Here is a 56,611-nt window from a genome sequence, read left to right as displayed (position 1 = left end):
ACACTACCTATTCTGCTTGCCACCCTGGCCGCTTTGGCAATCCGCCTGAGCTTCTGAACCGGAGATAATTAATGAAAGTCTTGTTCATGTGCACCCACAACAGCTGCCGCAGCATATTGTCTGAAGCACTGTTCAATCTCTTGGCGCCCGAGGTAATGGAAGCTGTGAGCTCGGGAAGTTTTCCAAGTGGCAAGGTCAATGCTCAGGCGTTGAAGACTCTGGAAGCCGCCGGCATTTCTACCGAAGGCCTATCAAGCAAGGCTTCGGATGCATTTGAAAGTTCGCCACCGGACATCGTCATTACAGTTTGCGATCGTGCGGCAGGCGAGGCTTGCCCGATTTTCTTCGGCCCTTCTCTCAAAGCCCATTGGGGCTTGGCTGATCCATCCGTCGCGACCGGTAGCGAAGCGGAGATCGAAGCCGCGTTCCAAGTGACGCTAGCCAAGATCGAGGAACGGGTCCGCGCATTCATAGCTCTGCCTGTAAGGCAAATGGGTGTGGATGACCTCAAAGCAGCGCTCGACCGCATCGGTACTCTCTAACCATTGGATTTAAGGAGATTGGAATGAACGACGTCTTGCCAAACATCCAGCCAGAGCTGGTTGATCTACCCTCGCTGGAGCAACTTCAGCCGAAGGAACCGTCTGCTCACAAGCCGCGGATTCTGCTGCTCTACGGGTCTACCCGTGAACGTTCCTTCAGCCGGTTGATGGTGCAGGAGGCTTCTCGCCTGCTGGAGCAATTCGGCGCCGAAACCCGAATCTTCGATCCATCGGGTTTGCCGTTACCGGACGATGCGCCGGACTCCCATGAGAAGGTTCGCGAGCTTCGTGAGCTTATGCAGTGGTCCGAGGGCCAGGTCTGGTGCTCCCCAGAACGACATGGCTCTATGAGCGCGGTGTTCAAAGCACAAATTGACTGGGTACCGCTGGCGATGGGAGCTGTCCGTCCCACCCAAGGCAAGACATTGGCAGTACTGCAGGTCTGTGGTGGTTCGCAATCTTTCAACGTGGTGAACCAACTCCGGGTGCTGGGCCGCTGGATGCGTATGTTCACCATCCCCAACCAATCCTCGGTACCAAAGGCATTTCTGGAGTTTGACGACGCAGGTCGGATGAAACCGTCCTCCTATTACGACCGATTGGTTGATGTGATGGAGGAGCTGATGAAGTTCACGTTGCTTCTGCGAGATCGTCAAGACTACTTGGTTGATCGGTACTCCGAACGCAAGGAGTCGGCCGAGGCACTTTCAAAGCGGGTCAACCAGCGTGCCATTTGAAGTTATCAGTATGTCGCACCCGTATTCGATGAAATTGTTACCGCACAAAGGCGGTGAGCTTCGAGCAGGTTCGTTCTGCAAGAGAATGTGCAAGGTAATGTAGATGAAGGCGGTCAAGTGAGATTCGTGGGCTGCCTACCTATAGCTATTCGAGCGACAGATCAGTAGTTCTCGACTGTTCCCTAATCGCTTCCACACCAATAGGGCAGTGAGTCGATAATAATACCGGGTAGCGTCGGACTGGTCTTTCAGGTGTTGAGTGAGAAACCAGCGCACATGCTTGAGTTGCCAGGTCCAGGGATTATCTCGCTGCCACCGCTGTTGAATGGCCGCTTGCATGATTCGGGCTTGCCGAAGATGGCGTTGACGGGTGGCCAGCGAGCCGGTCAGAACGCCGCTCAGGAACAGCGCAATGTCGAAGGGTTTGGTCATGCTTTGCCTCCAATGTAGGCCGCAACCACATCGATGCGGTGATGACCGAGCTCAAGGCTGATCTGTTGGCGCGCCCGTTGATCAAGGTCGCGGTCATGGCGATAGCCGTGGCCACCATTGATTGGTGCGGCGTGGCCCGTGATCTTCTCGTAACGTTCGCAAGCGTAGGCCGCTCGCAATTCATGAAAGCCCTTCAACCCTTGTTTATGCAGTATTTCGCGGGCAGAGCGCACGGTCTGTTGCAGGAGCGTGGCGTAGCTTTCATCTCGGGCCAGCAAGTTGCGGCTGCCGGCCGGTGATGCGCTTTGAGCCAGCAGTAACGCGCTTTTCACTTGTTCATTAGCCGCGACCCATCGCGGCGCTGAAGCACCTGAGCGGCCGCCTTTAGTGCCGTCCTGGATGTTGATTCGACCAAACCTCTCGGCTTCACGTTGTAATCGAGGCAGATCAGCCAGGATCGCTTCGCGCAAACGCATGCCGGTTTCGCGAGCTAAGTGCACGATGGCGCAGACGCGATGGTGTCCTTGATTGCGAAGTGACTGAGTAATGCGCTCAATCTGCTGCCGATCCTGGCCTTGTGGCGCGACGGTGCGGATCGTCGAGCGCTGCTGCCCTAACGTCTGGCTCGGGCTCGGGACTTTCACATACTGATCACCGCGCAGCGCCGCGAGTGTGCGGTTGACGCTGGACAATCGGTTTTGCGCGGTGGCGATGCTGAGGTCACCGTGGTCGATTTGCTGACGCAGGTACTGGGCATAGTTGAACAGCGTTTGTCGATCAATTTGCCGCGCATCGTTGTAGCCCGGACCCTCTTCTGATCGACACCAGCGCACGAACGCCTGCCAGCGATCGCTGTGGGTTTTGACCGTAGCAAAATGGCCACCGCCGAATAAGTCCTTGAGTGCCTGCGGACCGGCGTAACTCAATTGGCGGCCATAACCAAAGTTACGACCGTCACGCCTGCCGACCAGGGCCATCCTGGAACTCCTCCTCATGCTGGCGCAGGTATGCCAATAGCTCGCGCCACTGGCCGCTCACAGGGGGGAGTTGGCCCCAGTCACTGGGACGAAAACACAGCCGGTTGTCCTGGCAGAACAACTCGGCACCTTCCCGGTGTAGGCGCTCAACCAGATCGCTGATGTGTGAACTGTTGCCTTGCGTAGCCTTCCCGCTTGCGTGGGCTTGGCCGAGAAAGTCCCAAGAGAGCGGCTTGCAGCGGCGACAGTCGCCACTTCTGTCGCCATGCTGCAGACCAGGTATTACGCGAGTTGTCGCCGGTGTCGCCGCTGTCGCCAAATCAACCATCACTCTATCTGGGAGTCATTTTCGGTTACCGGCGGTGTCCGGTGAGCGCTCACCGTATAGGCACGACATTGCAGTTCCTGGTGTCATTGATGGCAGTTGCCGACAGACTGCCCGTTGCTGCTTTTTTGATGTGCTCACTCCACCAAGCCATCATTGGTCTCCGGCGTTCGATGTAGTCCGCCCGGTTGTAGGCGCTCCGAACTTCGTCCTTATCGACATGCGCCAACGCGACTTCGATCAGCTCGGGGTCCCAGCCATGTTCGTTCAGGATAGTGCTGGCCATGGAGCGCATGCCGTGACTGACCAAGCGGTCCTGAAAGCCCATGCGTTTTAACGCCATGTTGGCGGTCTGGCTATTGGCGTGGGTGCGCGGGTTTCTATCTGCCGGGAATACGTATTCTCTGTGGCCGCTGTGGGGCTTGAGTGTCTCCAGTAGTGCGAGTGCCTGTTCCGTCAGCGGGATGGTGTGCGGGCGACGCTTTTTCATGCGCTCCGGTGGGATGGTCCAAATGCGTTTGTCGAAGTCGATGTCTACCCACCGAGTGGTGGCCGCTTCGGCAGGGCGGGTCATGGTGTGCAGCTGCCATTCGATCAGGCAGCGCGTAACCCGCTTGATGTTGGCATTTGCGATTTCCATCATGAGTTCCGGAAGCTCGTCAGGCCGTAGCGCGGCCATGTTCTCTTTCTTGGGTTTCTTGAACACCGCCCGAATGCCACTGAGGGGGTTCGCAAAGATCAGTCCTGAATTGACCCCGTAGGTCATGATCTCGTTAAGGCGCTGGCTCAGCCGCTTCACTGTTTCGAGGCTGCCTTTGGCCTCGATTGGGCGAAGTAGCTCGATGACAATCGGTGCGGTAATTTTCGAGAGCGGCGTTGTTTTCAGGTCTGGAAATACATGCAGCGTGAGCGATCGCCAAATGTCTTCGGCGTACGCCGGCGTGACGGAGTCCTTCTTCAGCTCGAACCAGGTGGTGGCCACGTTTTCAAACGTGTGTTCCGTCTCCGCTCGTTTGGCTTCGTCCTGTGCATTGCGTTGCACTTTGGGATCAATGCCTTGTGCAAGCAGCTCGCGTGCTTCCACCACTTTCTTCCTGGCGTTCGCTAGCGAGAGCTCTGGGTACGTGCCCAGCCCCATATTGATACGATTTTTTGTTACCGGCTCGCGGTAATTGAAGTTCCACAGCATCGAGCCATTGCTCCTGACCCGGAGCTGAAGGCCGTCACCATCGCTGAGGACGTAATCCTTGTCTTTTGCCTTGACTGCCTTGAGCTGGCGGTCAGAGAGGCGGAGGGCTGGAGCAGGCATGAGAGCTACCTCTGACACCGTTTTGGTATTCCAAAAAATAGCACCGGAGAGCTTGGAATACCATTTGGAATACCCAAACGGCTGGAACTCAAAAAACCTTTGAGGAGCTCAATAGCCCTGAAACCCTTGATTTCACTGGATTTCAGGCACAAAAAAAGACGTCCGTGGACGTCTTTAGATGATGAAGTGGTGGGCCGGGGGCGTTTGAACCGACCTTAAATGTCCCTGCAAACGTTGGGTTTGGCGTGGGTGTGTGAATCAAGGCATACACAGTGGCATACACGCTGCTGGTTGCTGTGCCGTGTCGGGCAAGAAAAATTACCAGTAATCACATTCCTGCATCTGATCGTTACGCGTAACGCTGGCGGTTGGAATCCTCGTTGAGCATCTGAACCCGCGTCCAACATTCCAAAAGTACCTTGCGTAACGAGCATACCAACTTAGGCCAACCTGACAGTTGTGGTGTCAGGGGGGCAGATTCAGCCTTCGTTGCATCGGATCTGGGGTGGAACCCTTATTGGCTGGGGCTTTTGTTGCTTTCACTAAACAACAACCAACCTCTGTAAATAGGTCATACATAGACATACGGCGGGGCCCGAATTACCCCCTATGGGGGTGGCGTCCGGGAGTACCTTTTGGAAATTGGAGGGGCGAGCCCTGTCAGCCATTCACGACGTCTGCGCGGTCATCCATTCGTGCAACTTTTCCCCAGTCGTGCCCTTTTTATGCAGTCGTGCCCATGTTCAAGGGTGGGCACAACTGAGGGCACAAGGGCACGACTGGGCAAAAGCGCTTGGCTCAAACGTCCGTCCACTGGGTGAACTGCCCCCAGAGCGCTGGGGGCTGAGGCGCCCGGGCGCTATCATTCTGCATCCTCCCTTGGGATGGATACTGAGAATCGCTGGAGGCCACGTTGATACTGGTCTGCGTGGGTGATGCCTCTACCGCGTGTCCCGCATATGTCCCACCGTGCAAGGCAGTGAAGCCGTGGTGGTCGAGGTGGTTGTGCCACGTCTCCAGAGCCTTGCGCTTCATGCCCTCGGCAGTGGTGTGGATGTAGGTCGCATCCAGGTCTTTCATGGCGTGGTTCAGCAGCATTTCGCCCACCATGTAATCCACGCCTAGATCAGCCCAGGCGGTACGAGCCACTTTGCGCAGGTCATGGCTCGACCATGAACCCTTGGCCAAACCGGCAAACAGGGTGCTGGCGTTGGTGGCACTAATCGCCGTACCAGTGCGTCCAGGGAACAGGAGCGGCCCTTGATACCCTGCTGCGTTCTGCAGGGTCCGGTAACGCTCGATCAGGGCGCAGGCTTGCTCGGTCAGTGGCAGCGTGTGCTCGGCTTTGGTCTTGGTGTCCGGTGCGGGGATAAACCACTGGCGGGTGGTGAGGTTTAGGTTCTTCCAACGAGCCAGCCGCGTTTCGCCCAGTCGGGTGCCATGACAGAGCATCATCAACGCGAGCATCGATTCCAGCGGTGCACGCTCGATCCGTTCGGTCAGGTCTTGCAGTAGCGTTGGTAGGTCATCACCGCGTAACCGGGCGGGCTTGGGCTTGATGCGGGTCTGTACGAAGTCGGTGTACTTGAGGTCGGCCATGGGATTGACGGTGATCAGGCCAAGGCGCATGGCCTGCCGGAAGGCGACCGCCAGCACGCCATACACCGAACGCACGAATGACAACGCGTAACGCTCTTGCATGGGCCACATCAGCAGGCGGTCGAGACTGGCACGGTCAAGGTTTGCCAGCGTGACATCCTGAAGGCGTGGTACCAGATGACAGCGCAAGGCTGACTGAACACTGGCTTTTCGTTTGACCGACAACCCCCGGTCCCGCCCCATACGATCGGCGTACCAGGTCAGCACCTCTCCAACGGTGCGCCAGGCGGTGGTGGTGGAGGCTGCGTTGGGATCGACTGCGCGTCGTGCCAGGATCGTGGGCAGTGTGCTAATCATCAGTTTGGCACTGATGCTGGGATAATTACCGGCTTTGCCCCACTTGCCACGCACGACGACATGCCAGGCGCCCTTGTTGCGGTCGGTGGTGGAGTAGCGGAATCGGAGTTCGGGGTGACGGATGTCGCGCAGTTGACGAATTTCGCCGCCAGTGTGGCGGCGAATCTCGGCATCACTGATCACGACCGTCAGGGTCTTGAGGTCGGGACAAGGCATAGGTGATGGCTTCGTATAGGTGCGAAACTTAGACGGCTTTCGCGCGAGCCAGGCCGCGATAATCCAGCGGAGCCACACCGGCATCGATACGCACCTTGAGGCTAACACCGTCCACAGACCACCCTACTTGCTCCTCCAAATAAGGTGTGTCGACGCCCTCCAGGTAGGCCACTTCGATGGTGTCCGACCCTTGCTCCGCCGCGACGAACCAGTACGGTGTAGACAGTCGATCCAGTCGGCTTTCGACGATTAGCTGGCCCATCTTGCTGACAGGGTTGGCGATTCCGCTGTTGGTCTCTGGCCCTGGCACCGACGTACTGTTCAGCACCTGCATGGCGGCTGACTCAAGGCCGGCCGGGACAATGACAAAAGCGGGTGAGATATTCAGCGCTGTATCGAAGTCATCTTTCTGCAAGCGCATCTTGCGGCGCAGTTCGCCCAGGATCGCAGGGGACATAGCGGCGCCGGTTTCGTCGATGTTGCCGTGATCGGCACTGAACAATGGCTTGCCGTCGACGAAGGCCGCGTTGGTGGTCAGCACTGAATAAACCAAGTCGCCAATGGTGCGGCTTGCCGAACGGCCCAGGTGGGCAGGAAGCGCGCTGAATGCGCTCAAGTCATCATTGATGATCGCCTGGCGGGTAATGCTGAACAGTCCGCCATAGGTCGCGAGAGCGATCGGTGCGCCCCGGTCGTTGCAGGTCACGTATTTGTACTCAGCCCCTTCTAGGACTTTCGGCAACGTTGGGAAGCCGGACATGCCAACTCGGCGCGCAGGGTTGAAGTTGCTCAGCGAGCCTTTTTTGGTCCAGCGTTGGAACGTCTCGCCGCTGGACTCCCAGCCCCGCAGCATGGCTTTTTCGGAAACGCTCATCAGCACATTACCGAAGTCGCTGGTGGTGTGTGTAAAGGCTGCCCCCACCAACTGCATTTTCGAGCCGTAACTGGCCACGCCTACACCACGTTCGGTGAGAGACGCGCGAGCCATCTCAGCCAAGGTCATGGTTCGATAAGGGTTGTTGGCATCCTGAGCTTGAGCGATACCGAGGCGCGTGCTCAGGGCATCGATCATGCCGTCACGGACGATGTTGCCATTACTAACATGGCCATACGTGTAAGGGACTTGGCTACTGATTGGAGTGGTGCCTTCGCCGATGGCTGCCATCAGCTTTTCACGGGCTTGGTCAATGCTATAGGTCATGAACTCTTTACTCGCTTGTAGGCGCTGAACGCTTTCGTGTCTTGCAAAGGATCCGATAAGTGCGTTGAGCTTTTGGCGGTGGACTTCTCGGCTGTCAGTTAGCCGCTGGAGAGATTGCGTTGCGGCTTCTGGCGCCTGAACAACCGTGGCCAAAAATGACATTGCTGTCGCTGCCAGACGTGGCTTGCTGCGCTCGGCGTTGTCTACACGATGGGCAAAACCAGCTTCGACGGCTTCATAGGCGTTGAACCAGGTTTCGGCTCCCATGATTGCCACTACCTTTTCTCCGCTAAGGCCTGTTCGCGCGGTATAAAGCGCGGCCATTTCGCGGCTGGCCACGTCAAGGGTATCGGCAGTTTTACGCATCTTGGTGGCATCGCCAGATGTAACGGTCCACGGGTTGTGAACCATCATCAAGCTGTGCTCGGCCATCACGATTTCATCGGCGGCCAGCGCCACGATGGTGGCCGCACTGGCACACAAACCATCGACGACAGCAGTGACATGGCCCTGGTGCTTATTCAGGATGCTGTAGATCGCCAGGGCGTCGGTTACGCTGCCGCCAGGGCTATTGATATGGACGGTTAGCGGCAGTTGGCCGACCACCATGGCCTTGACCTTTTGAGCGGTGACTTCGTCGATCACGTCATAGATTTGAATGTCCATGCTCAGCCCTCGCTGCTGGCGTCGTCATCGCTAGCGGGCTGTTGTTCCCAGGGGCGCGGCATGGGAGCGGCGACATGGTCGCACCACTTGCGGATAGCGTGGCGGGCCAGGGCGGGCAGAGAGAACATTGGGGCGTGCTCACCGGCTTCGGCATCAAGGCGGCGTTTTAGTTGTTCGAGGTTGCGAATGCAGTCTTCGTCCAAGTGAATGGTCATGCGTTTTTCGGCCATGGGGTTTCTCCGTAAGCTTTCTGAACTGCTGATAAATGTCAGCAATGTGAGAACGCACACATTGGAGAAACAGCCATGGCCACTCAACGCGGTAAATCTTCGTTTTTATGCGGTTTCCGTAACGAATTTGCTGATATCTGCGATTTTATAAAACCTTCGATTACCTCGGCGGACGTACGGAAGTGGCGATTGACCAGCTGACGCCATTTGGCGGAAGTATGAAGGTGTGTATCCCAGCAGCTTGGCGGTGGCGTTCTCCGGCACCAGGCCGCCGAGCAGGGGAGCAACATCCATCTGCTGCAAACGGGTGTAGATTTCGTCCTCAACACTCACGGTGTCACCTCCGCATCAGGCCAGCGCCAACGAACCTCAGCCAGCGCTTCGTTACGCGTAACGGGTACACCCACCATCGTGCATATAGGTCTTTCGCCCCGAACTACTCTCCAGTGGCAGCGGCGCTCAATCCCATCATTCGCAGCCAGCTCGGCCAGTAACTCAAGACGATGTGCGCGGATATATTTTTGCAGGTCATCCGTGACCCGCGACCTGGGCGATACCACCACTCGATTTCCCTTCTGGCGCGCCGACAAACCGTGCTGCGCTAAATAGTCGATGGCGGTGCTCATATCGCCACCTCATCCGCACTCAGCTCGGCTTCCAAGGGTGCATCCATAGCTGGCCTTTTTTCCCTGTGAGGAAAGGCCGCGTAATCACCCGTCGCTTGAGGGAGTGACCAGGTGACCACGGTGTCTGCGCCAAACCCTGCCCTGGCAGTAGTGATCGACAGATGTTCTCGCGCATTCCTGATCTGCTTTTGCGTATACCCGTTGCCCACCATCAGGTTTTTCGCTTCTTTTCCCGTCAGTGGTCCAGCGCTCAGGATTCGCCGCAAGGCTTCCGCTGGATTGTCGCTGTCATCCAGACGCTCTTCGTCGCAGGCTTCGGCGTCGCCGAGGATGTCGCGAGCACTCCCTTCGATAACATCACCCCACACCACACGGGTGGCCTCGATCCCGCCGCCGATGTCGCAAGGCTCGATAGTGTAAGAGACGCCGCCTTCATCGGTGCCGATGTTGGACTTCGCCCGGGCCAGCACTCGCATGTCGGTGCCTTCCTGTTTAGCTGCCACGAGCACCGTCCTTGCCAGCGCCGAGAATGCCTGTGAACCGATCACTCGATCTGCCGGTGATGATCCTGCACCTCCCTTGGCAAAGTGGGAGATTCCCACCACCGCACAGAGATTCTGTTCAGCAAAGTCCACCACGCCTTGCAGGGCTCGACGCACGTCATTGGCTTTGTGCATATCACCCTTCACCGCGCTGACGATGGGGTCGAGCATCAGTAGCGACACCCCGCCGATTTCGTTTGCGGTCGCCCTCAGCAAGGCAATGTCGTTGGCCGGGTCGAACGGGTCAGCCTCTCCCTGGGCATTGGTGCGGCCTTGGATGATGTGGACCCGGTTTAGATCTGCGCCAGCAGCGGCCAGTCGAGGCACCAACGTGTCGGCGGGGTCATCCTCACTCGACCAGATCAGGGCGTTACCGGGCTCGCTGCAACGGCTGCCGTCCGGCCAACGCCCACCCGTAGTGATGGTTGCGATCAGGCTGATCAGCAGCGTGGTTTTCCCGGTACCGCCAGCGCCTGCCAAAATGTGCAACTTTCCTTTGGCCAGCCAACCAGGCCACAACCAGCGAATGGCCACCGGCTTGATGCTCGCGGCGCTCACGGTGTTCACCTTCCATACGGCGGGGCCGTCGGCCTTCGCCCACTGTTCTGCAAAACGATCTTGAGCACTCATTTGACCCCCAGGCGTTGCTTGGCGAGGTTGAAGCGCTGTAGATCGTCGCCAGACAACTTTCCGTCATCGAGCAGCGACTGTCCGATTAGGTATACGGCGCGCTCATGATTAATCGCGGCAGCACTGGGGCCGCGGCGTTCGCGCTTTACGCCTGGGAATAGATCACGCAACTCCAAACCGATAGCGGAAACAATGTCCTGAGCTGTACATCCGGCCCAGCACTTGAGCAAAACAGTACCATCTGATGTTTCAGTTATTGCCAGGCTTGGAGACTTGTCGTCATGCGCGGGGCAGCGCGCTTTCCATTTGTTAGTGCCAGTAGATTTAACTTTGTCGAGGCAGCTAAGTACTTTTTCCAGGCAAGCCGATCCCGCCAGCGCAACTGGGCGCTGATTTAAAGTTTTCATAATTACGCCCCTAGATTGAGGTCGTTAATTTTTTCAAACTTTCCCAGCACGGAATTAAGCGCAGCTCGGGCGCTTTCAACTGTGTGGGTCACCATAAAGGCGTTATTGCCCTCAAGTGGAATTCCCCCAGAAGCTGCATCAGCGAGGATATCCATCACACTGGCAAGAAGATCCGAAGCGATATGCAAAGCGTTTTGAACATTTATGTCCGGGTTAACCCTAAACAGTTCTTGTTTTTTGTGTGCGTGGGCAGGAGAGATAAAACGAACTTCGGTAGTAGTGAGATGTTTCATTGTGCGCCCCCAGCCAACACGGCTTCAAAGAAGCGAGCGCGGGCCATTTCGGCGTTATAACGCTGATGGCGAACTTTGAGGCTGGAACCGCTCTTGAGCTGAGCAACAGCGCGAGCACGGTGACGCTCGACCTTGTTCAAGACTTCGGACGGAGTGAGGCTGAAAAGACGGGTAAGCATGGGTGACGCTCCTTTTGCTGAGGAGCTGCCACTGATTGCCGCGAAGCAATGAGGGGTGGCAGCTGTACGCGGGTTCGCGGACCGGGGCAAAAGGGTCCCGGCAGGACCGAAGTCCTCCCACGCACAGCCGCCATAACACGTAACTGCGGGCACAAAAAAAGCGCCTGCAATCGTAATGGGGGCGCTGTTGCGCCTTTTGCTGATCGGGCCGCGACGCCCGGTCGCTGAATTTGCAGCGACCGTAAAACGATAACCGCGAAAGCTATCACTGGCAACCGATTTCGGCAGTCGTGCCCTTGTGCCCACAGTAGTGCCCAGCCTTGGGCATGGGCACGACTGCACAAAAAGGGCACGACTGGAGCGCGTAACGTTCGGGTCGCTCACTGTTTCGCAACCCCAGAGTGCTCGCCTTGGGCTTTGTCTCGGGCGGCAATCTTGGATTGCAGCCAGGCTTCCACTTCGGCCATGACGTAATAAGTGGCAGCTTGGCGGGAGTCACCATCCCTGATCGGCAGGGGGAAGTTCGGGTCTTTCGCCTTCAGTTTTTCAAGGCCGGATCGTGTTACGTCCAGCCAATGACAGAGGGCAAGCTGGCGGATCAGCCCCTTACTAGGCTTGGGATTATTCGGATGCATCTGTACGCCTCCATACGGTTGAGGCTTGCCACGTTATGCACCCGATCTAGCGGAGTCATTGCAATTGCAAAACTATTTTGTGTGTTTTTGCGGGCGCTGGGGCTGGATTCCAGCCTCAATCTCTGCATTCTCTTTTGCCAGGGAGGCCGCCGAAAACGCTACGTCGATGCTCTTTTTACTCATTCCCCTATAAGTGGCTTGGGGCATGAGTTCTCGTAGCTCGTTGTTTATTTTCGTTTTGTTGTAGCTGTCCCCGCGAGCCTCCCGAATAAGCTCTAGCATTCCGGCAATAATCAGCCGCATGCATGGTTGGTCTTCGTCCTTGGAGTTGTCACCCCCAGCTTTGCGATGGCGTTTATCAACATGCACACCATTGCTGTTAGCGAATGGACTTATGATGTATGCAGTAAGCGCGTCGTGGTCATGATCGCGCTCGATTTCCCACGTTTCACCGCAGGTGTGATTAATAACCGGAATGCTTGCTGCCGACGAGGCGCGCAGGATGTTTTTTGCCGCTAATGTTACCTCCTGAGGTGCATATACCCGCTCGTAGTGAGAGTCGGAAACTGCAATCAATCGTCTATCTGAATCTGCTACGAAGACTGCGAATGTAATTCCTATAGAACTGTTTATTGTCCCGCAATCGGGTATTGGAAAGGGCAGGATCTGCATCGAGCCCTGTGCATCAATATCGGTAAGGTTGCTAAGCCCTACTTCGCTAACAATAGACGGCTGCACAAATTGAAAGTTACTTCCGGGATATTGAGTTTTGTCCTTAGGCCTAAATTTAATGTACGCAGGGGCTATTCCAGAGTTGGAGTATGTATCCATGTCGTCAATGTTGATGTTTAGACCTGTAAGTCTCGACAGCAACAGAGCTGCCTGTTTCTCGCTTATGTAATAGCTGCCCACGGTTGTTCGCCTCTTTGTAACGCTTAAGTGGTAAGTCAATCATCGGGTGATTTAGATGTTAAGTTTGTGCCCGTTTGAACTCCACTACATTGCCTACAGCGAGTATGTCCAAGTGGTCGGCGTACCACTGCATCATCGTCGTTCGCTGGGCCAGGTATTGGGCTTTGTTGTACACCCCGGCAATTCCGTCTTTGACGTGCGATAGCTGGGCTTCGATATGGTTTTCGTCGAAGCCGTGTTCGTTGAGGATCGTGCTGGCAATATGGCGGAACCCGTGGCCAGTCTGCCGACCTTCATAGCCAAGGCGACGTAAGGCCATTAGGAAAACGGTATTGGAGCGCGGCTTGGTGGTGTCGCTACGGCCTGGGAACAGCAGCAAATACGCCCCGGTAATGTTGTGCAGAGCGTGCAGCAGTTCGATGGCTTGGCGTGGCAAGGGCACTACGTGTTCACGACGACGCTTCATTCGTTCGGCGGGAACGATCCACAGGCCTCCGTCTAAATCGAACTCAGACCACCGGGCCTCTCGCAGTTCAGACGGACGACAGGCAAGCATAGACAGCAGGTGCAGACCGATACGAACGTCTGCCGCACTTGGGTACGCTCTGAGGGCCCGCAATAGAGGCGGCAGCTCGTCGATTGAAACATGGGCATAATTTTCGGCTGGCTTAGTCAGCAGAAACTTGTGCAGCCCTTCAAGCGGGTTGTGAGTAGCGCGACCTGTCACACGGGCCAGGTCGTAAATTTCCCGGCACATGCCGCGTACTCGGCTGGTCTGCTCGACAATGCCGGTCTGCTCCATGCCGCGCAGAAACTCCATCCACTCCATCGGCAGAATTCCTTGATAGGGTCGCTTGCCAAAAACCGGGAACACATGAAGCTCCAGGGCGCCGATAGTTCGGGTGGCAGTGCCAGCACTCCAGCCTTTGCGCTTGTTGGCGTACCACTCGCGGGCCAGATGCTCGAAAGTGTTATTGGCGGCTTCGCGATCCGCTGCCTTTTGGGCGCGCTGGGTGGCGAGCATGCTGCCATCTTTCATTGTGCTGTCGCGTAGCTCTGCCGCCTTTTGACGTGCCTGTTCGCCGGTCAACTGGTGGCTGCCCTTGCCGTAGCCTCCCAAGCCTAGCCAGGACCATTTGCCATCGGCTTTTTTGTAACGCAGCTCCCAGGATTTCTGGCCGGTGGGCTTCACTCGCAGATAGAGCCCGGCGCCATCCAGTTCACGGTAGGTGCTGGCTTCAGGCTCAAGGCTGGCCAGGGTGGTGTCTGCCATCGGACGGCGCTTAATTTCCGAACGCTTCATGCGTGTATGCCCCAGTTTCAATTATAAGGCGAGCATACAAGGAGGCATACACGGGGTGCAATGCTGTGTGGGTTCATTCGGGGATGTCCAGACACAAGAAAGCCCGCGCGGGGCGGGCTTCTTGGGGTGTTTCCGAGTCATGTGGGAACATGTGGAAACTAGTATTTGGTGGAGCCGGGGGGATTTGAACCCCCGTCCGCCAGTACTCCGCTGTCGGTACTACATGCGTAGCCGTGTCTATTAAGTTAACCCTCAGCGACCCGACGGGCAGGGTGCTTTGGGCGAGTTGTGTAAGTTTTAGCCGCTTCGTCCACAACGTACTGCACGGCGATTCTGTTCTATATGACAATCACTTTGGGTTTACAGACATCCCCTGATGATTGCTGGACCCGAAGGTACCAGGAGGGAAGGGCTAAGGCTGCTTACGCAGCGAGAGCGTATTCCCCGTAGGTTTCGTCATTGGCAACTATAGAAAGTTGCAACAGTGGATTTACGAGTTCTGTTACCAACTCGGCATGCACCTAAAGTTTCGCAACCGGCGTCGAATCCTAAACGGCCCCGAGCCTGTTGCTCGGTGAATCAAGTGAGCAACAGACGTGCGCAGTGTACGCCAACGCGGCTCAGAAGGCCAACCCGAAGGTTGGCCGCGAGTGATCATGGGTCGTTGCTCAGTGTGTCAGCGCCAATGCCTGGATGGCCTCGGTGGCGCATTTCTTGTCGTCCCCGGAGGCTTTTGAAGCTTCGGCGCTGGCCAGCAGTCTTTTGATCTCCATTGTGGTGTTATCGGAGCTCGCCGGCAGTGATGTCACTTTGGCTTTGAGCTCTTGAAGCTTGCTCGTACAAAGGTCGTTGTCCGCTGCAAATACGGGAGAGGCCAACATTGCAGCAGACATGAACAAACCAGCAAGTGCGGTACGTTTCATGGATATCTCCTTGAACTGATGGTCTCGGTGCTGCCGTATGAGCGGGCGGCTCGGCCGAGGTCGAAAAACAAGCCACGATTAATGAGGCCTACTTAAAAGACTACGACGCAGCGCAGGAATTCGGTTTTTTCAGAAAGGCTATGAAAAAATTGTTTGATAGAAGCAATGGCTTTAAACGCTGGCGCAATCGCTTCTTTTCGCTGGTGGCCTCTTCCACGTGAGCAACCCAGATGCAACAAAACCCGCAATTGGCGGGTTTTGGTTTGCTTCATATTGGGTGGCTCCGGGGGCCACCAGCCCAACCCGAAGGTTGGCCTTGTACTGGATTACTTCCCACCTTTATTCGCGTTCTTGATTTGCTGGATAGTTTGTTCGGTCTCGGCGATGCAGTCATCCGTCCCTTCCTTGGTGCCTTTTGCCTGATCGGCTTTGGCTTTCGTGACGCTTTCCATTACCTGATCAGTCATCTCAGGAGGAGTCTGTGTCTTGGCATTTTCGATGGTTTTCAAGTTGACCGCACAGAGGTCTTCGGCGGCAAACGAGGTGGACGCCATCAGCGAGACAGTAACGAACAGACCTAACAGTACAGAACGTTTCATGAGTATCTCCTTGAACTGAGGGTCCAGGCATCGCTGGCCGTCAGGACGGGCTGCCGAGTTTGGGTAAAGCCCGGTAATTTCCGGGCTTATTCTGTGGACTACGGCAGCGCATAAGGGTTCTATTTTTCGTACATAACCCTCGCCTGCGTTACCCGATCCACCAGATAGACTAGCCCGTGGTAGTTAATTCCGCCGTGTTGCGTCAGACCTATCTCACACGTGCGGCTGGTAGAAATCCCCTCGCTGCATTGCCGAACCGCGTTCTTGAGCGTTCTTAGCGAATGAGCGTTCAATTCCGGCGTAGTGAAACCCTTGTCCCCGGCAAATCCGCAACAGTGAATGCCTTCGGGGATGACCACCGTTTTGCTGCACTTGCGCGCCAGATCGATCAACGCCTGACTTTCCCCAAGGTGCTGGGTGCTACAGGTGACGTGCACTGCGATTGGCGCATCCTGGGGCGTGAAATCCAGACGATCCATCAGATGCGTACGAATGAAACGCACCGGGTCGTACAGGTCCAGACGCACATCACCCAGGTCCTGGGCCAGTCGCAAGGTGCAGGGGCTGGTGTCGCAATAGATCGGGTCGAGCCCGCCGCGACTGGCGTGCAGCAAGGCGCCGATCAGTTCCTGGCGTTTTTGCTCGGCCTGTTCGGCGTAGCCCTTGGAGGCGAACGGTTGCCCGCAGCAGAGGTTGTCCAGGTTGTCCGGGAAGACCACTTGGTAACCGGCTTTTTCCAGCAGCCCACGGGTTTTGTCGTACAGCGACATTTGCTCTTCATCACCCGCCGCCGGGCCCATTGCCCGCGAGACGCAGGCCGCCAGGTACACCACTCGAGGGCGTTCGTCCGACACGGCCGGGCTGAAGCGAATGGCTTTTTCCGGTTGGGGCATGGCGTTGGTCCACTGCGGGACCTGACCTTTGGATAGGCTCGTCAACGTTGCCGAAAGCTTTGCCAATCGTGGCGCCCCCAGCAGCATCCGTGCACCGTTGGCCACGTGCAGGGTGAAACGTGCACCTTGCAGCGCAGTGGCGAAATTACCTTCCAGCCAATTGGCGGTTTTTGTATGAGTTGCCTTCCGGCTGCGGAGCTTTTTCACCAGCTCGCCGGTGCTGATTCCTACAGGGCAACGCTGCGCGCAGAGGCCGGTGGCGGCGCAGGTGTCGATGCCTTGGTATTCGTAAGCGGCTTCGAGTTCGGTGGTGTCCACGCCAGCGCGTTTCTTCGCCTGAATGTCACGCCAGATCACGATGCGCTGGCGCGGGCTCAGGGTCAGGCCTTTCGACGGGCAGACCGGTTCGCAGAAGCCGCACTCGATGCACTTATCCACAATCTCATCGGCGGCCGGCAACGGCTTCAGGTGCTTGAGGTGGATCTGCGGATCCTCGCTGAGCACCACGTCCGGGTTGAGAATGCCATTAGGGTCGAGCAGACGTTTAAGCTGCCACATCAACTGGTAGGCATCGCTGCCCCATTCCAGTTCGACAAAGGGCGCCATGTTGCGCCCGGTGCCGTGTTCAGCTTTCAGCGAGCCGCCGAACTCCACCGCTACCAGTTGCGCCACGTCGTCCATGAACGCCTGATAGCGTGCGACTTCTTCCGGGTTGTTGAAGCCTTGGGTGAAGACGAAGTGCAGATTGCCTTCCAGCGCGTGTCCGAAAAGGATCGCTTCGTCGTAGTGATGTTTGTCGAACAGCTCGATCAAGCGGTTTACGCCGATGGCCAGTTGTTCAACCGGGAAGGTCACGTCTTCGATGATCACCGTGGTGCCGGTTTTGCGCACCGCGCCGACAGCGGGGAAGGTGTCTTTGCGGATTGCCCAGAGCCGGGCGTTTTCCACCGGGTCTTCGGTGAAGTCGACTTGTTTTTCCACCGGGAAAGAAGTCAACGACGCCGTGATGTGCGCCAGTTGTTCCTGCAGCAATGTGGACGATGCGGCGCGGGACTCGATAAGCAGCGCGCAGGCATTGTTCGACAGCTGTTGTACGAAAGCGGGCATGCCGGGTTTGTCCTGCACCGAACGCAGACTGCGTCGGTCCAGCAGTTCCACGGCCGACACCGGTTGGCTTTTCAGCACGGTGACGGCGTTGCAGCAGGTCTCCACGTCCGGAAACACGATCAGCGCCGAGGCCTTGTTCGGATGATCGATCACCGTGTCGTAAGTCACCGCGCTGATGAAGCCGAGGGTGCCTTCGGAGCCCACCAGCAAGTGGCTCAAGATATCCACAGGCTCGTCGAAATCCACCAGCGCATTAAGTGATAGCCCGGTGGTATTTTTCAGACGGTATTTGTGGCGAATTCTCGCCGCCAGTTCGGCATTGGCACGGGTTTCGCGGCCTAACGTTGCCAGGCGTTCAAGCAGCGAAGCGTGGCTCTCACGAAACGCCGCAACACTCGCCGCATTTTCGGTATCGAGACGGCTGCCGTCGGCCAGCACCAGACGAATGCCAGCCAACGTGTGATAGGTATTTTGCGCCGTGCCGCAGCACATGCCGCTGGCATTGTTGGCGACGATGCCACCGATTTTACAGGCATTGATCGAGGCCGGGTCCGGGCCTATCTTGCGCCCGAACGGCGCCAGCCACGCGTTGGCCTGCGCGCCAATCACGCCCGGTTGCAGACGGATTTGCGTGCCTTGGCCACGGATCTCGCGACCGTTCCAGTTATCCCCCAGGACGATCAACACCGAATCGCTGATGGCCTGGCCTGACAGGCTGGTGCCGGCGGCGCGGAAGGTCACCGGGACCTGATCCCGTTGCGCCAGTTTCAGCAGCGCCACCACTTCATCTTCGGATTCAACACGAATCACCAGTTTCGGAATCAGCCGGTAGAAACTGGCGTCGGTGCCGAAGGCCAAGGTCGACAGCGGGTCGTCGAAACGTCGCTCCTGGGGGATCAGTTGCTGCGCATCTCGCAGGAAAGCCTCGGGTAGATTCATTGGTCCTCCAGGATCATGACCACGAGGTCTTTCGGGCCGTGAGCGCCGTAAGCCAGGACCTGCTCGATGTCAGCAGTTTTTGAAGGGCCGGACACCAGCAACGCGTTGGTCGGCATGCCTTGGGCCCACTCGAATTCCTGCTGCACTTGATAGAAGTTGTCGCGGATTTCACTGGCCTTGAGCAGGGCGAAATGCACTGGCGGCACCAGGCTCATCAGGCGCGGTTCTTCCCGCGTCGGCCAGAGAATCAGACTACCTGTGGCAGCGATTGCACCGAGGGTGCCGGTCAGGCTGGCCGGCGTGTCATTGAACAATTCGGTCTTCCATTCTTCAGCCGGACGTTCGTAGGATTTGAGCGTTGGCAGATCAGGATTTTTCGCCCAGTGCTGAGTGACGCGTTGCCCGTGAGGCGTAGTCGGTGCAATCAACAAACTCGGCAACTGACGGTCCCGCAACAACTGAGCAAGCAACGAAGGCCAACCTTCGCCGGACGTCAGATGGATTTCGGTGTGCACCGCTTCCATCAGTTTGCGCAGCTGCGGGATGCGTTGCTGGGCGGTGTACGTGTAGGGCGCTGTCACCAGTTCGACGTCAAATTCGTCAGGCACCGGCGTGGTACCCGTCAGACTTTTCCGTAACTTGGCGAGGATATTTTGCTTGGCGCTCATCAACGATCTCCCTGTTTGGCCAGATGCTCGCGGGCCATGTCATGCAGTGAGCGGGCAGCGGGCTTCGGTGCGCTGTGGTTTTGCGTCCAGGGGCCGACGTTGCTCGGCGCCAGCGTGCGCAAGCGAGTGGCAAAGAAGCCGAACAGTCGATAAAGCGTGGGTGAACTGTTGAGCTTCGCCCAGGCATTCCAGATAAACCGTTCTTTACGCGAGTACTTGCTGCCCTGGCCACGCATCACTTGATGAGGGCTGTCCGGGGCTTTGACGTTCTCTTCCCGTAGGCGACGCAGCAGCGCCGGAATCGGAATTTTTACCGGACAGACTTCACCGCAGGCGCCACACAGCGACGAGGCACTCGGGTGGTCCGGGACTTTCGCCAGACCGACCATGTGCGGGGTGATGATTTTTCCGATAGGTCCAGGGTAAACCTCCCCATAGGCGTGGCCGCCGATTCGGGTGTAGACCGGGCAATGATTCATACAGGCGCCGCAGCGGATGCAGTTCAGGGTCTGGCGCAATTCGCTGTCGGCGAAGGCCTGGCTGCGACCGTTGTCGAGCAATACCAGGTGCACTTCCTGAGGGCCGTCGAGTTCATGTTCCTTGCGCGGGCTGGAGATCATGTTGACGTAGGTGGTGATCGGCTGGCCGAGGGCTGAACGGGTCAGCAGTGATAGCAGCGGCACCACATCGCGCAGGTTTTCCACGACTTTTTCGATGCCGGTGACGGCGATGTGCACCGGTGGCACCGTGGTGGTCATGCGCCCGTTGCCTTCGTTTTCCACCAGCAGCAAGGTGCCGGTTTCGGCCACGGCGAAGTTGACGCCGGAGACGCCGATGTCCGCTTCGAAGAATTTCTGTCGCAAGACTTTGCGACCGATCTGAATGAGTTGGTCAACGTCCTTGGTGTATTCCACGCCAAGTTTGTCGTGAAACAAGGACGCGACCTGACCGGCATTCTTGTGGATCGCCGGCATAATAATGTGTGAAGGCTTCTCGTGGTCGAGCTGGACGATGTACTCGCCCATGTCCGATTCCAGACATTCAATGCCCTGTTCAGCGAGGAAGTGATTCATTTCCATCTCTTCGCTGACCATCGATTTGCCCTTGATCACTTGCCGCCCCTCGTGAGCGCGGATGATCGAGAGGACGATGCCATTGGCCTCATCCACCGTTTCCGCCCAGTGCACTGTCACACCGTTGCGGGTCAGGTTCTGTTCAAGCTGCTCGAGCAGGTCGGGCAACTTGGATAAAGCACGGGCACGGACAGCATTGCCCAGCGCTCGCAAATGTTCTCTTTCGTGGGCATCGCTGAAGGACGCTGCCCGTTTTGACATCAATGAATCCATCGCAGTGCGAAAGTTGTTTCGCAGCTGCTTGTCACCCAACGCCTTATGAGCCCGGGTGCGGAAATCTTCTTCTACGGCGACCGTAGGAATAATCGCGGAAGCGTTCATAGAACACCTCCCGTTCGCTGCCAAAGGAAGCTGGCCAGGTGTTGGCCGCGCAACGCTTCCTTCTGTTTCTCCAGCGAGCCGTTGATGTTCATCAGACAACCGCAGTCGGCACTCAGTACCTTGTGCGCGCCGGATTCCTTCAACGAGCGCGTCTTGTCAGCCACCATCGCGCCGGAAATGTCTGGCATACGGACGCTGAAAGTCCCACCGAAGCCACAGCATTCACTTTCATGGTTGTGGTCGACTCGCTCCACGTTACGGAGTTGCGCCAACAACTCGCGGCCATGCAAGTGGGTGTTCATCTCACGGCGTGCCGAGCACGACGTGTGCAACGCTACTTTGACTGGCTCGCCACTGTCCTTGAGCTGCACCTTGCAGACAAACAACAAAAACTCGGCCAGTTCATAAGTCCGGGCAGCCAGCGCCTGAACCTGTTTCAGCGTGTCCGGCTCGTCCTTGAACAAGTCGGCGTAGTGTTCGCGCAACATCCCGGCACACGATCCCGATGGCACCACCACCGGATAGTCCCCGGCAAACAGCGCCAGTTGCGAGCGTGCCACGCTCCTCGCCTGCTCGGTGTAACCCGAGGTGTAGGCCGGTTGCCCGCAGCAGCTTTGCCCCTGCGGATACTCGACACGAATGCCTTCGCGTTCCAGCAAGTGAATCGCGTCCATCCCGGCTTCAGGGTAGAACAAATCCACCACGCAGGTTCCGAACAGGTAGACCCGTGACGGTTTCTCGCTGGGGTATTGCCGAGGCTCGGGCAGTGGCGGGGCGACGCGGGTCGCATTCGGCACAGCGTTGTAAAAAAGCTCGCTCATCAGGCGTGTCTCTCGGCCGGTTATCCGTCCGCTGAGGCTGCTGAATATAGAGAGGCAAGCTTTCAGCAGCCTTACAGACCGGGTTGTGAATAGCTGACGCCGGAATCGTGGTCCGGCGTCGGTTTTTGCTTTTTATCGTGTAGTACTTAGTGCACCAGCATTCCGGTGAACCAGTAGGCCTGAGCCAGGGTGATCAAGCCGACGATTGTTGCAAAGAATAGGCTGTGCTTGAGGGTGAAACGGAACAGATCCGATTCCTTGCCCACCAGTCCGGTCGCGGCGCAGGCCACGGCGATCGATTGTGGCGAGATCATCTTGCCGGTCACTCCGCCGCTGGTGTTCGCCGCTACCAGCAACACGTCACTGACGCCGATCTGGTGTGCGGTGGTCGCTTGCAGCGAACTGAACAGTGCGTTGGACGAGGTATCGGAACCGGTCAGGAACACACCCAGCCAGCCGAGGAACGGCGAGAAGAACGGGAATGCTGCACCGGTGCCTGCCAGAACCAGCGCCATGGTCGAGGACATGCCCGAGTAGTTAGTGACGAAGGCAAAGGCGAGCACCATACCGATGGACAGAATCGGCCAGCGCAGCTCGTAGAAGGTCTCTTTAAAAGTGGTCAGACCAGTTTTGACATGGATCCTCAAGACCAGCATCGAGATCAGCGCAGAGAAGAAAATCGCCGTGCCGGTCGCGGAAATCGGGTCGAGTTTGAACACCGCCGGAATAGCGGTCGGGGCGGCCACGATCGGTGCGACCTTGATCACCATTTGGTCCAGGTGCGGGATCGCGAAGTTGAACACCCAGCTGTACATCGACCCGCCAGCGGCAAACATCGCCTTGAAGGGTTTCAAGGTCCAGATGGTCACCAGCACGGTGAGGATCAGGAACGGTGACCAGGCTTTGAGAATTTCACCGAAGCTGTAGGGCGAAGCCACGGTGCTGCGCGGCAGGCCGAAACCGCCAGCGCTGGCGCTCACCACGGAAGCCGAGACGGCACCGACGATGTGTTGGCCTGCGGCGCGTTTCGGTTGCCAGACTTTCAGGAACAGCGTCAGGGAAATCAGGCTGGCCAGGGCCGAGGTGATATCCGGCAGTTCCGGGCCGATGAAGTTCGACGTGAAGTATTGGGTGATGGCAAAGCTCAAACCGGCTACCAGTGCTGCCGGCCAGGTTTCCCGCACGCCGCGCAGGCCATCCATCATGAACACCAGCCAGAACGGCACGAACAGCGACAGCAGCGGCAGTTGGCGGCCAGTCATGGCGCCGATCTTGAACGCGTCGATACCGGTGACTTGCCCGGCAACGATGATCGGAATCCCCAGGGCGCCGAAGGCAACCGGTGCGGTGTTGGCGATCAGGCACAGGCCCGCGGCGTACAACGGGTTGAAGCCCAGTCCTACCAACAGTGCGGCGGTAATCGCGACCGGCGCACCGAAACCGGCGGCACCTTCCAGGAAGGCGCCGAAGCAGAAGCCGATCAGCAGCACTTGCAGGCGCTGGTCGTCGGTGATCGACAGCACCGAGCTGCGGATCACTTCGAACTGTCCACTCTTGACCGTCAGTTTGTAGAGGAATACCGCCGCCACGATGATCCAGGCAATCGGCCACAGACCGTAGGCGAAACCATAGCCGGCGGCGGCGAAGGCCATGTCGACGGGCATCTGGAAGGCGAAGATCGCCACGGCAATGGACAAGGCCAGCGTGATGCTGCCGGCCACGTGTCCTTTGAGTCGGAACACGGCCAATGCCAGGAAGAAAAACACGATGGGGATAACGGCCGCGAGCGCGGACACGCCGAGACTGCCGAGCGGAGAATAGAGCTGTTGCCAGGTTTGCATATGGGGTGGCCCCTAATTGTTGTTGGTCAGGCACTGGTCAGCGTTCTTGGGTAATTGGTAATACCAATTTACAATCGCTGTTGGCTAGGGTAAAAGCGTTGTAGGCGGTGTGTCAATTTGCCGCCCTAAAACTTTTGTCGAATACGCGGTGCAGAAGTCATCTGGTCCGCTCGACCAAATGCCGTCTGGCAGGTGCTGACACAGCCCTGATAGGCCAGAATAGAGACCCCGGCGAGCCGTCGGGATCGTGGAGAAATGAGTTATGGGGTTTGATCAGATTCGTCAGCGCCGTTTGTCTGACGATATTGTCGAGCAGCTCGAGGGGATGATTCTCGAGGGCACGCTGAAGGCGGGTGAGCGCTTGCCGGCCGAACGTGCGTTGGCCGAGCAGTTCGGCGTGTCACGCCCTTCGTTGCGCGAAGCGATTCAGAAACTGGCGGCCAAGGGCTTGCTGGTCAGTCGCCAGGGTGGCGGCAATTATGTGGTGGAGTCGCTGGGGTCAACCTTCAGCGATCCGCTGCTGCATCTGCTGGAAAGCAACCCTGAAGCGCAGCGCGATCTGCTGGAATTTCGTCACACCCTGGAAGCCTCCTGCGCCTATTACGCAGCCATGCGTGCTACGGACGTTGATCGCGAGCGATTGACCGCGGCCTTCAATGAATTGCAGGACTGCTATACGCGTCACGACGAGGTAAGTCGGGCGGAAGAGGGGGCGGCGGATGCGAAATTCCACCTGGCAATTGCTGAAGCCAGTCACAACGCGGTGTTGCTGCACACCATTCGCGGGTTGTTCGATCTGCTCAAACGCAACGTGGTGACGAATATCGGCGGGATGTACAAGCAGCGTACGGAGACCCGCGACATGCTTATCACGCAGCACCGGGAGTTGTACCTGGCGATTATTGAAGGAAGGGCCGAGCAGGCGCGGGAAGTCTCCAGCCGACACATTTTGTATGTGCAGGAAGTGCTGGAAGAAGTGCGTCAGGAAGTGCAGCGCATGGCTCGGGCGGAGCGGCGCAAAGGAATGTGATTATTTAAAGCAAAAGATCGCAGCCTGCGGCAGCTCCATGGATACGCGATCTATGTAGGAGCTGCCGCAGGCTGCGATCTTTTCGCAAGCGCCACAACACTCAGGCCGAAAGATTAATCTTCCTTGCCCTTGTTGCGCACCGCACGCTGCAATTCGCGACCGGCGTCGCGTTCGCGTTCGGTATCACGCTTGTCGTATTCCTTCTTGCCCTTGCCCAGAGCGATCTCGCACTTGACCATATGCTTGCTCCAGTACCAGGACAGGCACACGCAGGCGTAACCTTTTTGCTGCACGGCAGTGGCCAGCTTTTCCAGCTCGCGGCGGTTGAGCAGCAATTTTCGGGTGCGGGTCGGGTCAGCGATGACGTGGGTGCTGGCGGTCATCAGCGGCGTAATGTGGCTGCCGAGCAGCCAGGCTTCGCCATCCTTGAGCAGTACGTAACTGTCAACCAGTTGTAGCTTGCTTGCCCGCAGACTTTTTACTTCCCAGCCGGCCAGGACCAGGCCAGCCTCGAACTTGTGCTCGATGAAGTAATCGTGTCGCGCCTTTTTGTTTTGCGCGATGGTCCCTGTTGGGTGTTTCTTCTGTTTAGCCATAGGGGCGGCATTATAGGGAGTTGCACGCGAGTCGGCTACGGTATCGCTACGTGCTTGAGCAGGTTGATTGAATCCCGGACAATGCGGCCTCTTTTTTGAACGCTTGGGCGTGATAACGATGTCGACAGACAAGGTTTCTGTCCACGGCAGTTGGGCTAGCCGCTGGGTCTTCATACTCGCCGCGACCGGTTCGGCCGTGGGCCTGGGTAGTATCTGGAAATTCCCGTACATGGTCGGTGTCTACGGCGGCGGCGCCTTCGTGCTGATGTTCCTGGCCTGTATCGCGCTGATCGGTGTGCCGGTCATGCTGGCCGAAACCCTGATCGGCCGCCGTGCACGGCAGAGCCCGGCCAACGCCCTGAAGGTATTGGCGCTGGAAGCCGGGCATTCGGGTAAATGGTCCTGGGGCGCATTCGCCGGGATGATCACGGCGTTGTTGATTCTGTCTTTCTATAGTGTGGTCGGCGGCTGGTCGCTGGATTACATCATCGACATGGGCCGTGGCGACTTCCAGGGGGTGACGGCTGACCAGGTTGGCGCCTACTTTGGGAATGTGATCGCCGATCCATGGCGCCTGACACTTTGGCACACGATTTTCATGCTGCTGTCGGCCGTGGTCATCGCCAAGGGCGTGGTCGCCGGCCTGGAGCGCAGCCTGCGGATCATGATGCCGCTGCTGTTTGTGATGGTGATTGTTCTGCTGGGCTACAGCATGACCACCGGCCATTTCATGGAGGGCGTGCATTTTATGTTCGACTTCCACCCGGAAAAAGTACTCGACGGCTTGCTGCCCGCCATGGGGCACGCGTTTTTTTCCCTAAGCGTGGGCGTCGGTTCGATCATGATCTACGGCGCCTACATGCCAAAGAACTCATCGATTTCCGGCACCATCGTCGGTGTGGCACTGCTCGATACCTTCGTTTCCCTGGTCGCTGGTCTGGCATTGTTTCCGATTGTGTTTGCCGCGGGCCTGAACCCGAGCGAAGGCCCTGGCCTGATGTTCGTAAGCCTGCCATTTGCCTTTGGTAACGTAGCGTTTGGTCAGTTGATGGGCGTAGTGTTCTTCGTGCTGGTAGCGATCGCAGCCTGGAGTTCGGCGATTTCCCTGCTCGAACCGATGGTGGCTTACCTGGTTGAACGCACGAAAGTCAGCCGCGCGTGGGTCACCTTCTGGCTGGCATTTATCTGCTGGTTTGTCGGTCTGGGCACGGTGTTTTCCTTCAATATCTGGAAGGAAGCCAAATTTTTCGTGAACGAAGGCGGGATGTTCCATCTCTATCAATGGGGTGCGGCCGGAGGCCTGGACTTCTTTGGTGTGATCGATTTCTTCACCTCGCGGATCATGTTGCCACTCGGTGGTTTGTGTTTCGTGGTGTTTGCAGGCTGGGTGATGGGGCGTGAAGCGGTACGCGACGAGTTGTCGATCCGCAACCCTGCGTTGTTCGCCCTGTCCTTGTTCTTGATGCGCTATGTGGCGCCCATCGGCATTCTCGTAGTGTTTGCCGCCCAGCTGTGGAAGTGACGCTGACATGACGACACACATTCAACGTTCGGCCCTGCTGCCGTATCCGGCACAAGCGCTGTATGACCTGGTCAATGACGTGGCGCGTTACCCGGAATTTCTGCCGTGGTGCTCATCGGCCGAAGTCCTGGAGAATTCTCCTGAGCATATGCGCGCTAGCGTCGGCGTGGCCAAGGGCGGTCTCAGCCAGCATTTCGTAACGCACAATACGCTGGTACCTGGGCATTCGATCGAGATGAACCTCGAGGAAGGCCCGTTCAATCAATTGCATGGCGTCTGGGTGTTCAAGCCGTTGGGCGAGAAAGCCTGCAAGATCAGCCTGGACCTGTCGTTCGATTACGCCGGGCCGATTGTCCGCGCGACCCTGGGGCCGTTGTTCAATCAGGCGGCCAATACGTTGATGGATGCCTTCTGCCAGCGCGCCAAGCAGATGCATGGTTGAGGCCGTGATCGACGTTGAGGTGGTGTATGCCGCCATTGATCGGCAGGTGCTTCTCTCGGTGACGGTTCCAGCCGGAGCGACAGTGCGGGCGGCTTTGCTGAAGTCAGGCATCGGCAAGGCGTTTTTCGAGCTGGATCTGGCCAGTTGCCCGGTGGGGATCTTCGGTAAAGTGATCGCTGATCCAGACAAACATCCTGTCCAGGCTGGAGATCGCATCGAGATATACCGGCCATTGCTGGCTGATCCGAAAGAAGTTCGTCGGGTGCGCGCAGCCAAGGCTGCTGAGGCCAAAACCCGGAATCAGTGATTCGCTCAAACGCTGGAGAATAAAAAACCCGGACATGCCGGGTTTTTTATTGCGTCGCAAATTATTGCGGCGAGGTTTCCAGAGGTTCTGGAGTTGGGACTGGAACGGTTTCTACACCGTCGACATCCTTCTGGATCTGGTCCAGCAACGAACCTGGCTTGACCGGTTTTTCTGGTTTCGGCTTCTCGACGTTTTCTGCTGGTGCAGCAACTGTAGTGCCGCTGTCCTTGCCGAGAATGGCTTCGTCGCGGCTCACGCCTGGCATGAAATCACCAGAGAGGCTGACAAGCTGGTCATTTGGGTTGAAGATAACGCTAATGCGTTCCTGTTGGCGTTCACCGCCACCCGGTTGCAGGCTGTACAGATAATCCCAGCGATCGGCATGGAACGTGTCGGTCAACAGAGGGTTGCCCATGATAAACCGTACTTGCTTGCGGGTCATTCCCGGGCGTAACTGGTCTATCATGTCCTGCGTGACGACATTGCCCTGCTGGATGTCGATTTTGTAAACCCCGGGGAATGAACAACCGGCGAGTGCGAGCAGTCCCACAAAGGTGAAACTGGTTAGCAAGAGCTTGGTGTTTTGCATCGGTGGGCGACTTCCACTATCTTGGCTGGGACAACGTAAACGCCGATCATACCCGCATTAAGAGAAGCTGCGAAGCAGCATCGCGAGAAAGCTGACCATGGTTGAAAATAGCGAACTACGCAAAGCCGGCCTCAAAGTGACCCTTCCACGGGTCAAAATTCTGCAAATGCTCGATTCCGCCGAGCAACGCCACATGAGTGCCGAGGATGTCTACAAGGCGCTGATGGAGGCTGGTGAGGACGTCGGTCTGGCCACGGTTTACCGTGTCCTGACTCAGTTCGAGGCAGCTGGCCTTGTGGTGCGGCACAACTTCGACGGGGGCCATGCGGTCTTCGAGCTGGACGACGGCAAGCATCACGACCATATGGTCAACGTCGAGACCAGTGAAGTGATCGAATTCTTCGACGAAGAAATCGAGCGGCTGCAGAAGGCAATCGTCGACAAGTATGGCTTCGAGATGGTTGATCACAACCTTGTGCTGTACGTACGCAAGAAAAAGTAAGCATGTCGCGCGAACTTAAGGTTCGCGAAACGAGCGAAGGCGACCCCAGGGTCGCCTTCGTGCTTTCTGCCGGTCTTAAATTTTCGCGGTGACGACCATTTTCCTGGCATGAGCCAGAGATTCCTTTGTAAGGTCGATGCCTCCCAGCATCCGCGCCACTTCTTCGACACGATCGTTCTTGCTCAGCTTGGAGACGGCTGTGTGAGTGGCATCTTCGCCGCGCACTTTGTGTACGAATAGATGTTGATGTCCCTGCGCTGCTACTTGCGGCAAGTGAGTTACCGTCAATACCTGCCCGCGCTCCCCAAGTCGACGCAGCAATTGGCCCACGATTTCGGCGGTCGGACCACCGATGCCCACGTCCACTTCGTCGAACACCAGGGTCGGTACGCGGGAGGTCTGCGCGGTGATCACTTGAATCGCCAGGCTGATCCGTGACAATTCGCCGCCGGATGCTACTTTTGCCAGGGCTTTCAGCGGTTGCCCTGGGTTGGCGCTCACGAGCAGTTCTACCTGCTCAAGTCCATTTGGCAGGAGTTCATCGCTGCCGTTGGGGCGCAGTTCGATGGTGAAACGACCGCCGGGCATGCCCAGTCGCTGGATTTCCTGCTCCACGGCGCTGGCCAGGCTGTTCGACGCCTGATGGCGCAAATCGCTCAGCTCACGAGCCTTCTCCTGATAATGACGGGCATAGGAGGCCAGTTCATCGCTCAGGCGCTCGATGGATTCGTCGTTGGCATTCAGGGTTTCGATTTCATCCAGCAAGCGCTGCTGCATCTCGGCCACTTCGGTCGGCTGGATGCGGTGTTTGCGCGCCATGGTATAGATCGCATCAAGGCGTTCCTCCAGGTACTGAAGGCGCGCTGGATCGGCATCGAATTTATCAAGGAAGCGGTTCAGTTCTCCCACGGCTTCTTCGACCTGGATCTGTGCACTGGTCAGCAGGCTGCTGGCTTCACCCAGGGCCCCAATCGAATTGTTGACGCTCGAAAGGCGATTGAGGCTGGCGGTGAGGGCGTTCAGTACATTCCCGGAATCACTTTCGCTGCATTGTTCGACCACTTGTCGGCAAATGCCTAGCAGGGTTTCGGCGTTGGTCAGGTTCTTATGTTCCTGTTCCAGCTGCTCTAGTTCACTTTCGCCGAGGCCGAGGTTTTCCAGCTCTTCGAGTTGATAACTGAGCAATTGATGGCGAGCGCGCTGCTCATCGCCGGAATTGGAAAGGCGTTCCAGCTCCTGGCGGGTCTGGCGCCAGCGTTGGGCGGCCAGGTGTACCTGACGGGCAAGGTCCGTTGCACCGGCGTACTCGTCGAGTAGACGACGGTGCGTGTCGGTCTTGAGCAGGGATTGATGTTCATGCTGGCTGTGGATATCGATCAGCAGTTCACCCAGGGCTTTGAGGTCGCCGAGGGGACAGGGCGTGCCGTTGATGTAGCCACGCGAGCGCCCTTCGGCGGTGATCACCCGGCGCAGAATGCACGGGCCGTCGCTCTCCAGGTCGCGCTCGGCCAGCCAAGCACTGGCTTCTGGAATATCGACCAGATCGAAGGTTGCCAGGATATCGGCCTTGTCAGCGCCGGGACGGACCACGCCGCTGTCGGCGCGATCGCCCAGGGTCAGGCCGAGGGCGTCGAGCATGATCGACTTGCCGGCGCCGGTTTCCCCAGTGATCACGCTCATCCCGCGATCGAGTTCGAGATCGAGATGTTCAACGATGGCGTAGTTATGTACGGACAGGTGCACCAGCATAAAGGCCGCTCCCAGGCTTTAGGTCTGGTTATTTATACAGTGTTTTGTTTCTGGCTGACAATGCCCTCCCTTAGCTCGATTTGCTTGATCCGACGAAATCCTAAGTGCGCCTGGGAATGACAATGCATCTGTTTTTTGTAGGGTTAATAAATAAGCGCCCCTTGAAGCTGAATTTTGCGGCCCCATATAGCTGGGCAGAAGCGCGAGTTGAGCTCGCGGACGATATTGAAAGGAGAAATCTATGGCTGACGAACAGACAGTGGATACGCAAAATCTAGACGCCGATCAGGCTGCCCAGGATTCGGGTGATGAACTGGCGGCTCGTGTTCAAGTGCTCGAAGAGCAATTGGCTGGCGCTCATGATCAGGCTTTGCGTGTAGCGGCTGATCTGCAGAACGTCCGCCGTCGCGCCGAGCAGGATGTAGAAAAGGCTCACAAGTTCGCACTGGAGAAATTCGCCGGTGACTTGTTGCCGATCATCGACAGCCTGGAGCGTGGTCTGGAGTTGTCCAGCCCGGACGACGAAAGCATTCGTCCAATGCGCGAAGGCATCGAGCTGACCCTGAAAATGTTCCAGGACACCCTGAAACGTTATCAGCTGGAAGCGATCGATCCGCATGGCGAACCGTTCAACGCCGTTCAGCATCAGGCAATGGCCATGCAGGAAAGCGCCGACGTCGAGCCGAACAGCGTGCTCAAGGTGTTCCAGAAGGGCTATCAGCTCAACGGTCGCCTGCTGCGCCCGGCCATGGTCGTGGTCAGCAAGGCACCGGCACCGGTTTCGCCTTCGATTGACGAGCAGGCTTGAAATTAGCCGCAAGGCCCCCATTTAGAAGTCAAGCGTTTAAGTGCTACCGCAGTTAGCCACCACTGCTGCGGCAACCAAATCCAAAGTTTCGGGAGAGTGAACATGGGCAAAATTATCGGTATCGACCTGGGGACTACCAACTCCTGCGTCTCCGTGCTTGAAAACGGCGTAGCCAAAGTTATTGAAAACGCTGAAGGCACGCGTACCACGCCGTCGATCATCGCTTACGCCAACGATGGTGAAATCCTCGTTGGTCAATCGGCCAAGCGTCAGGCTGTGACCAATCCGCACAACACCCTGTATGCGGTGAAGCGTCTGATCGGTCGTAAGTTCGACGAAGAAGTCGTACAGAAAGACATCAAGATGGTCCCGTACAAAATCGCCAAGGCTGATAACGGCGATGCGTGGGTTGAAGTGAACGGCCAGAAAATGTCGCCGCCACAAATCTCGGCTGAAATTCTGAAGAAAATGAAGAAGACCGCCGAAGACTACCTCGGCGAGCCAGTGACCGAAGCGGTGATCACTGTTCCGGCTTACTTCAACGACAGCCAGCGTCAAGCCACCAAAGACGCCGGCCGCATTGCGGGCCTGGACGTAAAACGTATCATCAACGAACCAACCGCAGCCGCTCTGGCTTACGGTATGGACAAGGCGAAGGGCGATCACACCGTGATCGTTTACGACTTGGGCGGCGGTACTTTCGACGTTTCCGTGATCGAAATCGCTGAAGTCGATGGCGAGCACCAGTTCGAAGTACTGGCCACCAACGGTGACACGTTCCTGGGCGGTGAAGACTTTGACATTCGTCTGATCGACTACCTCGTTGATGAATTCAAGAAAGAAAGCGGCATGAACCTTAAAGGTGACCCGCTGGCCATGCAGCGCCTGAAAGAAGCCGCTGAAAAAGCCAAGATCGAACTGTCTTCGAGCAATTCGACCGACGTGAACCTGCCGTACATCACTGCAGACGCCACCGGTCCTAAGCACTTGAACGTGAAAATCTCCCGCGCCAAGCTCGAAGCGCTGGTAGAAGACCTGGTTCAACGCACCATCGAACCTTGCCGCATCGCTCTGAAAGACTCGGGCATCGACATTGGCGCCATCAACGACGTGATCCTGGTCGGCGGTCAGACCCGTATGCCACTGGTTCAGAAGCTGGTGACCGAGTTCTTCGGTAAAGAAGCGCGTAAAGATGTGAACCCGGACGAAGCGGTTGCCATGGGTGCTGCTATCCAGGGCGCAGTATTGGCCGGTGACGTGAAAGACGTTCTGCTGCTGGACGTTAGCCCGCTGACTCTGGGTATCGAAACCATGGGTGGCGTGATGACCGCGCTGATCGAGAAAAACACCACGATTCCTACCAAGAAATCGCAAGTGTTCTCGACTGCCGACGACAACCAGGGCGCTGTGACCATTCACGTGCTGCAAGGTGAGCGTAAGCAAGCCGCTCAGAACAAGTCTTTGGGCAAGTTCGACCTGGCCGAGATTCCACCAGCACCACGTGGCGTGCCACAAATTGAAGTGACCTTCGACATCGACGCCAACGGCATTCTGCACGTGGGCGCCAAAGACAAGGCTACCGGCAAGACTCAGTCGATCGTGATCAAGGCCAACTCCGGTCTGTCCGAGGAAGAGATTCAGCAGATGATTCGCGATGCTGAAGCCAACGTCGACGCAGATCGCCAGTTCGAAGAGCTGGCAACCGCTCGCAACCAGGGCGATGCGCTGGTTCACTCGACTCGCAAAATGGTCGCAGATGCTGGCGATAAAGTGACTGCTGAAGAGAAGACTGCAATCGAAGCTGCTGTTGTTGCGCTGGAAGCCGCTGTCAAAGGCGACGACAAGGCCGCGATCGAAGCCAAGGTTGAAGAGCTGTCGAAAGTCTCCGCTCCAGTAGCCCAGAAGATGTACGCCGAGCAGGCTCAACCTGCTGAAGGTGCTGCACCGCAAGGCGAATCGGCCGAGAAGGCTGACGACGTCGTCGACGCTGAGTTCGAAGAAGTCAAAGACCACAAGTAAGTTGTTGGTCGGCCGGTTGACTGCCTTTAGGCAGTGACTGGTAGGATGTCGCCGCGCGGGGGCTTGCTCCCGCGTTGGCGTGTCTGGAGTTAGCGAATTTTTACAGCATGCGACAAGGCTCGTGTGTTGGCGGTATGGCCGGAAATGCTCCTGCTTTTCGAGCCGAAAGTACCGCATCGAATCAAAGACCAGGATCGTTGAATTGACGTGAGTTGGGTCCGGGCCTGTATTGGGGCTCAACGAGTTTGGCAAGGCTCAGGAGAGGTTTGCCGAACGTCCTTAAGAGTGCAAAGACTTATGGCAAAGCGTGACTATTACGAAGTATTGGGTGTTGAGCGTGGCTCAAGCGAAGCAGACCTGAAAAAGGCCTACCGTCGCCTGGCAATGAAGCACCACCCGGACCGTAATCCCGATGACAAAGCGTCGGAAGATATGTTCAAGGAGGCCAACGAGGCCTACGAGGTGCTGTCCGATTCCAGCAAGCGCGCGGCGTACGACCAGTACGGTCATGCCGGTGTCGACCCAAGCATGGGCGGCGGCGGTGCCGGGTTTGGCGGTCAGAACTTCTCCGACATCTTTGGTGATGTCTTCAGTGACTTCTTCGGCGGCGGTCGCGGCGGTTCTCGTGGCGGCGCTCAGCGCGGCAGCGACCTGCGTTACACCCTGGAACTGAATCTGGAAGAAGCGGTGCGCGGTACGACCGTGAATATCCGTGTTCCGACATTGGTCAACTGCAAGCCGTGCGACGGTTCGGGTGCCAAGAAAGGTTCCTCACCGATCACTTGCCCGACGTGTGGCGGTATCGGTCAAGTCCGTATGCAGCAGGGCTTTTTCTCGGTGCAGCAGACATGTCCGCGCTGCCATGGCCAGGGCAAGATCATTTCCGATCCGTGCGACTCGTGCGACGGTCAAGGTCGTGTCGAAGAGTACAAAACCCTCTCGGTGAAAGTGCCGGCCGGTGTTGATACCGGTGACCGCATTCGTCTGTCCGGCGAAGGCGAGGCGGGGGCTCAGGGTGGCCCGACTGGCGACCTGTACGTGGTGATCAACGTGCGTGAGCACGCGATCTTTCAGCGCGACGGCAAGCACCTGTTCTGCGAAGTGCCAATCAGCTTTGTCGATGCTGCGCTGGGTGGTGAGCTGGAGATTCCGACCCTTGATGGTCGAGTCAAACTGAAAATCCCTGAAGGAACTCAGACCGGCAAGCAGTTCCGTGTTCGCGGCAAGGGCGTTGCGCCAGTGCGCGGCGGCGGTGCTGGTGACTTGATGTGCCGGGTGGCGGTCGAAACCCCTGTCAATCTGGGACGTCGTCAGCGCGAACTGTTGGAAGAGTTCCGTAGCTCGCTGGCAGATGACAACAGCCATTCGCCTAAAACCACTGGTTGGTTCGAAGGCGTGAAGCGCTTCTTCGGCGATTTGTAAGGAGTCGGCATGCGACGTATAGCTGTGATGGGCGCTGCCGGGCGCATGGGCAAGATTCTGGTCGAGGCGGTGCAGCAACGCGCGCCGCTGACCGGGCTGACGGCAGCCGTCGTACGCCCCGGCAGCACGCTGATTGGCGTGGATGCCGGTGAGCTGGCCTCGCTGGGGCGTATCGGTGTGCCGCTGTCCGGCAATCTGGACGCGGTGGCTGATGAGTTCGACGTGTTGATCGACTTCACGCTCCCGGAAGTCATGCTGAAAAACCTGGCGTTCTGCCGTAAGGCGGGCAAGGCCATGGTGATCGGCACGACAGGGCTGGACGCCGCGCAGAAGCAGCTGCTGGCCGAGGCCAGCAAGGATATTCCGATCGTGTTCGCAGCCAATTTCAGTGTCGGTGTAAACCTGTCGCTGAAGCTGCTCGACATGGCTGCTCGTGTGCTGGGTGATGAGGCGGATATCGAAATCATCGAGGCTCATCATCGGCACAAGATCGATGCGCCTTCAGGTACGGCTCTGCGCATGGGTGAAGTCATCGCGAGCGCCTTGGATCGTGATCTGCAGAAGGTTGCGGTCTATGGTCGGGAAGGCCATACCGGCGCCCGCGAGCGTGAAACGATCGGCTTTGCCACTGTTCGCGGTGGTGATGTGGTTGGCGATCATACGGTGCTGTTCGCCTGTGAGGGTGAGCGACTGGAGATCACTCACAAGGCGTCCAGTCGCATGACCTTCGCCAAGGGCGCTGTGCGTGCTGCGTTGTGGCTGGATAGCCGTGAGCCGGGTCTTTACGACATGCAAGACGTGCTCGACTTGCGTTAAGATGCCCCCGAAATCGGGTTCCAACACAGTGTTTGGGCCCGGTTTTATTACGCCAAGCGACGTCCTGTCGCATTCCCCGGCCTTTAAGGCTCATTGGCGGTAGACCAAAAATGCCTTTTTCTGTAAGCTACAGCTTTAGTGTGTCCACTAAAAGCGCGCAGAATTATTCGGTGAAGAAGCGGGGTGACGTGTCCATACGTCACTCCGCTTTTTTACAACCTGCGATTGCCCCTTCAGGCTTTATTTACGGGAGGTCTTCTTGACTAAGCCAGCCATACTCGCCCTTGCTGATGGCAGCATTTTTCGCGGCGAAGCCATTGGAACCGACGGTCAAACCGTTGGTGAGGTGGTGTTTAACACTGCCATGACCGGCTATCAGGAAATCCTTACCGATCCTTCCTACGCCCAACAGATCGTTACCCTGACTTACCCGCACATCGGCAACACCGGCACCACGCCGGAAGACGCCGAGTCCGACCGCGTATGGTCTGCAGGTCTGGTGATTCGCGACCTGCCACTGGTTGCGAGCAACTGGCGTAACACGATGTCCCTGTCCGACTACCTGAAAGCCAACAACGTTGTGGCAATCGCCGGTATCGACACTCGCCGCCTGACGCGCATCCTGCGTGAGAAAGGCGCGCAGAACGGCTGCATCATGGCTGGCGACAACATCAGCGACGAAGCTGCGATTGCAGCGGCGCGCGGCTTCCCTGGCCTGAAGGGCATGGATCTGGCGAAAGTCGTCAGCACCAAAGAGAAGTACGAGTGGCGCTCGACTGTCTGGGACCTGAAAACCGACAGCCACGCGACCCTCGAAGCGTCCGAGCTGCCACACCACGTGGTGGCCTACGACTACGGCGTCAAGCTGAACATCCTGCGCATGCTGGTCGAGCGCGGCTGCCGCGTAACCGTGGTGCCGGCCCAGACCCCAGCCGCTGACGTTCTGGCCATGAAGCCGGACGGCGTGTTCCTGTCCAACGGTCCTGGTGACCCGGAGCCTTGCGACTACGCGATCCAGGCGATCAAGGACGTGCTCGAAACCGAGATTCCGGTATTCGGCATCTGCCTCGGTCACCAGCTGCTGGCCCTGGCCTCCGGCGCCAAGACCCTGAAAATGGGTCACGGCCACCACGGTGCCAACCACCCGGTCCAGGACCTGGACACCGGCGTTGTGATGATCACCAGCCAGAACCACGGTTTTGCGGTAGACGAAGCGACCCTGCCAGCCAACGTCCGGGCGATCCACAAATCGCTGTTCGACGGCACCCTGCAAGGGATCGAGCGTACCGACAAGAGCGCCTTCAGCTTCCAGGGTCACCCTGAAGCCAGCCCTGGCCCGAACGACGTAGCGCCTCTGTTTGATCGCTTCATCAACGAAATGGCCAAGCGACGCTAATCGCTCGCCTTGATGTAGCAAAGCTTGAGGGCGGTCCCGACACACGGTGGCCCCCTCAGGTCTTCAAAGATTGAACAAGACGGCTTGCCGACTGACCTGCGGATTTGAGTGACAAACCCATGCCAAAACGTACAGACATTAAAAGCATCCTGATTCTCGGCGCTGGCCCGATCGTGATCGGCCAGGCTTGCGAATTCGACTACTCCGGCGCCCAGGCCTGTAAAGCCCTGCGCGAGGAGGGTTACCGCGTCATCCTGGTGAACTCCAACCCAGCGACCATCATGACCGACCCGGACATGGCTGACGCCACGTACATCGAGCCGATCAAGTGGCAAACCGTTGCCAAGATCATCGAGAAAGAGCGTCCGGACGCGTTGCTGCCGACCATGGGTGGCCAGACCGCTCTGAACTGCGCACTGGATCTGGAGCGCGAAGGCGTTCTGGAGAAGTTCGGCGTAGAGATGATCGGTGCCAACGCTGACACCATCGACAAGGCAGAAGACCGTTCGCGCTTCGACAAGGCGATGAAATCCATCGGTCTGGACTGCCCGCGTTCGGGTATCGCCCACAGCATGGAAGAGGCCAACGTGGTCCTTGAGAAGCTTGGCTTCCCGTGCATCATCCGTCCGTCCTTCACCATGGGCGGCACTGGTGGCGGTATCGCTTACAACCGTGAAGAGTTCGAAGAAATCTGCGCCCGCGGCCTCGACCTGTCGCCGACCAAAGAGCTGCTGATCGACGAATCCCTGATCGGCTGGAAAGAATACGAGATGGAGGTTGTCCGTGATAAGAAGGACAACTGCATCATCGTCTGCTCTATCGAAAACTTTGACCCGATGGGCGTGCACACCGGTGACTCGATCACTGTTGCGCCAGCACAGACCCTGACCGACAAGGAATACCAGATCATGCGTAACGCCTCCCTGGCGGTACTGCGTGAGATTGGCGTGGAAACCGGCGGCTCCAATGTCCAGTTCGGCATCTGCCCGGACACTGGCCGCATGGTCGTGATCGAGATGAACCCGCGTGTATCCCGCTCTTCGGCACTGGCCTCGAAAGCCACTGGTTTCCCGATTGCGCGTATCGCTGCCAAGCTGGCGATCGGCTACACCCTGGATGAGCTGCAGAACGAAATCACCGGCGGCGCTACTCCTGCATCCTTCGAGCCGTCCATCGACTACGTCGTGACCAAGCTGCCACGCTTCGCCTTCGAGAAATTCCCGAAAGCCGACGCACGCCTGACCACTCAAATGAAGTCGGTCGGTGAAGTCATGGCCATCGGCCGGACTTTCCAGGAATCCCTGCAGAAAGCCCTGCGCGGTCTGGAAGTGGGCGTATGCGGTCTGGACGAGAAGCTCGACCTGAGCAATCCGGAAAGCATGAGCATTCTCAAGCGTGAACTGACCGTGCCGGGCGCCGAGCGTATCTGGTACGTGGCTGACGCGTTCCGCGCCGGTCTGTCGGTCGAAGACATCTTCGGCATGAACATGATCGACCCGTGGTTCCTGGTGCAGATCGAAGATCTGATCAAGGAAGAAGAGAAGGTCAAGACCCTGGGTCTGGCCAGCATCGACCGCAACTTGATGTTCCGTCTTAAGCGCAAAGGCTTCTCCGACATGCGTCTGGCCAAGCTGCTGGGCGTGACCGAGAAGGCTCTGCGTCGCCACCGTCACAAGCTTGAGATTTTCCCGGTCTACAAGCGCGTTGACACCTGCGCGGCCGAGTTCGCCACCGACACCGCTTACCTCTACTCGACGTACGAGGAAGAGTGCGAAGCTGCGCCGTCGGGCCGCGACAAAATCATGATTCTCGGCGGCGGTCCTAACCGTATCGGCCAGGGCATCGAGTTCGACTACTGCTGCGTACACGCGGCGCTGGCTCTGCGTGCCGACGGTTACGAGACCATCATGGTCAACTGCAACCCGGAAACCGTTTCCACCGACTACGACACCTCTGATCGCCTGTACTTCGAGCCAGTGACCCTGGAAGACGTACTGGAAATCGTCCGCGTCGAGAAGCCGAAAGGCGTGATCGTCCAGTACGGCGGCCAAACCCCGTTGAAACTGGCTCGTGCCCTGGAAGAAGCAGGCGTGCCGATCATCGGCACCAGCCCTGACGCCATCGACCGTGCCGAAGACCGTGAGCGCTTCCAGCAAATGGTCGAGCGCCTGAACCTGCGTCAGCCGCCAAACGCCACCGTGCGCAGCGAAGACGAAGCGATTCGTGCCGCTGCCAAGATCGGTTATCCGCTGGTGGTTCGTCCGTCCTACGTTCTGGGCGGCCGCGCGATGGAAATCGTTTACGAAGAAGAAGAGCTCAAGCGCTACCTGCGTGATGCGGTGAAAGTGTCCAACGACAGCCCGGTGCTGCTCGACCACTTCCTCAACTGCGCCATCGAAATGGACGTGGATGCGGTCTGCGACGGCACCGACGTGGTGATCGGCGCGATCATGCAGCACATCGAGCAGGCCGGCGTTCACTCCGGTGACTCCGCGTGCTCCCTGCCGCCGTACTCGCTGCCTGCGCACATCCAGGACGAGATGCGCGAACAGGTCAAGAAAATGGCCCTGGAACTGGGTGTTGTCGGCCTGATGAACGTTCAGTTGGCGCTGCAAGGCGAAGACATCTACGTCATCGAAGTCAACCCGCGCGCTTCCCGTACCGTACCGTTCGTGTCGAAGTGCATTGGTGTTTCCCTGGCAATGATTGCGGCTCGCGTGATGGCCGGTAAAACCCTGAAGGAAATCGGCTTCACCAAAGAAATCATTCCGAACTTCTACAGTGTGAAAGAGGCGGTGTTCCCATTCGCCAAATTCCCTGGCGTGGACCCGATCCTGGGCCCAGAGATGAAGTCCACTGGTGAAGTGATGGGCGTGGGCGACACCTTCGGTGAAGCGTTTGCCAAAGCCCAAATGGGTGCCAGCGAAGTGCTGCCGACCGGCGGTACCGCGTTCATCAGTGTGCGTGATGACGACAAGCCACTGGTTGCAGGCGTGGCCCGTGATCTGATCAACTTGGGCTTCGAAGTGGTCGCCACTGCCGGTACTGCCAAGCTGATCGAAGCCGCAGGCCTGAAAGTGCGTCGTGTGAACAAGGTGACCGAGGGGCGTCCGCACGTGGTCGACATGATCAAGAATGACGAAGTCACCCTGATCATCAACACCACCGAAGGTCGTCAGTCGATCGCTGATTCGTACTCCATTCGTCGTAATGCCTTGCAGCACAAGATTTACTGCACCACTACCATTGCTGCTGGCGAAGCTATCTGCGAAGCACTGAAGTTCGGTCCCGAGAAGACCGTGCGCCGCTTGCAGGATCTACACGCAGGATTGAAGGCATGATCAAATACCCAATGACCGTCAAGGGCGCTAAAGCCCTGGAAGAAGAACACGCTCACCTGACCAAGGTCGTCCGTCCGAAGCTCAGCCAGGACATCGGTACGGCCCGCGAGTTGGGTGACTTGAAAGAAAACGCCGAATACCACGCTGCTCGCGAGCAGCAGGGTATGGTCGAGGCGCGGATCCGCGACATCGAAGGCCGCATGCAAAACGCGGTGATCATCGATGTCACGACCATTCCTCACACTGGCAAAGTGATCTTCGGCACCACCGTCGAAATCGCCAACGTCGAGACGGATGAAAGCGTCACTTACCACATCGTTGGTGAGGATGAGGCTGACTTCAAGCTCGGCAAGATTTCGGTCGGCTCGCCATTGGCCCGCGCCTTGATTGCCAAGGAAGAGGGTGATGTGGTTGCCGTGAAAACGCCTGGCGGCGTTATCGAGTACGAGATTGTCGAAGTTCGCCACATCTAAGCGCAGGCGCCCGCTACGTGCGGGCGCCATGCTTTGGCAACTGACTCAGATGTTGTGGGTTGGTGGTCTGTGGCTGTTGCACATCGGTCTGCTGCCGGTGCTGGGCAAAATTGGCCTGGCACCGCTGCTGATCGACGAAATCGCAGGCATGCTTGATGCGCTGATGGTGGGGTTCGCCGCAGCGTGTGTGATTTTTCAGGCTTTGGTGCTGGTTCAGGCCGAGGGCCTTGCCAGTCTATGGCGCGATATTCGCGGGCAACTGCTGATGATGGCGCTGTATGCGTGTGCGATGTATGTCGCGGTGCGTATCGGCTGGCCGGATGCCGTGCGTTGGCAGGTGTTCAGCTATCTTGTTCTGGGCTTTTCCGGGCTGGTGCTGGTGTTGCAGCCGGTGCCTGGATGGAGTGGCAGGGTGCGCGAAGCACACCCTTGACCCTTGTCATCACTTGAAGCGATGAACGTTCGACAGCTGCTTGTTGACGCTGAAGTTCTTGCGGTAAATCAGTGCCATCTTGCCGATGATCTGAACCAGGTCCGCTTTGCCGACCTTGCACAGTTCTGCAATGTTCGCCAGGCGCGACTCGCGATCGAGGATGTTGAGCTTGATTTTAATCAGCTCGTGATCCGCCAAAGCGCGTTCAAGTTCGGCTAACACACCTTCAGTCAAACCGTTGTCAGCCACAGTCAAAACTGGTTTCAGATGGTGGCCAATGGATTTGTACTGTTTCTTCTGCTCTTGAGTGAGCGGCATAATCTGACCCTTTAGTCTGGATTCTGTAAAATGGCGGCCATTTTACCCGAGGGTTCGTGGATCCGCCCAATTAATCACGACCCTTATCATCGAGGTGCCCAATGGCGCGTTCCAAGACAAGCCTTGGTTGGCTGAAAAGACATGTCAATGATCCATATGTGAAGCAGGCGCAGAAGGATGGTTACCGCTCGCGTGCGAGTTACAAGCTTCTGGAGGTCCAGGAGAAATACAAGCTGATCCGTCCGGGTATGAGCGTTGTCGACCTGGGTGCGGCGCCCGGCGGCTGGTCGCAGGTCACTAGTCGGCTGATCGGTGGTCAGGGGCGTCTGATCGCCTCGGACATCCTGGAAATGGACAGCATTCCGGACGTGACTTTCATCCAGGGTGACTTCACCCAGGACGAAGTGCTCGCTCAGATCCTTGAAGCCGTGGGTAATTCGCAGGTGGACCTTGTGATTTCCGATATGGCCCCCAATATGAGTGGTACGCCTGAGGTGGACATGCCAAAAGCCATGTTTCTATGTGAGCTGGCTCTTGATCTGGCGGCTCGGATACTCAAGCCGGGTGGTAATTTCGTGATCAAGGTGTTTCAGGGCGAAGGGTTTGATGCTTACGTGAAGGACGCTCGTCAGAAATTCGACAAGGTCCAGATGATCAAGCCGGACTCTTCCCGTGGCAGTTCCCGCGAGCAATACATGCTGGCTTGGGGCTACCGCGGCCGTAGTGAGTAAATCGAGGTTTTTTTGCGGGTCGATAGGTTTTTCGTATTTCGCCCCGTGAGCATTAGCGAATATTGTGTAGAAAGTGTTTCACAAAGGGTTACAGACGGCGCCTGCCAGAGCCGTCTGTAATGTAGTAAGTTAGGCCGGTGAATATCATGCGAAGCGCGCGCCATTAGCGGAGCTTGCTTCAGAGGGTAGTTAATTGAACGATATGGCAAAGAATCTGATCCTGTGGTTGATCATCGCGGCTGTCCTGGTGACAGTGATGAACAACTTCTCCAGCCCTAACGAGCCGCAGACCCTCAACTATTCCGACTTCATCCAGCAGGTCAAGGATGGAAAGGTCGAGCGCGTAGCGGTTGACGGCTACGTGATTACCGGCAAGCGCAACGATGGCGACAGCTTCAAGACCATTCGTCCGGCAATTCAGGACAACGGTCTGATCGGCGACCTCGTGGACAACCACGTCGTAGTCGAAGGCAAGCAGCCTGAGCAGCAAAGCATCTGGACTCAACTCCTGGTCGCAAGCTTCCCGATCCTGGTGATCATCGCCGTGTTCATGTTCTTCATGCGGCAGATGCAGGGCGGCGCCGGTGGTAAGGGCGGGCCAATGAGCTTCGGCAAGAGCAAGGCGCGCCTGCTCTCCGAGGATCAGGTGAAAACCACCTTGGGTGACGTTGCCGGTTGTGACGAAGCCAAGGAAGAAGTCGGTGAGTTGGTCGAGTTCCTGCGTGATCCGGGCAAATTCCAGCGTCTGGGCGGTCGCATTCCTCGCGGCGTGCTGATGGTGGGTCCTCCTGGTACCGGTAAAACCTTGCTGGCCAAGGCGATTGCCGGCGAAGCCAAAGTGCCGTTCTTCACCATTTCCGGTTCCGACTTCGTCGAAATGTTCGTCGGTGTCGGTGCCAGCCGTGTTCGCGACATGTTTGAACAGGCCAAAAAACACGCGCCATGCATCATCTTCATCGATGAAATCGACGCCGTCGGTCGCCACCGTGGCGCCGGCATGGGTGGCGGTCACGACGAGCGCGAGCAGACTCTCAACCAGTTGCTGGTAGAGATGGACGGCTTTGAAATGAATGACGGCATTATCGTCATTGCTGCAACCAACCGTCCGGACGTACTGGACCCTGCGTTGCTGCGTCCGGGCCGTTTCGACCGTCAAGTTGTCGTCGGTCTGCCGGATATCCGTGGTCGCGAGCAGATTCTCAAGGTTCACATGCGAAAAGTGCCAATGGGTGACGACGTCGCTCCGGCTGTGATCGCTCGTGGTACCCCTGGTTTCTCCGGTGCCGACCTGGCTAACCTGGTGAACGAAGCGTCGTTGTTCGCGGCCCGTGCTGGCAAGCGCATCGTCGAAATGAAAGAGTTCGAATTGGCCAAAGACAAGATCATGATGGGCGCCGAGCGCAAATCCATGGTCATGTCCGAAAAAGAGAAGCAGAACACCGCTTACCACGAGGCAGGTCACGCTATTGTTGGGCGCGTCGTGCCTGAGCATGATCCGGTCTACAAGGTGTCGATCATACCGCGTGGTCGTGCGCTGGGTGTGACCATGTTTCTGCCGGAAGAAGATCGCTACAGCCTGTCCAAGCGTGCATTGATCAGTCAGATCTGTTCGTTGTACGGCGGCCGTATTGCTGAAGAAATGACCTTGGGCTTCGACGGCGTCACCACCGGTGCGTCAAACGACATCATGCGTGCCAGCCAGATTGCACGGAACATGGTAACCAAGTGGGGCTTGTCGGAAAAACTCGGCCCGTTGATGTACGCAGAAGAAGAGGGCGAAGTGTTCCTCGGCCGCGGCGGTGGCGGTCAGGGTGCAAGTTTCTCCGGTGAGACAGCCAAGTTGATCGACTCCGAAGTGCGCAGCATCATCGATCAGTGCTACGGCACGGCCAAGCAGATCCTCACCGATAACCGTGACAAGCTCGACGCCATGGCTGATGCCTTGATGAAGTACGAAACGATCGACGCTGATCAGATCGACGACATCATGGCGGGTCGTACGCCTCGTGAACCTCGCGACTGGTCAGGCGGCACCGGTACCTCCGGAACTCCTCCGGTGGCGCAGGATCCGCGCCCGGAAACACCGATCGGCGGTCCGGCTGCTGACGTTTAAGGTTTGAAATGACTTCTGTTCAGTCTTCGACCCGGTTGCCTTGCGGCAATCGGGTTCTTGATTTGGCCCTGACGCAGGTCATGGGTATTCTCAATGTCACTCCCGATTCCTTCTCTGATGGCGGCCAATATAGCCAGCTCGATGCGGCCTTGCGCCACGCTGAGGCCATGGTGGCGGCCGGCGCGACGTTGATTGATGTCGGTGGCGAATCGACCCGGCCGGGTGCCAGGGTTGTTTCACCGCTGGAAGAGCTTGAACGCGTAGCTCCGATCGTCGAGCGAATATACCGCGAGCTGGATGTAATTATCTCGGTCGACACATCCACCCCAGCTGTCATGCGCGAAGCCGCACGACTTGGCGCGGGGTTGATCAATGACGTGCGCTCTCTGCGGCGCGATGGCGCTCTGGATGCGGCTGCGGCCACTGGCCTGCCGATCTGTCTGATGCATATGCTCGGTGAACCGGGCGACATGCAGGACAATCCGCAGTATCAGGACGTCACGAAAGAGGTGGGCGAGTTTCTCGCCGAGCGCATGGCTCAGTGTGCGTCGGTAGGAATTACAGCGGAACGGATCATCCTTGATCCGGGCTTTGGCTTTGCAAAAACCTTGCAGCACAATCTAAGCTTGTTCAAGCATATGGAGGCCCTGCATGCCTTGGGGCGGCCCCTGTTGGTCGGGGTCTCGCGAAAGAGCATGATAGGTCAGGCATTGAATCGTCCAGTTGGCGAGCGTCTGTATGGTGGACTGGCGCTTGCAGCGCTGGCTTCGGTCAAGGGGGCGCGTATATTGCGCGTCCATGATGTGGCCGAAACCGTCGATGTAGTGCGGATGATCGCCGCAGTGGAATCAGCCGAATAAGAATGATGGAGCACTTATGACTAAAAAATACTTTGGCACCGACGGCATTCGTGGTCGGGTCGGCGAATATCCGATTACTCCTGACTTCATGCTCAAGCTCGGCTGGGCTGCTGGTATGGCGTTCCGCAAAATGGGCGCTTGCAAGGTATTGGTGGGCAAAGACACTCGGATCTCCGGCTATATGTTCGAATCTGCGCTCGAGGCCGGACTTACTTCGGCAGGTGCCGATGTCATGCTCCTGGGCCCGATGCCGACACCGGCCATCGCCTACCTGACGCGTACCTTCCAGGCCGAAGCGGGCATCGTGATCAGTGCCTCGCACAACCCTCACGATGACAATGGCATCAAGTTTTTCTCCGGGAAGGGCACCAAGCTTCCTGATGAAGTCGAGCATATGATCGAAGAGTTGCTCGACACCCCGATGACGGTGGTTGAGTCGAGCAAGATCGGCAAGGTATCGCGCATCAACGATGCTTCAGGCCGCTATATCGAATTCTGCAAAAGCAGCGTCCCGACGGGCACCAGCTTCGCGGGCCTGAAGATCGTGATCGACTGCGCCCACGGCGCGACCTACAAGGTGGCGCCTAGTGTATTCCGTGAGCTGGGGGCCGATGTCGTTGTGCTTTCTGCTCATCCTAACGGCCTGAACATCAATGAAAATTGCGGTTCGACCCATATGGAGCCACTGCAAGCCGCTGTATTGGCCGAGCATGCTGATTTGGGTATCGCCTTTGACGGTGATGGTGACCGGGTTCAGATGGTTGATCATACCGGTGCTGTCGTCGACGGTGATGAGTTGCTGTTCATCATTGCTCGCGACCTGCATGAGCAGGGTAAGTTGCAGGGGGGGGTGGTCGGTACGCTGATGAGTAACCTGGGGTTGGAATTGGCCCTGGCGGATCTGGCAATTCCTTTTGTGCGGGCCAATGTTGGCGACCGGTACGTAATCTCCGAGTTGCTGGAGCGCGATTGGCTGGTGGGTGGTGAAAATTCGGGGCACATTGTCTGCTTCAACCACACCACCACCGGTGACGCGATCATTGCCGCATTGCAGGTATTGATGGCGTTGAAGACCCGCTCCGAGGGGCTGGCGCAATCGCGTCAGGCGCTGCGCAAGTGCCCTCAGGTGTTGATCAATGTACGATTCGGCGGTGGTGCGAGCCCTCTTGATCATCCATCCGTCAAGGAGGCAAGCGAGCGCGTTACCAAGGCTATGGCTGGTCGTGGGCGCGTGCTGTTGCGCAAGTCCGGGACGGAGCCGCTGGTGCGGGTCATGGTCGAAGGCGAGGACGAAACACAGGTTCGCGGCTGCGCCGAAGAGCTGGCAAAACTGGTTACTGAAGTTTCTGCCTGATTTCGGCTTGCCAGCCATGATTGTGTTGGGTAACATCTGCGCCCACTTTGACCGACGAGGTACAGCATGCGTCGCCCTATGGTAGCTGGTAACTGGAAGATGCACGGTACCCGCGCCAGCGTCGCTGAGCTGATCAATGGCCTTCGTCATCTGGCCTTGCCGAGCGATGTTGATGTAGCGGTATTCCCGTCTTGCTTGCATATCAATCAAGTGATTGATGGCTTGAAGGAAAAGTCGATTTCGGTCGGCGCGCAGAACTCTGCGGTGGAATCCATGCAAGGTGCGTTGACCGGTGAAGTTGCGCCGAGTCAGTTGGTGGATGCAGGCTGTTCTTTTGTGCTTGTCGGGCACTCCGAGCGCCGCCAGATAATGGGTGAGCAGGACGGAATGCTGATTCGCAAGTTCGCGGCTGCACAGGCATGTGGCTTGATTCCGGTGTTGTGCGTAGGGGAAACCCTTGAAGAGCGCGAAGCTGGAAAAACTCTTGAGGTTGTCGGGCGTCAGCTAGGCAGTATTATAGAGGAGCTCGGTGTTGGTGCTTTTGCAAAGGCAGTAATCGCTTACGAGCCGGTCTGGGCTATTGGTACCGGGCTGACTGCTTCGCCGCAACAGGCGCAGGATGTGCATGCAGCCATTCGCGCTCAGTTGGCGGCAGAGAATTCTGAGGTCGCACAAGGTGTGCGGCTTCTATACGGCGGCAGCGTGAAGGCGGCCAATGCGGTCGAACTGTTCGGCATGCCGGATATCGATGGGGGGCTCATTGGTGGAGCGTCCCTGAATGCAGATGAGTTCGGTGCGATTTGTCGCGCCGCGGGAAACTGAAAAAATGCTGGAAACAGTCGTAGTCGTTTTTCATCTGCTGGGTGCATTGGGCGTAGTTGCTCTGGTATTGCTGCAGCAGGGTAAAGGTGCGGATGCTGGTGCGTCTTTCGGAGCAGGTGCTTCAAATACTGTGTTCGGAAGCCAAGGTTCCTCTACCTTTCTTAGTAAGTTTACTGCTATACTTGCCGCCGGTTTCTTCATAACCAGCTTAGGGTTAGGTTACTTTGCTAAAGAGAAAGCTCATCAGCTGACTCAAGTAGGTTTGCCAAACCCGGCAGTGTTGGAAGTTCCAAAGCAACAACCGGCTTCTGATGATGTACCGGTGCTTCAAGAGCAAAAGTCGGCTACTCCAGCGACTGACGTACCTCCAGCTCAAGAGCAAAAGTAAGAAGGGTTTCAAACGTAGTATTGCCGAGGTGGTGGAATTGGTAGACACGCAACCTTGAGGTGGTTGTGCCCATAGGGTGTAGGGGTTCGAGTCCCCTTCTCGGTACCAATTATCAGGAAAGCCCGCTGTTGCGGGCTTTCTTGTAGGTGGAAGGTTACATTGACCCTGTCAGGGATCGGTCGTATACTTCCGCCCCAGCTTTGTCGCGGGGTGGAGCAGTCTGGTAGCTCGTCGGGCTCATAACCCGAAGGTCGTCGGTTCAAATCCGGCCCCCGCAACCAGTTTAAGGAGCCCCTTTTAAGGGGCTTTTTGTTAGCTGGATACTTTCAACGCCGCTGTTCGACGGCGTTTCAAGGATGGGCGTTTCGCCCATTTTTTTATTTTGCACAGCATGCACATACATGCACGAGGGGGTTCAGGTGTCGAGCAAGCTAGAAGAGTTGCAGGCCTTGCTGGCCCCGGTGGTCGTGGCCCTAGGCTATGAATGCTGGGGTATTGAGTTTTCGGCTCAAGGTCGCCACTCAATGTTGCGCGTTTATATCGATAAAGAGGGCGGCGTGCTGGTGGACGATTGTGCCATTGTCAGCCGTCAGATCAGCGGTGTTCTGGATGTTGAAGATCCAATCGCCGTTGAATACACCCTTGAAGTTTCCTCGCCTGGCATGGAACGCCCGCTGTTCACTATTGAGCAGTTTGCAAAATTTGCCGGTGAACAAGTGAAGATCAAGCTGCGCTCGCCTTTTGAAGGCCGACGCAACTTTCAGGGCCTTCTGCGCGGTGTAGAAGAGCAGGACGTCGTGGTGCAGGTAGAAGACCATGAGTTCCTGTTGCCGATCGATATGATCGACAAGGCCAACATTATTCCCAGTTTTGACTGAGACGCGGATCCCGCGGATCCAATGGCTTGCGAAAGGCGAGGCGTACGATGAGCAAAGAAGTACTGCTGGTTGTTGAGTCGGTATCCAATGAAAAGGGCGTACCGGCAAACGTAATTTTTGAAGCGCTGGAGCTGGCTCTGGCCACTGCTACCAAAAAACGTTTCGAGGACGAAGTCGATCTGCGTGTGGAAATCAATCGCCACACCGGTGCTTACGAGACATTCCGTCGCTGGACTGTCGTCGAAGAAGCAGACCTGGACGATCCGGCCATCGAAACCTGGCCGAGCAAGGTTGCAGAAACGCATCCTGGTGCTCAGGTTGGTGATGTAGTCGAAGAAAAGATCGAGTCCATTGAGTTCGGCCGCATCGCTGCACAGACTGCCAAGCAAGTCATCGTGCAGAAAGTTCGCGAAGCCGAGCGCGCTCAAGTCGTTGATGCCTATCGCGAGCGCCTGGGAGAAATCATCTCCGGCACCGTGAAGAAAGTGACCCGCGACAACGTGATCGTCGACCTGGGCAACAACGCTGAAGCGTTGCTGGCTCGTGAAGACATCATTTCTCGCGAAACCTTCCGGGTTGGCGTGCGACTGCGTGCGCTGCTCAAGGAAATCCGCACCGAGAACCGCGGCCCGCAGCTGATCCTGTCGCGTACTGCGCCGGAAATGCTGATCGAGTTGTTCCGCATCGAAGTGCCGGAAATCGCTGAAGGCCTGATCGAAGTAATGGCTGCGTCCCGTGATCCGGGTTCGCGCGCCAAGATCGCGGTCCGCTCCAAGGACAAACGCATCGACCCGCAAGGCGCTTGCATCGGTATGCGCGGTTCGCGCGTCCAGGCAGTGTCGGGTGAGTTGGGCGGTGAGCGTGTGGACATCGTCCTGTGGGACGACAACCCGGCTCAGTTTGTGATCAATGCAATGTCGCCGGCTGAAGTGGCGGCAATTATCGTTGACGAAGATGCCCATGCAATGGACATCGCCGTTGGCGCAGACAATCTGGCTCAGGCCATTGGTCGGGGTGGTCAGAACGTGCGTCTGGCTAGCCAGTTGACTGGCTGGACCCTGAACGTGATGACCGAATCGGACATCCAGGCTAAGCAGCAAGCAGAAACCGGCGACATCCTGCGCAACTTCATCGACGAGCTGGAAGTCGACGAAGATCTGGCACAGGTGCTGGTAGATGAAGGCTTTACCAGCCTGGAAGAGATTGCCTACGTACCGTTGGAAGAAATGCTCAACATCGACGGCTTTGACGAAGAAACCGTCAACGAGCTTCGCGCTCGCGCCAAGGATCGTTTGTTGACCAAAGCCATCGCTACTGAGGAAAAGCTGGCAGACGCCCATCCGGCCGAAGACCTGCTCTCGCTTGAGGGTATGGACAAGGATTTGGCGATGGAACTGGCGGTGCGCGGCGTAATTACCCGCGAAGACCTGGCCGAGCAGTCTATTGACGACCTGCTCGACATCGACGGCATTGACGATGATCGTGCCGGCAAGTTGATCATGGCCGCCCGAGCCCACTGGTTCGAGTAATTAGGCGCGGCCTGAGGAGAGAAGTGCATGACGCAAGTCACGGTGAAACAACTGGCCGATGAGGTCAAAACACCGGTAGAGCGCCTGTTGCAGCAGATGCGTGAGGCAGGTCTGCCGCACACCGCCGCCGAAGAACATGTGACTGACAGTGAGAAGCAATCTTTGCTGACTCACTTGAAAAGCAGCCACAAGGCGAAAGTGGAAGAACCACGCAAGATCACACTGCAGCGTAAAACCACCAGCACCCTGCGTGTTGCTGGCAGCAAAAGCATCAGCGTTGAAGTCCGTAAAAAGAAAGTTTTCGTACAGCGCAGCCCGGAAGAAATCGAAGCCGAGCGTAAACGCGAACTGGAAGACCGTCGCGCAGTAGAAAATGCTGCACGTCAGAAGGCTGAAGAAGAAGCCAAGCGTCGCGCCGAAGAAGAAGCGCGTCGCCAGCCTGCTGCTGCGCAATCCGCTACTAACGACGCCGTTGCAGCACCTGCTGCAGTTGCCGAGCCAGTACGTGAAAGCGCGCCGGTTGTGGCTGCTGCACCAGCGCCGTCTGCCGATGTTCGCAACAAGCAGAACGAACAGCGCCGTCCGGACAAACCACGCGCCGACGATAACAATCGTCGTGGCAGTGGCGATGGTGAGCGCAAAAACGCTCCGAATCGTGCTTCGGTCAAGGAAAAAGCGCCTGCGCCACGCGTTGCCCCACGTACTACCGACGAAGAAAGCGATAGCTTCCGTCGCGGTGGTCGGGGCAAGGCCAAGCTGAAGAAACGCAACGCTCACGGTTTCCAGAGCCCAACCGGCCCTGTCGTGCGTGAAGTGAAGATCGGCGAGACCATCTCTGTTGGCGATCTCGCTCAGCAGATGTCGGTCAAGGCTGCTGAAATCATCAAGTTCATGTTCAAACTGGGTACTCCAGCGACCATCAACCAGGTACTCGATCAGGAAACTGCTCAACTGGTAGCTGAAGAGCTGGGCCACAAAGTGACCCTGGTCAGCGACACCGCCCTGGAAGATTCCCTGGCCGAGTCCCTGAAGTTTGAAGGCGAGTCGTTCTCTCGTGCGCCGGTCGTGACCGTAATGGGCCACGTTGACCACGGTAAGACCTCGCTGCTCGACTACATCCGTCGTGCCAAGGTAGCTGCAGGCGAAGCCGGCGGCATCACCCAGCACATCGGTGCGTACCACGTTGAAACTGATCGCGGTATGGTCACTTTCCTCGACACCCCGGGTCACGCTGCGTTTACCGCAATGCGTGCTCGTGGCGCCAAGGCGACCGACATCGTGATCCTGGTAGTTGCAGCGGACGACGGCGTCATGCCGCAGACCATTGAAGCTGTCCAGCATGCCAAGGCTGCCGGTGTTCCACTGGTGGTTGCAGTGAACAAGATCGACAAGCCGGGCGCTGATCTCGATCGCATCCGTAGCGAACTGTCGGTTCATGGCGTGACTTCGGAAGAGTGGGGCGGCGACACCCCGTTCGTATCGGTTTCGGCGAAAGTCGGTACTGGCGTGGACGAGTTGCTCGAAGCTGTTCTGCTGCAAGCTGAAGTTCTGGAACTGAAAGCGACTCCTTCGGCTCCTGGCCGTGGTGTCGTGGTTGAATCGCGTCTCGACAAAGGTCGTGGCCCGGTTGCTACCGTTCTGGTTCAAGACGGTACCCTGCGCCAAGGCGACATGGTGCTGGTCGGTTCGAACTATGGCCGCGTTCGCGCCATGCTCGACGAGAACGGCAAGCCAATCAAGGAAGCCGGTCCTTCCATCCCCGTCGAGATTCTCGGCCTGGACGGTACCCCGGACGCTGGCGACGAGATGAGCGTGCTGTCCGACGAGAAGAAAGCCCGTGAAGTGGCTCTGTTCCGTCAAGGCAAGTTCCGCGAAATCAAACTGGCCCGTGCTCACGCTGGCAAGCTGGAAAACATCTTCGAGAACATGGGCCAGGAAGAGAAGAAGACGCTTAACATCGTCCTCAAATCTGACGTCCGTGGATCGCTGGAAGCGTTGAACGGCGCCTTGAACGGCCTGGGTAACGACGAAGTGCAAGTGCGTGTTGTCGGTGGCGGTGTCGGTGGTATCACCGAGTCCGACGCTAACCTGGCACTGGCCTCCAACGCTGTACTGTTCGGCTTCAACGTGCGTGCCGATGCTGGCGCTCGCAAGATCGTCGAGCAGGAAGGTCTGGATATGCGTTACTACAACGTGATCTACGACATCATCGAAGACGTCAAGAAAGCTCTGACCGGTATGCTGGGCAGCGATGTTCGCGAGAACATCCTGGGTACCGCTGAAGTCCGCGACGTGTTCCGTTCGCCGAAGTTTGGCGCGATCGCCGGTTGCATGGTTATCGAAGGTGTTGTTCACCGTAACCGTCCAATCCGTGTACTGCGTGAAGACATCGTTATCTTCGAAGGCGAGCTGGAATCCCTGCGCCGCTTCAAGGATGACGCTTCCGAAGTACGTGCCGGCATGGAATGCGGTATTGGCGTCAAGAGCTACAACGACGTCAAAGCTGGCGACAAGATCGAAGTCTACGAGAAGGTTCAGGTTGCTCGCAGCCTCTAACTCGCGCACTTCAAGGGCCACGGCGAGCCGCCGCATGCAAGTGCGCGGCACGGCGTCAGGACTCTAAACGCAACGCCCGGTCTGGCTTTTGTCAGGCCGGGCGTTTGCCGCTTTCAGACCCCACGGGTTTCACCGTGTGGCAGTAACAGGTAACAAGACATGGCAAAAGAATACAGCCGTACCCAACGTATCGGCGATCAGATGCAGCGTGAGCTGGCACAGCTGATCCGTCGTGAAGTCAAAGACCCGCGCGTCGGCCTGGTCACCATTACCGCTGTTGAAGTCAGCCGTGACGTCGGTCACGCCAAGATCTTCATCACCGTGATGGGTCAGGACAACGCCGAAGACATCGCGCAAAGCATCAAGGTGCTCAACTCCGCCGCCGGTTTCCTGCGCATGCAGTTGGCTCGCGAAATGAAGTTGCGCAGCGTTCCACAGTTGCACTTCCACTATGACGAAAGCGTCGTGCGTGGTGCTCATCTGTCGGCATTGATCGAACGTGCGGTAGCTGAAGACAATCAGCATCCGGTTGCGGCAGAAGCCGAAGACACCAAGGAGTAATCGGTGGCTCAGGTCAAACGTATCCGTCGTAACGTCAGCGGCATCATCCTGCTCGACAAGCCGCTGGGGTTCACCTCCAACGCCGCGTTGCAGAAGGTCCGCTGGCTGCTGAACGCCGAGAAAGCCGGGCACACCGGCAGTCTCGATCCGCTGGCCACCGGCGTGTTGCCGTTGTGCTTCGGTGAGGCCACCAAGTTTTCGCAATACCTGCTCGATTCCGATAAGGCTTATGAAACCCTGGCGCAACTGGGCAAGACCACCACCACGGCCGATGCCGAAGGTGAGGTTTTGCAGGAGCGCCCGGTGACCGTTGGTCGCGCCGATGTCGAAGCAGTACTGCCGAAATTTCGTGGGCAAATCAGTCAGATACCGCCCATGTACTCGGCGCTCAAACGTGATGGCCAGCCGTTGTACAAGCTGGCCCGAGCAGGTGAAGTAGTGGAGCGCGAACCGCGTTCTGTTACTATTGCGCGCTTGGAATTGCTGGCCTTTGAAGGTGATACTGCGCGGCTTGCGGTGGATTGCACCAAAGGTACCTATATCCGCACCCTGGTGGAAGATATCGGTGAGCAACTCGGTTGTGGCGCTTACGTTGCTGAACTGCGACGTACCCAGGCCGGGCCTTTCACGCTGGCCCAGACGGTCACGCTTGAAGAGTTGGAAGCGGTACATGCCGAAGGCGGCAACGAAGCGGTCGACCGCTTTTTGATGCCATCGGACAGCGGCCTGCTGGATTGGCCACTGTTGCAGTTCTCGGAGCACAGCTCGTTCTACTGGCTTAACGGCCAACCGGTACGAGCCCCGGATGCACCGAAGTTCGGCATGGTACGGGTACAGGATCACAATGGTCGCTTCATCGGTATCGGTGAAGTGAGCGAAGACGGGCGCATCGCGCCACGTCGACTGATTCGGTCAGAATGACCGAACGAGGGTGGCTGTTAACAGGCACGGTCACTACTCATTTTTAGATACAGGGATTTGTCCCTGGCCTGTTGAAGCTGTTTCTTTGAAACAGTTTCCTGATAAAAGGATTGCCTCATGGCTCTCGACGTTCAAGAAAAAGCTCAAATCGTAGCTGACTACCAGCAAGCTGTTGGTGACACTGGTTCGCCAGAAGTGCAAGTTGCACTGCTGACCCACAACATCAACAAGCTGCAAGGTCACTTCAAGGCCAACGGTAAAGATCACCACTCCCGTCGTGGTCTGATCCGCATGGTAAACCAGCGTCGTAAGCTGCTGGACTACCTGAAAGGCAAGGATCTGGGTCGTTACCAGGCTCTGATCGGTCGCCTGGGTCTGCGTCGCTAATAAGCGATTGCGCTAGAGGTTGGTTGTCTGTCGTACGTCAGTGGGTTTCCCGCTGGCGCATGGCAGGCTCCCAGCCTCAAGTTTTATCTGGATACCTGCTTTACCTGGACAATGACAGTCGGGCCGATTCCCGGCGTTGCCCAAGAATTTCGCAAGAAGACAAGTTCCCCAAGAGCCACAAAAGAAGGTAGGACACCGTGAACCCGGTAATCAAAAAATTCCAGTTCGGTCAGTCGACCGTTACCCTCGAGACTGGCCGTATCGCCCGTCAGGCCTCCGGCGCAGTATTGGTCACCGTTGACGACGACGTCAGCGTATTGGTGACTGTGGTCGGCGCCAAGCAAGCTGATCCAGGCAAGGGCTTCTTCCCTCTGTCTGTTCACTACCAGGAAAAAACTTACGCTGCCGGTAAGATCCCTGGCGGTTTCTTCAAGCGTGAAGGCCGTCCTTCCGAGAAAGAAACCCTGACTTCCCGACTGATCGACCGTCCGATCCGTCCGCTGTTCCCAGAAGGCTTCATGAACGAAGTGCAGGTTGTCTGCACCGTCGTTTCCACCAGCAAGAAGACCGATCCGGACATCGCTGCGATGATCGGTACCTCGGCTGCGCTGGCCATTTCCGGCATTCCTTTCGATGGCCCGATCGGCGCTGCCCGTGTTGCGTTCCACGAAAGCACCGGCTACCTGCTGAACCCGACTTACGAACAACAGAAAGCTTCGAGCCTGGACATGGTCGTTGCCGGTACTTCGGAAGCCGTGTTGATGGTTGAATCGGAAGCCAAAGAGCTGACCGAAGACCAGATGCTGGGCGCGGTACTGTTTGCTCACGACGAGTTCCAGGTTGTGATCAACGCTGTTAAAGAACTGGCTGCCGAAGCTGCCAAGCCAACCTGGGTCTGGGCTCCACAACCAGAAGCGACCGCTCTGCTGGGCGCTATCCGTGCCGAGTTCGGCGACGCGATCTCCCAGGCTTACACCATCACCATCAAGGCCGACCGTTACGCTCGTCTGGGCGAACTGAAAGACCAGGTGGTTGCCAAGCTGTCCGGTGAAGAAGGTCAGCCTTCCTCCAGTGAAGTCAAAGCTGCTTTCGGCGAAATCGAATACCGCACCGTTCGCGAAAACATCGTTAACGGCAAGCCACGTATCGACGGCCGTGACACCAAGACCGTACGTCCTTTGAACATCGAAGTCGGTGTTCTGCCAAAGACCCACGGTTCGGCATTGTTCACCCGTGGCGAAACCCAGGCTCTGGTTGTTGCAACACTGGGCACCGCCCGTGACGCACAACTGCTGGACACCCTGGAAGGCGAGAAAAAAGACCCGTTCATGCTGCACTACAACTTCCCTCCGTTCTCGGTAGGTGAGTGTGGTCGCATGGGTGGCGCTGGTCGTCGCGAAATCGGTCACGGCCGTCTGGCCCGTCGTTCGATTGCAGCCATGCTGCCTGCTGCCGACGTGTTCCCGTACACCATCCGTGTTGTGTCGGAAATCACCGAGTCCAACGGTTCGAGCTCCATGGCTTCGGTCTGCGGCGCGTCCCTGGCTCTGATGGATGCTGGCGTTCCGATGAAGGCACCAGTTGCCGGTATCGCCATGGGCCTGGTTAAAGAAGGCGAGAAGTTCGCCATCCTGACCGACATCCTGGGTGACGAAGACCACCTCGGCGACATGGACTTCAAAGTAGCCGGTACCGCCAAAGGTGTGACCGCGCTGCAGATGGACATCAAGATCAAAGGCATCACCGAAGAAATCATGGAGATCGCTCTGGGCCAAGCCCTGGAAGCGCGCCTGAACATCCTCGGTCAGATGAACCAGATCATTGGTCAGTCCCGCACCGAACTGTCGGAAAACGCTCCGACCATGATCGCGATGAAAATCGACACCGACAAAATCCGTGATGTTATCGGTAAAGGCGGCGCGACCATTCGTGCGATCTGTGAAGAGACCAAGGCTTCGATCGACATCGAAGACGACGGCTCGATCAAGATCTTCGGCGAAACCAAGGAAGCGGCTGAAGCTGCCCGTCAGCGCGTTCTGGGCATCACCGCTGAAGCTGAAATCGGCAAGATCTACGTCGGTAAGGTTGAGCGTATCGTCGACTTCGGCGCATTCGTCAACATCCTGCCTGGCAAGGACGGTCTGGTTCACATCTCGATGCTGAGCGACGCTCGCGTTGAGAAAGTGACCGACATCCTGAAAGAAGGCCAGGAAGTGGAAGTACTGGTACTGGACGTGGACAACCGCGGCCGTATCAAGCTGTCCATCAAAGACGTAGCAGCAGCCAAGGCTTCGGGCGTTTAATCACTCCCCACGCCTGACCGCTTCAACGTTATAAAAAATGCCCCTCAGTGAAAGCTGCGGGGCATTTTTTATAACGTTGAAG

General features: G+C 57.4%; 56 protein-coding genes, 2 tRNA genes and 1 other RNA gene (1 of these 59 cut by a window edge). 31 read left to right on the top strand and 28 right to left on the bottom strand.

Annotated features, from left to right (window positions below; all coding sequences use genetic code 11):
* The 3 genes in view from WLY71_RS02480 to arsH are tightly spaced (at most 23 nt apart) and all read left to right on the top strand, a layout consistent with a single transcriptional unit that may run on beyond the window.
* On the top strand, positions 1-57 hold the 3' end of the coding sequence (locus WLY71_RS02480; protein ID WP_347802361.1) for an arsenic transporter. Its footprint begins 1,227 nt before the window's first position; only the last 57 of its 1,284 coding nucleotides appear in the window; its start codon lies beyond the left edge, outside the window; its stop codon occupies positions 55-57.
* A 14-nt stretch (positions 58-71) separates the two neighbouring features.
* Positions 72-542, top strand: coding sequence for an arsenate reductase ArsC (locus WLY71_RS02475; protein WP_347802360.1), 471 nt, complete (start codon positions 72-74; stop codon positions 540-542).
* Positions 543-565: 23 nt separating this feature from the next.
* On the top strand, positions 566-1,279 hold the full coding sequence (gene arsH / locus WLY71_RS02470; protein WP_123719522.1) for an arsenical resistance protein ArsH: 714 nt from the start codon (positions 566-568) through the stop codon (positions 1,277-1,279).
* A gap of 135 nt (positions 1,280-1,414) precedes the next feature.
* On the opposite strand, the gene WLY71_RS02465 is transcribed toward arsH, so the two are convergent.
* From WLY71_RS02465 to WLY71_RS02350, 24 genes are all read right to left on the bottom strand, one after another.
* Positions 1,415-1,711: a hypothetical protein gene (locus WLY71_RS02465; RefSeq protein WP_217857583.1), complete on the bottom strand. Its 297-nt coding sequence runs from the start codon at positions 1,709-1,711 to the stop codon at positions 1,415-1,417.
* The gene (locus WLY71_RS02460) at positions 1,708-2,688 is read right to left on the bottom strand and encodes an integrase domain-containing protein (RefSeq protein WP_347802359.1); all 981 of its coding nucleotides are present in this window, start codon (positions 2,686-2,688) and stop codon (positions 1,708-1,710) included. Before WLY71_RS02460 ends, WLY71_RS02465 begins: the two co-directional genes overlap by 4 nt.
* A 377-nt stretch (positions 2,689-3,065) precedes the next feature.
* A complete protein-coding gene (locus WLY71_RS02455; RefSeq protein WP_347802358.1) occupies positions 3,066-4,322 on the bottom strand; it encodes an integrase domain-containing protein in 1,257 nt (418 codons plus the stop codon).
* Positions 4,323-5,120: 798 nt separating this feature from the next.
* Complete coding sequence (locus WLY71_RS02450; RefSeq protein WP_347802357.1) at positions 5,121-6,494, bottom strand: tyrosine-type recombinase/integrase; 1,374 nt, start codon at positions 6,492-6,494, stop codon at positions 5,121-5,123.
* A gap of 28 nt (positions 6,495-6,522) precedes the next feature.
* Positions 6,523-8,361, bottom strand: a complete 1,839-nt coding sequence (locus WLY71_RS02445) for a ClpP-like prohead protease/major capsid protein fusion protein (RefSeq protein WP_347802356.1) — start codon at positions 8,359-8,361, stop codon at positions 6,523-6,525.
* 2 nt (positions 8,362-8,363) lie between these two features.
* On the bottom strand, positions 8,364-8,591 hold the full coding sequence (locus tag WLY71_RS02440) for a ribbon-helix-helix domain-containing protein (RefSeq protein WP_347802355.1): 228 nt from the start codon (positions 8,589-8,591) through the stop codon (positions 8,364-8,366).
* Positions 8,592-8,696: 105 nt separating this feature from the next.
* Positions 8,697-8,924, bottom strand: coding sequence for a DNA-binding protein (locus tag WLY71_RS02435; RefSeq protein WP_231987141.1), 228 nt, complete (start codon positions 8,922-8,924; stop codon positions 8,697-8,699).
* Positions 8,921-9,217, bottom strand: coding sequence for a hypothetical protein (locus WLY71_RS02430; RefSeq protein ID WP_347802354.1), 297 nt, complete (start codon positions 9,215-9,217; stop codon positions 8,921-8,923). The genes WLY71_RS02435 and WLY71_RS02430 overlap by 4 nt, the downstream gene beginning before the upstream one ends.
* Positions 9,214-10,389 carry an AAA family ATPase gene (locus tag WLY71_RS02425; RefSeq protein ID WP_347802353.1) on the bottom strand — a complete coding sequence of 392 codons (1,176 nt, stop codon included), beginning with the start codon at positions 10,387-10,389 and terminating at the stop codon, positions 9,214-9,216. Before WLY71_RS02425 ends, WLY71_RS02430 begins: the two co-directional genes overlap by 4 nt.
* Positions 10,386-10,796, bottom strand: a complete 411-nt coding sequence (locus WLY71_RS02420) for a virulence-associated protein E (RefSeq protein WP_347802352.1) — start codon at positions 10,794-10,796, stop codon at positions 10,386-10,388. Before WLY71_RS02420 ends, WLY71_RS02425 begins: the two co-directional genes overlap by 4 nt.
* A 2-nt stretch (positions 10,797-10,798) precedes the next feature.
* Entirely contained in the window at positions 10,799-11,089 is a 291-nt protein-coding gene (locus WLY71_RS02415) for a DUF3077 domain-containing protein (RefSeq protein WP_347802351.1), read from the bottom strand.
* On the bottom strand, positions 11,086-11,268 hold the full coding sequence (locus tag WLY71_RS02410; protein ID WP_347802350.1) for a hypothetical protein: 183 nt from the start codon (positions 11,266-11,268) through the stop codon (positions 11,086-11,088). Before WLY71_RS02410 ends, WLY71_RS02415 begins: the two co-directional genes overlap by 4 nt.
* A gap of 380 nt (positions 11,269-11,648) precedes the next feature.
* Entirely contained in the window at positions 11,649-11,903 is a 255-nt protein-coding gene (locus tag WLY71_RS02405) for a helix-turn-helix transcriptional regulator (RefSeq protein WP_347802349.1), read from the bottom strand.
* A gap of 72 nt (positions 11,904-11,975) precedes the next feature.
* Positions 11,976-12,815, bottom strand: coding sequence for a hypothetical protein (locus tag WLY71_RS02400; protein WP_347802348.1), 840 nt, complete (start codon positions 12,813-12,815; stop codon positions 11,976-11,978).
* Positions 12,816-12,873: 58 nt separating this feature from the next.
* Positions 12,874-14,118 (bottom strand): tyrosine-type recombinase/integrase, encoded by a 1,245-nt coding sequence (locus tag WLY71_RS02395; protein WP_347802347.1) that lies wholly within the window; start codon positions 14,116-14,118, stop codon positions 12,874-12,876.
* A 166-nt stretch (positions 14,119-14,284) separates the two neighbouring features.
* Positions 14,285-14,678, bottom strand: a transfer-messenger RNA (tmRNA) gene (gene ssrA, locus WLY71_RS02390).
* Between the two features lie 108 nt (positions 14,679-14,786).
* Entirely contained in the window at positions 14,787-15,041 is a 255-nt protein-coding gene (locus WLY71_RS02385; RefSeq protein WP_347802346.1) for a hypothetical protein, read from the bottom strand.
* Between the two features lie 92 nt (positions 15,042-15,133).
* Complete coding sequence (locus WLY71_RS02380; RefSeq protein WP_347802345.1) at positions 15,134-15,313, bottom strand: hypothetical protein; 180 nt, start codon at positions 15,311-15,313, stop codon at positions 15,134-15,136.
* Positions 15,314-15,367: 54 nt separating this feature from the next.
* Positions 15,368-15,640: a hypothetical protein gene (locus WLY71_RS02375; protein ID WP_347802344.1), complete on the bottom strand. Its 273-nt coding sequence runs from the start codon at positions 15,638-15,640 to the stop codon at positions 15,368-15,370.
* 119 nt (positions 15,641-15,759) lie between these two features.
* The gene (locus WLY71_RS02370) at positions 15,760-18,579 is read right to left on the bottom strand and encodes an FAD-binding and (Fe-S)-binding domain-containing protein (protein WP_347802343.1); all 2,820 of its coding nucleotides are present in this window, start codon (positions 18,577-18,579) and stop codon (positions 15,760-15,762) included.
* Positions 18,576-19,247: a LutC/YkgG family protein gene (locus tag WLY71_RS02365; protein WP_347802342.1), complete on the bottom strand. Its 672-nt coding sequence runs from the start codon at positions 19,245-19,247 to the stop codon at positions 18,576-18,578. The genes WLY71_RS02370 and WLY71_RS02365 overlap by 4 nt, the downstream gene beginning before the upstream one ends.
* On the bottom strand, positions 19,247-20,701 hold the full coding sequence (locus WLY71_RS02360) for a LutB/LldF family L-lactate oxidation iron-sulfur protein (protein WP_347802341.1): 1,455 nt from the start codon (positions 20,699-20,701) through the stop codon (positions 19,247-19,249). The genes WLY71_RS02365 and WLY71_RS02360 overlap by 1 nt, the downstream gene beginning before the upstream one ends.
* On the bottom strand, positions 20,698-21,522 hold the full coding sequence (locus tag WLY71_RS02355) for a (Fe-S)-binding protein (protein WP_347802340.1): 825 nt from the start codon (positions 21,520-21,522) through the stop codon (positions 20,698-20,700). The genes WLY71_RS02360 and WLY71_RS02355 overlap by 4 nt, the downstream gene beginning before the upstream one ends.
* Before the next feature lie 146 nt (positions 21,523-21,668).
* Complete coding sequence (locus tag WLY71_RS02350) at positions 21,669-23,363, bottom strand: lactate permease LctP family transporter (RefSeq protein ID WP_347802339.1); 1,695 nt, start codon at positions 23,361-23,363, stop codon at positions 21,669-21,671.
* Between the two features lie 262 nt (positions 23,364-23,625).
* Here WLY71_RS02350 and WLY71_RS02345 point away from each other — a divergent pair, with 262 nt between their 5' ends.
* Positions 23,626-24,393, top strand: coding sequence for a GntR family transcriptional regulator (locus WLY71_RS02345; RefSeq protein ID WP_008149047.1), 768 nt, complete (start codon positions 23,626-23,628; stop codon positions 24,391-24,393).
* A gap of 113 nt (positions 24,394-24,506) precedes the next feature.
* On the opposite strand, the gene smpB is transcribed toward WLY71_RS02345, so the two are convergent.
* Positions 24,507-24,989 (bottom strand): SsrA-binding protein SmpB, encoded by a 483-nt coding sequence (gene smpB / locus WLY71_RS02340; RefSeq protein WP_008149046.1) that lies wholly within the window; start codon positions 24,987-24,989, stop codon positions 24,507-24,509.
* Positions 24,990-25,107: 118 nt separating this feature from the next.
* Between smpB and WLY71_RS02335 the strand changes: the two genes are divergently transcribed.
* From WLY71_RS02335 to WLY71_RS02325, 3 genes are read left to right on the top strand one after another with little or no spacing between them, the layout of a single operon-like run.
* Positions 25,108-26,511: a sodium-dependent transporter gene (locus WLY71_RS02335; RefSeq protein WP_046045778.1), complete on the top strand. Its 1,404-nt coding sequence runs from the start codon at positions 25,108-25,110 to the stop codon at positions 26,509-26,511.
* Positions 26,512-26,518: 7 nt separating this feature from the next.
* A complete protein-coding gene (locus WLY71_RS02330) occupies positions 26,519-26,953 on the top strand; it encodes a type II toxin-antitoxin system RatA family toxin (RefSeq protein WP_347802338.1) in 435 nt (144 codons plus the stop codon).
* Entirely contained in the window at positions 26,946-27,260 is a 315-nt protein-coding gene (locus WLY71_RS02325) for an RnfH family protein (protein WP_347802337.1), read from the top strand. Before WLY71_RS02330 ends, WLY71_RS02325 begins: the two co-directional genes overlap by 8 nt.
* Before the next feature lie 61 nt (positions 27,261-27,321).
* On the opposite strand, the gene WLY71_RS02320 is transcribed toward WLY71_RS02325, so the two are convergent.
* Positions 27,322-27,849 carry an outer membrane protein assembly factor BamE gene (locus tag WLY71_RS02320; protein WP_095129507.1) on the bottom strand — a complete coding sequence of 176 codons (528 nt, stop codon included), beginning with the start codon at positions 27,847-27,849 and terminating at the stop codon, positions 27,322-27,324.
* A 97-nt stretch (positions 27,850-27,946) separates the two neighbouring features.
* Here WLY71_RS02320 and fur point away from each other — a divergent pair, with 97 nt between their 5' ends.
* Positions 27,947-28,351: a ferric iron uptake transcriptional regulator gene (gene fur, locus WLY71_RS02315; RefSeq protein WP_003197684.1), complete on the top strand. Its 405-nt coding sequence runs from the start codon at positions 27,947-27,949 to the stop codon at positions 28,349-28,351.
* A gap of 75 nt (positions 28,352-28,426) precedes the next feature.
* Here the strand turns inward: fur and recN are convergent, their stop codons facing one another.
* Complete coding sequence (gene recN / locus WLY71_RS02310; protein WP_347802336.1) at positions 28,427-30,100, bottom strand: DNA repair protein RecN; 1,674 nt, start codon at positions 30,098-30,100, stop codon at positions 28,427-28,429.
* A gap of 241 nt (positions 30,101-30,341) precedes the next feature.
* Here recN and grpE point away from each other — a divergent pair, with 241 nt between their 5' ends.
* The 8 genes from grpE (at position 30,342) to WLY71_RS02270 (ending at position 40,808) form a co-directional block, all read left to right on the top strand.
* Positions 30,342-30,908 (top strand): nucleotide exchange factor GrpE, encoded by a 567-nt coding sequence (gene grpE, locus WLY71_RS02305; RefSeq protein ID WP_033058135.1) that lies wholly within the window; start codon positions 30,342-30,344, stop codon positions 30,906-30,908.
* Between the two features lie 102 nt (positions 30,909-31,010).
* A complete protein-coding gene (dnaK, locus tag WLY71_RS02300; protein ID WP_008149038.1) occupies positions 31,011-32,927 on the top strand; it encodes a molecular chaperone DnaK in 1,917 nt (638 codons plus the stop codon).
* 297 nt (positions 32,928-33,224) lie between these two features.
* Positions 33,225-34,349, top strand: coding sequence for a molecular chaperone DnaJ (dnaJ, locus tag WLY71_RS02295; protein WP_008149037.1), 1,125 nt, complete (start codon positions 33,225-33,227; stop codon positions 34,347-34,349).
* 9 nt (positions 34,350-34,358) lie between these two features.
* Complete coding sequence (gene dapB / locus WLY71_RS02290) at positions 34,359-35,165, top strand: 4-hydroxy-tetrahydrodipicolinate reductase (protein ID WP_347802335.1); 807 nt, start codon at positions 34,359-34,361, stop codon at positions 35,163-35,165.
* A gap of 259 nt (positions 35,166-35,424) precedes the next feature.
* A complete protein-coding gene (gene carA, locus WLY71_RS02285) occupies positions 35,425-36,561 on the top strand; it encodes a glutamine-hydrolyzing carbamoyl-phosphate synthase small subunit (RefSeq protein ID WP_347802334.1) in 1,137 nt (378 codons plus the stop codon).
* Between the two features lie 119 nt (positions 36,562-36,680).
* Positions 36,681-39,902, top strand: a complete 3,222-nt coding sequence (carB, locus tag WLY71_RS02280; protein ID WP_347802333.1) for a carbamoyl-phosphate synthase large subunit — start codon at positions 36,681-36,683, stop codon at positions 39,900-39,902.
* The gene (gene greA / locus WLY71_RS02275) at positions 39,899-40,375 is read left to right on the top strand and encodes a transcription elongation factor GreA (protein ID WP_046045786.1); all 477 of its coding nucleotides are present in this window, start codon (positions 39,899-39,901) and stop codon (positions 40,373-40,375) included. The genes carB and greA overlap by 4 nt, the downstream gene beginning before the upstream one ends.
* Before the next feature lie 28 nt (positions 40,376-40,403).
* Positions 40,404-40,808 (top strand): hypothetical protein, encoded by a 405-nt coding sequence (locus WLY71_RS02270; RefSeq protein WP_008149032.1) that lies wholly within the window; start codon positions 40,404-40,406, stop codon positions 40,806-40,808.
* Between the two features lie 9 nt (positions 40,809-40,817).
* On the opposite strand, the gene WLY71_RS02265 is transcribed toward WLY71_RS02270, so the two are convergent.
* Positions 40,818-41,126 carry a YhbY family RNA-binding protein gene (locus WLY71_RS02265; RefSeq protein ID WP_347802332.1) on the bottom strand — a complete coding sequence of 103 codons (309 nt, stop codon included), beginning with the start codon at positions 41,124-41,126 and terminating at the stop codon, positions 40,818-40,820.
* 101 nt (positions 41,127-41,227) lie between these two features.
* Between WLY71_RS02265 and rlmE the strand changes: the two genes are divergently transcribed.
* The 15 genes from rlmE (at position 41,228) to pnp (ending at position 56,529) form a co-directional block, all read left to right on the top strand.
* A complete protein-coding gene (gene rlmE / locus WLY71_RS02260) occupies positions 41,228-41,857 on the top strand; it encodes a 23S rRNA (uridine(2552)-2'-O)-methyltransferase RlmE (RefSeq protein ID WP_007900501.1) in 630 nt (209 codons plus the stop codon).
* 202 nt (positions 41,858-42,059) lie between these two features.
* Complete coding sequence (gene ftsH / locus WLY71_RS02255; protein WP_033053619.1) at positions 42,060-43,970, top strand: ATP-dependent zinc metalloprotease FtsH; 1,911 nt, start codon at positions 42,060-42,062, stop codon at positions 43,968-43,970.
* Positions 43,971-43,978: 8 nt separating this feature from the next.
* Complete coding sequence (gene folP, locus WLY71_RS02250) at positions 43,979-44,830, top strand: dihydropteroate synthase (RefSeq protein ID WP_347802331.1); 852 nt, start codon at positions 43,979-43,981, stop codon at positions 44,828-44,830.
* A 16-nt stretch (positions 44,831-44,846) separates the two neighbouring features.
* Positions 44,847-46,184 carry a phosphoglucosamine mutase gene (gene glmM / locus WLY71_RS02245; protein WP_347802330.1) on the top strand — a complete coding sequence of 446 codons (1,338 nt, stop codon included), beginning with the start codon at positions 44,847-44,849 and terminating at the stop codon, positions 46,182-46,184.
* A 66-nt stretch (positions 46,185-46,250) separates the two neighbouring features.
* Positions 46,251-47,006: a triose-phosphate isomerase gene (gene tpiA / locus WLY71_RS02240; RefSeq protein ID WP_347802329.1), complete on the top strand. Its 756-nt coding sequence runs from the start codon at positions 46,251-46,253 to the stop codon at positions 47,004-47,006.
* A 4-nt stretch (positions 47,007-47,010) separates the two neighbouring features.
* The gene (secG, locus tag WLY71_RS02235) at positions 47,011-47,394 is read left to right on the top strand and encodes a preprotein translocase subunit SecG (protein ID WP_017336473.1); all 384 of its coding nucleotides are present in this window, start codon (positions 47,011-47,013) and stop codon (positions 47,392-47,394) included.
* Between the two features lie 22 nt (positions 47,395-47,416).
* Positions 47,417-47,502, top strand: a tRNA-Leu gene (locus WLY71_RS02230).
* 96 nt (positions 47,503-47,598) lie between these two features.
* Positions 47,599-47,675: transfer RNA gene (locus tag WLY71_RS02225), tRNA-Met, on the top strand.
* A 138-nt stretch (positions 47,676-47,813) separates the two neighbouring features.
* Positions 47,814-48,272 (top strand): ribosome maturation factor RimP, encoded by a 459-nt coding sequence (gene rimP, locus WLY71_RS02220; protein ID WP_010463487.1) that lies wholly within the window; start codon positions 47,814-47,816, stop codon positions 48,270-48,272.
* Positions 48,273-48,319: 47 nt separating this feature from the next.
* On the top strand, positions 48,320-49,801 hold the full coding sequence (gene nusA / locus WLY71_RS02215) for a transcription termination factor NusA (RefSeq protein ID WP_008024459.1): 1,482 nt from the start codon (positions 48,320-48,322) through the stop codon (positions 49,799-49,801).
* Positions 49,802-49,828: 27 nt separating this feature from the next.
* Complete coding sequence (infB, locus tag WLY71_RS02210; protein ID WP_347802328.1) at positions 49,829-52,357, top strand: translation initiation factor IF-2; 2,529 nt, start codon at positions 49,829-49,831, stop codon at positions 52,355-52,357.
* Between the two features lie 159 nt (positions 52,358-52,516).
* Positions 52,517-52,918 (top strand): 30S ribosome-binding factor RbfA, encoded by a 402-nt coding sequence (gene rbfA / locus WLY71_RS02205; RefSeq protein WP_008149016.1) that lies wholly within the window; start codon positions 52,517-52,519, stop codon positions 52,916-52,918.
* A 3-nt stretch (positions 52,919-52,921) separates the two neighbouring features.
* A complete protein-coding gene (gene truB / locus WLY71_RS02200; RefSeq protein ID WP_347802327.1) occupies positions 52,922-53,839 on the top strand; it encodes a tRNA pseudouridine(55) synthase TruB in 918 nt (305 codons plus the stop codon).
* A gap of 117 nt (positions 53,840-53,956) precedes the next feature.
* A complete protein-coding gene (gene rpsO / locus WLY71_RS02195; protein WP_003176135.1) occupies positions 53,957-54,226 on the top strand; it encodes a 30S ribosomal protein S15 in 270 nt (89 codons plus the stop codon).
* 197 nt (positions 54,227-54,423) lie between these two features.
* Positions 54,424-56,529, top strand: coding sequence for a polyribonucleotide nucleotidyltransferase (gene pnp, locus WLY71_RS02190; RefSeq protein ID WP_347802326.1), 2,106 nt, complete (start codon positions 54,424-54,426; stop codon positions 56,527-56,529).
* The last annotated feature ends 82 nt before the right edge of the window (positions 56,530-56,611 follow it).

It is taken from the genome of Pseudomonas rossensis, assembly GCF_039888995.1.
In the GTDB taxonomy this organism is placed as follows: domain Bacteria; phylum Pseudomonadota; class Gammaproteobacteria; order Pseudomonadales; family Pseudomonadaceae; genus Aquipseudomonas; species Aquipseudomonas rossensis.
Note: the sequence above shows the minus strand (reverse complement) of the source record. Positions and strands in the feature narration are given on the sequence as shown.

Excerpts from the sequence above, each read along its gene's own strand:
- WLY71_RS02475 (WP_347802360.1), top strand. The coding sequence starts at position 72 with ATGAAAGTCTTGTTCATGTGCACCCACAACAGCTGCCGCAGCATATTG.
- arsH (WP_123719522.1), top strand. The coding sequence starts at position 566 with ATGAACGACGTCTTGCCAAACATCCAGCCAGAGCTGGTTGATCTACCC.
- WLY71_RS02465 (WP_217857583.1), bottom strand. The coding sequence starts at position 1,711 with ATGACCAAACCCTTCGACATTGCGCTGTTCCTGAGCGGCGTTCTGACC.
- WLY71_RS02460 (WP_347802359.1), bottom strand. The coding sequence starts at position 2,688 with ATGGCCCTGGTCGGCAGGCGTGACGGTCGTAACTTTGGTTATGGCCGC.
- WLY71_RS02455 (WP_347802358.1), bottom strand. The coding sequence starts at position 4,322 with ATGCCTGCTCCAGCCCTCCGCCTCTCTGACCGCCAGCTCAAGGCAGTC.
- WLY71_RS02450 (WP_347802357.1), bottom strand. The coding sequence starts at position 6,494 with ATGCCTTGTCCCGACCTCAAGACCCTGACGGTCGTGATCAGTGATGCC.
- WLY71_RS02445 (WP_347802356.1), bottom strand. The coding sequence starts at position 8,361 with ATGGACATTCAAATCTATGACGTGATCGACGAAGTCACCGCTCAAAAG.
- WLY71_RS02440 (WP_347802355.1), bottom strand. The coding sequence starts at position 8,591 with ATGGCCGAAAAACGCATGACCATTCACTTGGACGAAGACTGCATTCGC.
- WLY71_RS02430 (WP_347802354.1), bottom strand. The coding sequence starts at position 9,217 with ATGAGCACCGCCATCGACTATTTAGCGCAGCACGGTTTGTCGGCGCGC.
- WLY71_RS02425 (WP_347802353.1), bottom strand. The coding sequence starts at position 10,389 with ATGAGTGCTCAAGATCGTTTTGCAGAACAGTGGGCGAAGGCCGACGGC.
- WLY71_RS02420 (WP_347802352.1), bottom strand. The coding sequence starts at position 10,796 with ATGAAAACTTTAAATCAGCGCCCAGTTGCGCTGGCGGGATCGGCTTGC.
- WLY71_RS02415 (WP_347802351.1), bottom strand. The coding sequence starts at position 11,089 with ATGAAACATCTCACTACTACCGAAGTTCGTTTTATCTCTCCTGCCCAC.
- WLY71_RS02410 (WP_347802350.1), bottom strand. The coding sequence starts at position 11,268 with ATGCTTACCCGTCTTTTCAGCCTCACTCCGTCCGAAGTCTTGAACAAG.
- WLY71_RS02405 (WP_347802349.1), bottom strand. The coding sequence starts at position 11,903 with ATGCATCCGAATAATCCCAAGCCTAGTAAGGGGCTGATCCGCCAGCTT.
- WLY71_RS02395 (WP_347802347.1), bottom strand. The coding sequence starts at position 14,118 with ATGAAGCGTTCGGAAATTAAGCGCCGTCCGATGGCAGACACCACCCTG.
- WLY71_RS02385 (WP_347802346.1), bottom strand. The coding sequence starts at position 15,041 with ATGAAACGTACCGCACTTGCTGGTTTGTTCATGTCTGCTGCAATGTTG.
- WLY71_RS02380 (WP_347802345.1), bottom strand. The coding sequence starts at position 15,313 with ATGAAGCAAACCAAAACCCGCCAATTGCGGGTTTTGTTGCATCTGGGT.
- WLY71_RS02375 (WP_347802344.1), bottom strand. The coding sequence starts at position 15,640 with ATGAAACGTTCTGTACTGTTAGGTCTGTTCGTTACTGTCTCGCTGATG.
- WLY71_RS02370 (WP_347802343.1), bottom strand. The coding sequence starts at position 18,579 with ATGAATCTACCCGAGGCTTTCCTGCGAGATGCGCAGCAACTGATCCCC.
- WLY71_RS02365 (WP_347802342.1), bottom strand. The coding sequence starts at position 19,247 with ATGAGCGCCAAGCAAAATATCCTCGCCAAGTTACGGAAAAGTCTGACG.
- WLY71_RS02360 (WP_347802341.1), bottom strand. The coding sequence starts at position 20,701 with ATGAACGCTTCCGCGATTATTCCTACGGTCGCCGTAGAAGAAGATTTC.
- WLY71_RS02355 (WP_347802340.1), bottom strand. The coding sequence starts at position 21,522 with ATGAGCGAGCTTTTTTACAACGCTGTGCCGAATGCGACCCGCGTCGCC.
- WLY71_RS02350 (WP_347802339.1), bottom strand. The coding sequence starts at position 23,363 with ATGCAAACCTGGCAACAGCTCTATTCTCCGCTCGGCAGTCTCGGCGTG.
- WLY71_RS02345 (WP_008149047.1), top strand. The coding sequence starts at position 23,626 with ATGGGGTTTGATCAGATTCGTCAGCGCCGTTTGTCTGACGATATTGTC.
- smpB (WP_008149046.1), bottom strand. The coding sequence starts at position 24,989 with ATGGCTAAACAGAAGAAACACCCAACAGGGACCATCGCGCAAAACAAA.
- WLY71_RS02335 (WP_046045778.1), top strand. The coding sequence starts at position 25,108 with ATGTCGACAGACAAGGTTTCTGTCCACGGCAGTTGGGCTAGCCGCTGG.
- WLY71_RS02330 (WP_347802338.1), top strand. The coding sequence starts at position 26,519 with ATGACGACACACATTCAACGTTCGGCCCTGCTGCCGTATCCGGCACAA.
- WLY71_RS02325 (WP_347802337.1), top strand. The coding sequence starts at position 26,946 with ATGGTTGAGGCCGTGATCGACGTTGAGGTGGTGTATGCCGCCATTGAT.
- WLY71_RS02320 (WP_095129507.1), bottom strand. The coding sequence starts at position 27,849 with ATGCAAAACACCAAGCTCTTGCTAACCAGTTTCACCTTTGTGGGACTG.
- fur (WP_003197684.1), top strand. The coding sequence starts at position 27,947 with ATGGTTGAAAATAGCGAACTACGCAAAGCCGGCCTCAAAGTGACCCTT.
- recN (WP_347802336.1), bottom strand. The coding sequence starts at position 30,100 with ATGCTGGTGCACCTGTCCGTACATAACTACGCCATCGTTGAACATCTC.
- grpE (WP_033058135.1), top strand. The coding sequence starts at position 30,342 with ATGGCTGACGAACAGACAGTGGATACGCAAAATCTAGACGCCGATCAG.
- dnaK (WP_008149038.1), top strand. The coding sequence starts at position 31,011 with ATGGGCAAAATTATCGGTATCGACCTGGGGACTACCAACTCCTGCGTC.
- dnaJ (WP_008149037.1), top strand. The coding sequence starts at position 33,225 with ATGGCAAAGCGTGACTATTACGAAGTATTGGGTGTTGAGCGTGGCTCA.
- dapB (WP_347802335.1), top strand. The coding sequence starts at position 34,359 with ATGCGACGTATAGCTGTGATGGGCGCTGCCGGGCGCATGGGCAAGATT.
- carB (WP_347802333.1), top strand. The coding sequence starts at position 36,681 with ATGCCAAAACGTACAGACATTAAAAGCATCCTGATTCTCGGCGCTGGC.
- greA (WP_046045786.1), top strand. The coding sequence starts at position 39,899 with ATGATCAAATACCCAATGACCGTCAAGGGCGCTAAAGCCCTGGAAGAA.
- WLY71_RS02270 (WP_008149032.1), top strand. The coding sequence starts at position 40,404 with ATGCTTTGGCAACTGACTCAGATGTTGTGGGTTGGTGGTCTGTGGCTG.
- WLY71_RS02265 (WP_347802332.1), bottom strand. The coding sequence starts at position 41,126 with ATGCCGCTCACTCAAGAGCAGAAGAAACAGTACAAATCCATTGGCCAC.
- rlmE (WP_007900501.1), top strand. The coding sequence starts at position 41,228 with ATGGCGCGTTCCAAGACAAGCCTTGGTTGGCTGAAAAGACATGTCAAT.
- ftsH (WP_033053619.1), top strand. The coding sequence starts at position 42,060 with ATGGCAAAGAATCTGATCCTGTGGTTGATCATCGCGGCTGTCCTGGTG.
- folP (WP_347802331.1), top strand. The coding sequence starts at position 43,979 with ATGACTTCTGTTCAGTCTTCGACCCGGTTGCCTTGCGGCAATCGGGTT.
- glmM (WP_347802330.1), top strand. The coding sequence starts at position 44,847 with ATGACTAAAAAATACTTTGGCACCGACGGCATTCGTGGTCGGGTCGGC.
- tpiA (WP_347802329.1), top strand. The coding sequence starts at position 46,251 with ATGCGTCGCCCTATGGTAGCTGGTAACTGGAAGATGCACGGTACCCGC.
- secG (WP_017336473.1), top strand. The coding sequence starts at position 47,011 with ATGCTGGAAACAGTCGTAGTCGTTTTTCATCTGCTGGGTGCATTGGGC.
- nusA (WP_008024459.1), top strand. The coding sequence starts at position 48,320 with ATGAGCAAAGAAGTACTGCTGGTTGTTGAGTCGGTATCCAATGAAAAG.
- infB (WP_347802328.1), top strand. The coding sequence starts at position 49,829 with ATGACGCAAGTCACGGTGAAACAACTGGCCGATGAGGTCAAAACACCG.
- rbfA (WP_008149016.1), top strand. The coding sequence starts at position 52,517 with ATGGCAAAAGAATACAGCCGTACCCAACGTATCGGCGATCAGATGCAG.
- rpsO (WP_003176135.1), top strand. The coding sequence starts at position 53,957 with ATGGCTCTCGACGTTCAAGAAAAAGCTCAAATCGTAGCTGACTACCAG.